Origin of the sequence: Rhodococcus sp. 05-340-2, assembly GCF_002258915.1 — a bacterium.
Lineage (GTDB): Bacteria > Actinomycetota > Actinomycetes > Mycobacteriales > Mycobacteriaceae > Rhodococcoides.
Genome location: NZ_NOYU01000010.1, coordinates 344267 through 401937, shown reverse-complemented (window position 1 = coordinate 401937; position 57671 = coordinate 344267). Strand labels below are relative to the sequence as shown.

General features: G+C 65.5%; 45 protein-coding genes (2 of these 45 running past the window's edge). 12 read left to right on the top strand and 33 right to left on the bottom strand.

Annotated features, from left to right (window positions below; genetic code table 11):
• From purM to purL, 10 genes are all read right to left on the bottom strand, one after another.
• Positions 1-844, bottom strand: the 5' portion of a protein-coding gene (purM, locus tag CH271_RS06135; RefSeq protein WP_032376541.1) for a phosphoribosylformylglycinamidine cyclo-ligase. Its footprint begins 257 nt before the window's first position; the window shows 844 of its 1101 coding nt (coding positions 1-844); its start codon is at positions 842-844; its stop codon lies off the left edge, out of view.
• Positions 845-936: 92 nt separating this feature from the next.
• Positions 937-2574, bottom strand: a complete 1638-nt coding sequence (locus tag CH271_RS06130; RefSeq protein WP_094633015.1) for an ABC transporter ATP-binding protein — start codon at positions 2572-2574, stop codon at positions 937-939.
• A complete protein-coding gene (locus CH271_RS06125) occupies positions 2571-3539 on the bottom strand; it encodes an ABC transporter permease (protein WP_037194582.1) in 969 nt (322 codons plus the stop codon). Before CH271_RS06125 ends, CH271_RS06130 begins: the two co-directional genes overlap by 4 nt.
• On the bottom strand, positions 3539-4525 hold the full coding sequence (locus tag CH271_RS06120; RefSeq protein WP_170945747.1) for an ABC transporter permease: 987 nt from the start codon (positions 4523-4525) through the stop codon (positions 3539-3541). Before CH271_RS06120 ends, CH271_RS06125 begins: the two co-directional genes overlap by 1 nt.
• A gap of 109 nt (positions 4526-4634) precedes the next feature.
• Positions 4635-6323 (bottom strand): ABC transporter substrate-binding protein, encoded by a 1689-nt coding sequence (locus CH271_RS06115; RefSeq protein ID WP_094633014.1) that lies wholly within the window; start codon positions 6321-6323, stop codon positions 4635-4637.
• Positions 6324-6437: 114 nt separating this feature from the next.
• Positions 6438-8000: an amidophosphoribosyltransferase gene (gene purF / locus CH271_RS06110; protein WP_037194761.1), complete on the bottom strand. Its 1563-nt coding sequence runs from the start codon at positions 7998-8000 to the stop codon at positions 6438-6440.
• Positions 8001-8127: 127 nt separating this feature from the next.
• Positions 8128-8514 (bottom strand): sterol carrier family protein, encoded by a 387-nt coding sequence (locus CH271_RS06105; RefSeq protein WP_094633013.1) that lies wholly within the window; start codon positions 8512-8514, stop codon positions 8128-8130.
• Positions 8515-8520: 6 nt separating this feature from the next.
• Positions 8521-9147 carry a CPBP family intramembrane glutamic endopeptidase gene (locus CH271_RS06100; RefSeq protein WP_256986291.1) on the bottom strand — a complete coding sequence of 209 codons (627 nt, stop codon included), beginning with the start codon at positions 9145-9147 and terminating at the stop codon, positions 8521-8523.
• The gene (locus CH271_RS06095; protein ID WP_256986310.1) at positions 9144-10871 is read right to left on the bottom strand and encodes an alpha/beta hydrolase; all 1728 of its coding nucleotides are present in this window, start codon (positions 10869-10871) and stop codon (positions 9144-9146) included. Before CH271_RS06095 ends, CH271_RS06100 begins: the two co-directional genes overlap by 4 nt.
• 83 nt (positions 10872-10954) lie before the next feature.
• A complete protein-coding gene (gene purL / locus CH271_RS06090) occupies positions 10955-13246 on the bottom strand; it encodes a phosphoribosylformylglycinamidine synthase subunit PurL (RefSeq protein WP_094633011.1) in 2292 nt (763 codons plus the stop codon).
• A gap of 113 nt (positions 13247-13359) precedes the next feature.
• Between purL and CH271_RS06085 the strand changes: the two genes are divergently transcribed.
• Entirely contained in the window at positions 13360-14124 is a 765-nt protein-coding gene (locus tag CH271_RS06085) for a nucleoside phosphorylase (protein WP_256986290.1), read from the top strand.
• Between the two features lie 353 nt (positions 14125-14477).
• Here CH271_RS06085 and CH271_RS06080 read toward each other — a convergent pair whose 3' ends face one another.
• Entirely contained in the window at positions 14478-15785 is a 1308-nt protein-coding gene (locus tag CH271_RS06080; RefSeq protein ID WP_094633010.1) for a M18 family aminopeptidase, read from the bottom strand.
• Positions 15786-15843: 58 nt separating this feature from the next.
• On the opposite strand from CH271_RS06080, the gene CH271_RS06075 reads away from it, so the two are divergent.
• Positions 15844-16740: a hypothetical protein gene (locus CH271_RS06075; RefSeq protein WP_094633195.1), complete on the top strand. Its 897-nt coding sequence runs from the start codon at positions 15844-15846 to the stop codon at positions 16738-16740.
• Positions 16741-16765: 25 nt separating this feature from the next.
• On the opposite strand, the gene CH271_RS28700 is transcribed toward CH271_RS06075, so the two are convergent.
• Genes CH271_RS28700 through purS form a run of 5 tightly spaced genes read right to left on the bottom strand, consistent with a single transcriptional unit; the run spans position 16766 to position 18573 of the window.
• Entirely contained in the window at positions 16766-16927 is a 162-nt protein-coding gene (locus CH271_RS28700) for a hypothetical protein (RefSeq protein WP_155288495.1), read from the bottom strand.
• Entirely contained in the window at positions 16924-17253 is a 330-nt protein-coding gene (locus CH271_RS06070) for a hypothetical protein (protein WP_037194571.1), read from the bottom strand. The genes CH271_RS28700 and CH271_RS06070 overlap by 4 nt, the downstream gene beginning before the upstream one ends.
• A 7-nt stretch (positions 17254-17260) precedes the next feature.
• The gene (locus tag CH271_RS06065) at positions 17261-17611 is read right to left on the bottom strand and encodes a VOC family protein (RefSeq protein WP_094633009.1); all 351 of its coding nucleotides are present in this window, start codon (positions 17609-17611) and stop codon (positions 17261-17263) included.
• A gap of 36 nt (positions 17612-17647) precedes the next feature.
• On the bottom strand, positions 17648-18325 hold the full coding sequence (purQ, locus tag CH271_RS06060; protein WP_094633008.1) for a phosphoribosylformylglycinamidine synthase subunit PurQ: 678 nt from the start codon (positions 18323-18325) through the stop codon (positions 17648-17650).
• Positions 18322-18573 (bottom strand): phosphoribosylformylglycinamidine synthase subunit PurS, encoded by a 252-nt coding sequence (gene purS, locus CH271_RS06055; protein ID WP_032395924.1) that lies wholly within the window; start codon positions 18571-18573, stop codon positions 18322-18324. Before purS ends, purQ begins: the two co-directional genes overlap by 4 nt.
• A 100-nt stretch (positions 18574-18673) precedes the next feature.
• On the opposite strand from purS, the gene CH271_RS06050 reads away from it, so the two are divergent.
• Complete coding sequence (locus tag CH271_RS06050) at positions 18674-19312, top strand: MBL fold metallo-hydrolase (protein WP_094633007.1); 639 nt, start codon at positions 18674-18676, stop codon at positions 19310-19312.
• Here the strand turns inward: CH271_RS06050 and CH271_RS06045 are convergent.
• From CH271_RS06045 to CH271_RS06025, 5 genes are all read right to left on the bottom strand, one after another.
• Entirely contained in the window at positions 19309-19935 is a 627-nt protein-coding gene (locus CH271_RS06045; protein ID WP_094633006.1) for an LppP/LprE family lipoprotein, read from the bottom strand. The genes CH271_RS06050 and CH271_RS06045 overlap by 4 nt on opposite strands.
• Positions 19936-20127: 192 nt before the next feature.
• Positions 20128-20946 carry a hydroxyethylthiazole kinase gene (gene thiM / locus CH271_RS06040; RefSeq protein ID WP_179274803.1) on the bottom strand — a complete coding sequence of 273 codons (819 nt, stop codon included), beginning with the start codon at positions 20944-20946 and terminating at the stop codon, positions 20128-20130.
• 174 nt (positions 20947-21120) lie between these two features.
• Positions 21121-21822, bottom strand: coding sequence for a DUF2334 domain-containing protein (locus CH271_RS06035; RefSeq protein ID WP_037194753.1), 702 nt, complete (start codon positions 21820-21822; stop codon positions 21121-21123).
• Between the two features lie 55 nt (positions 21823-21877).
• Positions 21878-22387 (bottom strand): glutathione peroxidase, encoded by a 510-nt coding sequence (locus tag CH271_RS06030; protein WP_371828292.1) that lies wholly within the window; start codon positions 22385-22387, stop codon positions 21878-21880.
• A gap of 130 nt (positions 22388-22517) precedes the next feature.
• Positions 22518-23912, bottom strand: a complete 1395-nt coding sequence (locus CH271_RS06025) for a cation:dicarboxylate symporter family transporter (protein ID WP_094633005.1) — start codon at positions 23910-23912, stop codon at positions 22518-22520.
• 234 nt (positions 23913-24146) lie between these two features.
• Here CH271_RS06025 and CH271_RS06020 point away from each other — a divergent pair, with 234 nt between their 5' ends.
• Both CH271_RS06020 and CH271_RS06015 read left to right on the top strand, forming a co-directional pair.
• Positions 24147-25640 (top strand): sensor histidine kinase, encoded by a 1494-nt coding sequence (locus CH271_RS06020; RefSeq protein ID WP_230596436.1) that lies wholly within the window; start codon positions 24147-24149, stop codon positions 25638-25640.
• Positions 25637-26311: a response regulator gene (locus CH271_RS06015; protein WP_037194556.1), complete on the top strand. Its 675-nt coding sequence runs from the start codon at positions 25637-25639 to the stop codon at positions 26309-26311. The genes CH271_RS06020 and CH271_RS06015 overlap by 4 nt, the downstream gene beginning before the upstream one ends.
• Here CH271_RS06015 and CH271_RS06010 read toward each other — a convergent pair.
• Together CH271_RS06010 and CH271_RS06005 are read right to left on the bottom strand one after the other, a co-directional pair.
• The gene (locus CH271_RS06010; RefSeq protein ID WP_094633004.1) at positions 26308-28440 is read right to left on the bottom strand and encodes a S9 family peptidase; all 2133 of its coding nucleotides are present in this window, start codon (positions 28438-28440) and stop codon (positions 26308-26310) included. The genes CH271_RS06015 and CH271_RS06010 overlap by 4 nt on opposite strands.
• Positions 28437-29321 (bottom strand): phosphoribosylaminoimidazolesuccinocarboxamide synthase, encoded by an 885-nt coding sequence (locus CH271_RS06005; RefSeq protein ID WP_094633193.1) that lies wholly within the window; start codon positions 29319-29321, stop codon positions 28437-28439. The genes CH271_RS06010 and CH271_RS06005 overlap by 4 nt, the downstream gene beginning before the upstream one ends.
• A gap of 62 nt (positions 29322-29383) precedes the next feature.
• Here CH271_RS06005 and CH271_RS06000 point away from each other — a divergent pair, with 62 nt between their 5' ends.
• Both CH271_RS06000 and CH271_RS05995 read left to right on the top strand, forming a co-directional pair.
• A complete protein-coding gene (locus tag CH271_RS06000) occupies positions 29384-30796 on the top strand; it encodes an MDR family MFS transporter (protein ID WP_179274804.1) in 1413 nt (470 codons plus the stop codon).
• A 24-nt stretch (positions 30797-30820) separates the two neighbouring features.
• On the top strand, positions 30821-31387 hold the full coding sequence (locus tag CH271_RS05995; protein WP_094633002.1) for a CG0192-related protein: 567 nt from the start codon (positions 30821-30823) through the stop codon (positions 31385-31387).
• Here the strand turns inward: CH271_RS05995 and CH271_RS05990 are convergent.
• The 3 genes from CH271_RS05990 to CH271_RS05980 are packed head-to-tail and all read right to left on the bottom strand — an operon-like array spanning position 31384 to position 35051.
• Positions 31384-32439 (bottom strand): ABC transporter ATP-binding protein, encoded by a 1056-nt coding sequence (locus tag CH271_RS05990; protein WP_094633001.1) that lies wholly within the window; start codon positions 32437-32439, stop codon positions 31384-31386. The two genes, CH271_RS05995 and CH271_RS05990, sit on opposite strands and share 4 nt — an antisense overlap.
• Positions 32436-33998, bottom strand: a complete 1563-nt coding sequence (locus CH271_RS05985; protein WP_256986289.1) for an ABC transporter permease — start codon at positions 33996-33998, stop codon at positions 32436-32438. Before CH271_RS05985 ends, CH271_RS05990 begins: the two co-directional genes overlap by 4 nt.
• A gap of 9 nt (positions 33999-34007) precedes the next feature.
• Positions 34008-35051, bottom strand: coding sequence for an iron ABC transporter substrate-binding protein (locus CH271_RS05980; RefSeq protein ID WP_052048004.1), 1044 nt, complete (start codon positions 35049-35051; stop codon positions 34008-34010).
• A 117-nt stretch (positions 35052-35168) separates the two neighbouring features.
• Between CH271_RS05980 and CH271_RS05975 the strand changes: the two genes are divergently transcribed.
• Complete coding sequence (locus tag CH271_RS05975) at positions 35169-36368, top strand: FAD-dependent monooxygenase (protein ID WP_094633000.1); 1200 nt, start codon at positions 35169-35171, stop codon at positions 36366-36368.
• Here the strand turns inward: CH271_RS05975 and CH271_RS05970 are convergent.
• From CH271_RS05970 to CH271_RS05940, 7 genes are all read right to left on the bottom strand, one after another.
• On the bottom strand, positions 36365-37258 hold the full coding sequence (locus CH271_RS05970; protein WP_094632999.1) for a siderophore-interacting protein: 894 nt from the start codon (positions 37256-37258) through the stop codon (positions 36365-36367). The genes CH271_RS05975 and CH271_RS05970 overlap by 4 nt on opposite strands.
• Before the next feature lie 81 nt (positions 37259-37339).
• Positions 37340-38146, bottom strand: a complete 807-nt coding sequence (locus CH271_RS05965; protein WP_094632998.1) for an ABC transporter ATP-binding protein — start codon at positions 38144-38146, stop codon at positions 37340-37342.
• Positions 38143-39150, bottom strand: a complete 1008-nt coding sequence (locus CH271_RS05960; RefSeq protein WP_094633191.1) for a FecCD family ABC transporter permease — start codon at positions 39148-39150, stop codon at positions 38143-38145. Before CH271_RS05960 ends, CH271_RS05965 begins: the two co-directional genes overlap by 4 nt.
• 56 nt (positions 39151-39206) lie before the next feature.
• Complete coding sequence (locus tag CH271_RS05955) at positions 39207-40271, bottom strand: iron chelate uptake ABC transporter family permease subunit (protein ID WP_094633190.1); 1065 nt, start codon at positions 40269-40271, stop codon at positions 39207-39209.
• Between the two features lie 5 nt (positions 40272-40276).
• Positions 40277-41581 (bottom strand): lysine N(6)-hydroxylase/L-ornithine N(5)-oxygenase family protein, encoded by a 1305-nt coding sequence (locus tag CH271_RS05950; protein ID WP_094632997.1) that lies wholly within the window; start codon positions 41579-41581, stop codon positions 40277-40279.
• Positions 41582-41716: 135 nt separating this feature from the next.
• Positions 41717-43588, bottom strand: coding sequence for a siderophore-interacting protein (locus CH271_RS05945; protein WP_094632996.1), 1872 nt, complete (start codon positions 43586-43588; stop codon positions 41717-41719).
• Between the two features lie 70 nt (positions 43589-43658).
• Positions 43659-44732 (bottom strand): ABC transporter substrate-binding protein, encoded by a 1074-nt coding sequence (locus CH271_RS05940; protein WP_094632995.1) that lies wholly within the window; start codon positions 44730-44732, stop codon positions 43659-43661.
• A 244-nt stretch (positions 44733-44976) separates the two neighbouring features.
• Here CH271_RS05940 and CH271_RS05935 point away from each other — a divergent pair, with 244 nt between their 5' ends.
• The 4 genes in view from CH271_RS05935 to CH271_RS05920 are tightly spaced (at most 54 nt apart) and all read left to right on the top strand, a layout consistent with a single transcriptional unit that may run on beyond the window.
• Positions 44977-45921 carry a methionyl-tRNA formyltransferase gene (locus tag CH271_RS05935; RefSeq protein ID WP_094632994.1) on the top strand — a complete coding sequence of 315 codons (945 nt, stop codon included), beginning with the start codon at positions 44977-44979 and terminating at the stop codon, positions 45919-45921.
• Positions 45918-47651 carry an ABC transporter ATP-binding protein gene (locus CH271_RS05930; protein WP_256986288.1) on the top strand — a complete coding sequence of 578 codons (1734 nt, stop codon included), beginning with the start codon at positions 45918-45920 and terminating at the stop codon, positions 47649-47651. Before CH271_RS05935 ends, CH271_RS05930 begins: the two co-directional genes overlap by 4 nt.
• Positions 47648-49435: an ABC transporter ATP-binding protein gene (locus tag CH271_RS05925; protein WP_094632993.1), complete on the top strand. Its 1788-nt coding sequence runs from the start codon at positions 47648-47650 to the stop codon at positions 49433-49435. The genes CH271_RS05930 and CH271_RS05925 overlap by 4 nt, the downstream gene beginning before the upstream one ends.
• A gap of 54 nt (positions 49436-49489) precedes the next feature.
• Positions 49490-57671 carry the 5' portion of a non-ribosomal peptide synthetase gene (locus CH271_RS05920; RefSeq protein ID WP_094632992.1) on the top strand. 1400 nt of this gene lie beyond the right edge of the window, so the window shows 8182 of its 9582 coding nt (coding positions 1-8182); the start codon lies at positions 49490-49492; its stop codon lies off the right edge, out of view.

Here is a 57671-nt window from a genome sequence, read left to right as displayed (position 1 = left end):
GGTCGAGTTCGGCGACCAGTCCCTCGGGCATGACCCGTGACAGGTTGTTCGCCAGTCCGCCGCCGGTCACGTGGCAGAAGGTGCGGACGTCGGTCTCCGCAGCGAGCGCGAGGCAGTCCTTGGCGTAGATCTTGGTGGGTTCGAGCAGTTCCTCACCGAGAGTGCGGCCGAACTCCTCGACGTGTCCGCCGAGGTCCATGTGGTTGATCTCGAGCAGCACCTTGCGAGCGAGGGAGTAGCCGTTGGAGTGCAGGCCCGACGATCCCATGCCGATGACGACGTCACCGGGACGCACCCGCTCGGGTCCGAGGATCGAATCCGCCTCGACGACGCCGATGCCGGTGGCCGAGAGGTCGTAATCGCCGTCGGCCATCAGACCCGGGTGCTCGGCCGTCTCGCCGCCGAGCAGTGCGCAGCCGGCGATGATGCAGCCTTCTGCGATGCCCTTGACCAGCTCGGCGACCTGCTCGGGAACCACACGGCCCACGGCGATGTAATCCTGCAGGAACAGCGGCTCGGCACCACAGACGACGAGATCGTCGACGACCATGGCGACCAGGTCCAGGCCGAGGGTGTCGTGCTTGCCGAGGGCCTGTGCCACGGCCACCTTGGTGCCGACGCCGTCGGTCGAGGCGGCCAGGACGGGCTCGCGGTAGTCGCCCTTGAGCGCGAAGAGACCGGCGAAACCACCGAGACCGCCCATGACCTCGGGCCTGCTGGCCTTCTTTGCGAGCGGCGCGAACAGTTGCACTGCTCGATCTCCTGCGGCGATGTCGACCCCGGCCGCCGCGTAGGAGGCACCGCCCGAGTGAGTTGCGCTCGTGGGTTGGGATTCCTCGGTCATTCGGCTCCAGCCTGTGTACTCGATCATGTCAGCGCCCATAGCGGCGCAGATAGCGCCCTAACGGTACCGGAGTGCCCGGTGGCGAGAAGAATTCACGTGTGCAGCCGCTTTCCCGGGATCGCCGCCAACAGCTTCTTGGTGTAGTCCGCCTCCGGCGATCTCAGGATCTTCCACGGTGTCCCCTCTTCCACGATCGCCCCGTTGCGCAGCACCACCACGCGGTGCGCAACACGGTCGACCACCGCGAGGTCGTGGCTGATGAACAGGCACGCGAAGCCGAACTCCTGCTGCAGTGCCTCGAACAGGTCGAGCACGGCTGCCTGCACCGAGACGTCCAGTGCGCTGGTCGGCTCGTCCGCGACCACCAGATCCGGACCCAGCACCAGTGCCCGCGCCAGGCTGACGCGTTGCCGCTGCCCACCCGAGAGCTCGTGTGGGTAGCGCTTGTCGGTGCCCGACGGCAGTTGCACGGCGTCGAGCAGTTCGGTCGTCCTCGCGGCGATCGCGTCCTTGGAGCCGTACTTGTGCACGATCATCGGCTCGGCGATACACTGTTCGACCGTCAGCCGGGGGTTCAGTGAGGCCGACGGGTCCTGGAAGACGAACCCGAATCGCTTGCGCAGCGGCTTGAGCTTGCGTTCGCTCACCCCTGCGATGTTCTGCCCCATCACCGTCACGCTGCCGCTGGTCGGCTTCTGCAGTGCTGCGACGCATCTGCCGATCGTGGACTTGCCCGAGCCGGATTCGCCCACCAAACCGAGGGTTTCGCCGCGGTGGATGGTCAGCGAGACGTCGTCGACCGCCCGGAAGGCGGGCGAGCCGACGCCGCCGGAGAACTGCACCACCAGACGCGAGACGTCGAGTACCGGTTCGCCCGAGGTGTCGACGGTCTTGTCGGACTCCACGGCGGCGAGAGTGGGCACCGCGGCCAGCAGCTTCTTGGTGTAGTCGTCCGCGGGTGCGTCGAAGAGCTGCGCCACCGGAGCTTCCTCGACGACGCGACCGTTCTGCATGACGACGACGCGGTCCGCCAGATCGGCGACGACGCCCATGCTGTGGGTGATGAGCACGACGGCGCAGCCGAGCCGGTCCTTGAGATCGCGGAGCAGCTCCAGGATTTCGGCCTGCACCGTGACGTCGAGGGCCGTGGTCGGCTCGTCGGCGATGATGACTTTCGCCTCGCACGAGATGGCGATCGCGATCATGACGCGTTGCTTCTGCCCACCCGAGAGCTCGTGTGGGTAGTACGAGAAGCGCTGCTCGGGGCTGGGCAGACCCACCATCGTCAACAGTTCGACAGCCCGCGTCTTGGCATCCTTCGCCGACATGCGCTTGCCGTCACTGCCCGAGTGCGCCCGCAGCGCTTCGACGATCTGATACCCGATGGTGAACAGCGGATCGAGGGCGCTGCCCGGCTCCTGGAACACCATCGAAATCTTGTTGCCGCGCAACTGCGCCCACGCCTTGTTGCTCAGCCTCGTCACGTCCTGGCCACCGAGCACCACGTGGCCCTCCACGCGTGCGGTGTCGGGTAGCAGTCCGATGGCAGATCTGACGCTGACGGATTTACCCGATCCGGACTCGCCCACCACGGCCAGGACTTCACCGGGATACACCTCGAACGAGACCTCGGTGACCGCATCGACCTCGCCGGCATCGGTGAGGAACGTGACGGACAACGACTTCACCGACAGTGCCGACTCGCGTGGAGTTGCAACGCTCGATGTCATACCTTCACCGCCTTCTTGAACTTCTTGCGGGTGCGCAGCAGCGGATTGAGTGTCTCGCTTGCACTTTCGCCCACCATGGTCAGGCCGAGCACAACGAGCACGATGCCAAGGCCGGGGAACACCGACGTCCACCAGATACCGTTGGAGATATCGGGCAGCGCCTTGTTGATGTCGTATCCCCACTCCGAGGCGGAGGTGGGCTCGATGCCGAATCCGAGGAATCCGAGTCCGGCGAGGGTCAGGATGGCCTCGGCACCGTTGAGGGTGATGATGACCGGCAGCGTCTGCACCACGTTGGCGAGGATGTGGCGGAACAGGATTCGCGGAGTTCCGGCCCCGGTGACCCGTGCGGCGTCGACGTACGGTTCGGTCTTGACCGCCACCGTGGCGTTGCGTACCACGCGGAAGTACTGCGGCACGAAGATCGCCGTGATGGCGATTGCCGCGGACGCGATACCGCCGAAACTGGACGACTGTCCGCCTGCGACGACGATCGAGATGACGACCGCGAGGAGCAGCGATGGAAACGCGTACATCGCGTCCATGAACAGCACGAGCACGCGGTCGAACCAACGGCCGATGTAGCCCGAGGCGAGGCCGAGCGGAACGCCGATGATGAGCGAGAGAATCAACGACGACGCGATCACCATCAATGCTGTTCTCGCACCGTAGATCACGCGAGAGAACACGTCCTCGCCGCGGACCGAGGTGCCGAACCAATGCTGCGCGGACGGGGCTGCCTGGCGGGCGAAATCCTGCCCGGCATCGCTGGTCTGCGAGAACCCGTACGGCGCGAGAAGCGGAGCGAACACTGCCGCGATCACGAACCCCACCATCAGGGCCAACCCGACGATCAGGGTGACGCGTTGCAAGCCCGACGTGGACTTGACGAACGCGACGCCGGGAAATCCCCGACGGTGCGGGCGGGTCGGAGGAACGTCGGACAGCACGACTTCGGTGCTCATCAGAACCTCACTCTCGGGTCGATGAGTGCGACGATCGCGTCGGTGACGAAGCTGACGACGGCGACCACCACGGCCAGGAACGTCACGATGCCCTGCACCGCAACGAAATCGCGAGCCTGCAGGTATCGGGCGAGTTCGTAGCCCAGGCCCTGCCACTCGAAGGTCGTCTCGGTCAGCACCGCGCCGCCGAGCAGTACGGCGATCTGCAGACCGATGACGGTGACGATGGGAATCATGGCGTTGCGGAACGCATGCCGTCGCGTCACCGTGCCCTCACTCAATCCGCGAGCGCGCGCGGCGTCGACGAAGGGTGCCTGCAGGGTCTGAATCAGGTTGACGCGCACCAGTCTCAGGAACACTCCGGCCGTCAGCAGACCCAGGGCGAGAGCGGGAAGTACCGCATGCTCGAGCACGTCCACGATGTAGCTCGGCTCGCCGTACAGGAACGAATCGACGATGAGAATGTTGGTCTTGGGCGAGACGTTCTGCAGTGCCAGTTCCACATTCGTGCTCGCTCGTCCCGCCACCGGCAGCCAGCCGAGCTTGACCGCGAACAGCAACTTGAGCAGCATGCCGACGAAGAACACCGGAGCCGCGTACGCCAGGATCGCGAAGATCCGCAGCGAGGCGTCGCCGAATCGGTCCCGATGGGTGGCGGCGAAGAAGCCGAGCGGGATGCCGACAGCGAAGGCGACCAGCAGTGCCCAGAACGCCAATTCCAGTGTGGCAGCGCCGTTGACGAGCAGAACGTCACTGATCGCGCGATTGTCGGTGGCCGAGCGGCCGAAATCGCCGCGCAGCAATCCGGTCAGGTACTCCCAGTACTGCGTCAGGATCGGCCTGTCGTACCCGGCCTCCGCCTTGCGCTGAGCGATCTGTTCGGCGGGAAGGCGGCCACCGAGGGCCGCGGTGATCGGATCACCGATCACCCGCATGAGAAAGAACACGACGGTGACGAGAATCCAGGCGGTCGGAATGATCAGCAGAAATCTGACCCCGAGATAACGGGCGAGCGCGCCGTACCGTGACGGCGCGCTCGCCTGCTGTGCTTGCTTCTCGCCCTCTACCGTCGTGCTGTCGGTAGTGGGCACGCCGTCAGCTCTTGGCGAGAGTGACGAAACGGAACTTGAACGAGGCGTCGAGAGTCTCGTCCACACCGCTGATCTCGTCGGTGGCGACGGCGATCTGCTTGCCTTCCAACAACGGAAGCGTCGGCAGGAAGTTCGTCGCGAGCTCGGTCTGAATCTGACCGATGATCTGCATCCGAGCATTCTCGTCGGCGGTCGTGCGTTCGAGATCGAGCAGCGAGGTGATGGCCGGGCTCTCGAAGTGCGACTGCAGGAAGTTGTCGGGCCCGAAGAACGGCGTCAGGTAGTTGTCTGCATCGGGGTAGTCCGGGAACCAGCCCAGCTGGTACACCGGGTAGGCGTCGGCGACGCGTTCCTTGGTGTACGTGCTCCACTCGGTGGACTGCAGGTTGACATTGAACAGGCCCGTCGCGTCGAGCTGGCTCTTGATCGCGGCGTATTCCTCGCTCGAGCTCGAACCGTAGTGGTCCGGGTTGTACTGCAGGTTGAGCTGCACGGGAGTGGCGATGCCTGCGGCAGAGAGGAATCCGGCCGCCTCGTCACGATTGGGCGTGGTGCCGTAGACGTCGCCGAAGGCGGTGTTCGCGCCGGCCAGACCGGTGGGGACCACGGAGTACAGCGGGGTGTACGTACCCTTGTAGACGCCGTCGGACAGCGCCTGACGATCGACCGAGGCCGCAATTGCCTTGCGCACGGCCAACTTCTGCTCCGGGGTGTCGCCGGGCATCGTGTTCATGTTGAACACCATGTAGCGCGATTCACCGCCGGGTCCCTCGTGCACCGTCAGACCGTCCACGCTGCCGAGCGATTCGACGTCCGTCGGGGTCAGCGAGCGCCATGCGACGTCGATGGCCTTGTTCTGCACGTCGAGCTTGAGGTTGTCGGAGCTGGTGTAGTACTTGACGTTGATCGACGACGTCTTCGGGGCTCCGAGAATTCCCTGATAGTCGCCGTTCGCGGTGAAGCTGACGAGGGAGTTCTTCGCGTAGCTCGCGATGGAGTACGGGCCCGCGAACGGCGTTGCCGCCACGATGGCGTCGTCGTCGAGAACGGAGTCTGCCGGGAACACGGTCTGATCGACGATCGGGCCTGCCGGTGTCGCCAGAATCTGCGGGAACGTCTGGTCGTTCGCTGCCTTCAGCGTGAACTCGACGGTCTTCTCGTCCGGCGTCGCGATGCTGTCGAGGTTCGTCAGCAGCGATGCGGGCCCGTTCGGATCGTTGATGGCGACGATTCGATCGAAGGAGAACTTCACGCTCTCGCTCGTCAGCGGGTTGCCGTTCGCGAACTTCAGGTCGTCCTTCAGCGTGCACGTGTAGACGGTCGGCTCGGCGAAGTCGCAGCTCTCGGCGACATCGGGCTCGAGCTCCGAGCTACCGGGCGCGAAGTTCATCAGGAAGGGATACGTCTGGTTCATCACCATGAACGAGCCGTTGTCGTACGAGCCGGCCGGGTCCAGTGACGTCACCTGGTCGGTGGTGCCGACCGTGATGGTCTCGCCGCCGCCGCTGTCGCCGGAACCGCCGGCGTCGTCGGTGCGGCCCGAGCCACAGGCTGCCGCAGTCAATGCGAGTACCGACAGTGCTGCCACTGCAGCGGTCTTCTTGCCGTGCTTGCGCACGGCCCTGATGGGTCCAGCGGTCTTCGATGCCGCGCTGTAGCGCTGCATGCGTCCGTCGTCGGGCGACAGGGTCATCTGAAAGCCTCTATCCAATCGGTGTGTCCTATGTAACTCGGGACAGTACCGACGGACTGTTTCCAATATGTGGCATTGAGAAAACCCCGCTGTTCCCTCGCGGGAACGCCCAGCTCACGGACGACTCAGAGCACTCACATTCGCGTCGTTGTCCACCGGCTGCCCGGCGGCCGAAGCCAGCAGACCCTCGAGGACGTGCTTGCCGAGCGCATTGTCGGCAGGCAGATCGATCGGGTACTTGCCGGTGAAACATGCTGCACACAAGCGCGATTCAGGCTGCTCGGAGGCAGCGATCATGCCGTCGATGGAGATGTATCCCAACGAATCGGCTCCGATCGCCTGCCGAACGCCCTCGAGAATCCCGTCCTCGGAGTCGACACCGTTGGCGATCAGCTCTGCGGGAGAAGCGAAGTCGATGCCGTAGAAGCAGGGCCAGCGCACCGGTGGCGACGCGATCCGCACGTGAATCTCCAGCGCACCGGCCTCACGCAGCATCCTGATCAGGGCGCGCTGAGTGTTGCCGCGAACGATCGAATCGTCCACCACCACCAGCCTTTTGCCCCGAATGACCTCTTTGAGAGGATTGAGCTTGAGCCGGATGCCGAGCTGGCGAATGGTCTGCGACGGCTGAATGAACGTGCGCCCCACGTAGGCGTTCTTCATCAGGCCCTGGCCGTAGGGGATGCCGGAGCCCTGCGCGAAACCGACCGCAGCGGGAGTTCCACTCTCGGGCACGGGGATAACCAGGTCACCCTCGGCCGGATGCTCCTTCGCGAGGCGTCGTCCGATCTCGACTCGCGTCGAATGCACCGAACGACCACCGATGACGCTGTCGGGCCGAGCGAGGTAGACGTACTCGAACACACAGCCCTTGGGCTCGGGGGCTGCGAATCGCGAGGACCGAACACCGTCGGCGTCGATCGCGAGCAGTTCACCCGGCTCGATGTCGCGGACGAACGCGGCACCGACGATGTCGAGTGCCGCCGTCTCGCTGGCAACCACCCAGCCGCGATCGAGGCGGCCGAGGCACAGCGGGCGCACACCGTGCGGGTCACGCGCGGCGTACAGCGTGTGCTCGTCCATGAACGTCAGACAGAAGGCACCCTTGAGCAGCGGCAGCAGTTCCATCGCCGCCTGCTCGATGGTGCAGTCGGCAGCCTTGTGCGCCAGCAGCGCGGTCACCACGTCGGAATCCGACGTGCCGTTGCCCTGCAGCCGGTCGCTGATCAACCCTGCGTCGCGCGCCTTGGTGGCGAGCTCGGCGAAGTTCACCAGATTTCCGTTGTGGCCGAGCGCAATCCCGGTGCCGGCGGTGGTGGTGCGGAAGATCGGCTGCGCGTTCTCCCACGTGACCGATCCACTGGTGGAGTAGCGGCAGTGTCCGATGGCGACGTGCCCGGGCATCGCGCCGAGTGTCTGCTCGTCGAACACCTGGCTGACGAGACCGAGATCCTTGAACACCAGCACCTGGGAGCCGTCGGACACTGCGATGCCTGCAGCCTCCTGACCACGGTGTTGCAGCGCATAGAGACCGTAATAAGAGAGCTTGGCCACATCCTCGCCCGGTGCCCATACTCCGAACACTCCGCACTCCTCGCGCGGCTCGTTCTCCGGTTCGTCGAGCGGTTTGCCTACCAGAAGATTCGGACTGTCGACCGACAAATCGGCGTTGGTCACGGGCATTGCTCCCTTGGGGGTACGGGGCGGGGGGCCGTGCCCGAGTCTACGGGCACACGGCCGGAGTCAACGCATCGTGTGTACGGGAGATTCCCAGCAGGTGAACCCGTGTCCGATTTCGAGCGAATCACCTGATGGACAACAGTGGCAGCCAGCGACCCACTTCGGCTGCTCTGCTGCCCGACGCATCGATCGAACCGTCGGCGAGAGCCTCGGCGAAATCGCGGACTCCGGTGACCACCTGCAGCCACGTCAGCGCATCGGTTTCGACCACGTTCGGCGGGGTTCCCCGCGTGTGTCGCGGCCCCACGATGCACTGCACCGCGACGAACGGCGGCACCCGCACCTCCACCGAGGATCCGGGCGCATTCTGGCCCAGAGTTCTGGCAGTGGTACGCACCGCAGCGGCGATCTGTGCCCGCGCAGGCTTGTCCGCCTCACCCTTGATCCATTGCTCGACGGCCAGAACGGCGTCGCGCACCTCGGCGGGGCCGACTTCCTTGTGCGGTGGCATGGTCGTTCAGCCCCTCTCTTCGTCGACGGATGCCAGATGCGCCAGCACGGCGCCGCTCGCGTTGAGAAAGTAATGCAGCAGCGCCGGGGCGAGCACACTCCCGCTGCGGGCTCGCAGCCACGAGAACACCACACCGGCCGCCGCCGTCGCCGCGACCGTTCCGAGCACGGTGTCACCCGCAGCACGAGCGGGGTGAATGTGCCAGAGTCCGAAGAAGATCGGCGACAGAGCAGGAGACGCGGCGTCGAGCACACCGCGGAAGAGCAACTCCTCGGTGACGACGGTCCCCACCGGAATCCGAAACAGGACCCACTCGGCCAGTTCGTCCTCGGACGGCCTGACCCGGCGTCGCAACGCGGGAACTGCGGCCACGACGGTGGATCCGAGCACCGGCACCGCCGCCGCCGCAGCGCCCCACTTCAGGCCGGCGGCAGTGTTGCGCAGACCGAGTTCCGCCGCGCTCGTTCGGGACAGTGCAGCGACACCGACGGCGAACGAGGCGTTGGCCACCGCCCGCCGACGTGCGTCGAGACCGAGCGCGGGAAGGATGTAGGTACTCCACGCCGTCGTCGCGAGTCCGGTCAGAACGGGTCGTCCCGCAGGCTCAACTCCGGCCGTCAGTGCGGTTCTCACTTCTCCGGACCGTCCCGGCCGGCGAACTGCTCCATGACGCCGCGAACTCGTTCGGTGTCGCGCTCGGTCCACCCCTCGGGCGCGGCGACGGCCACCCAGCCGTCGAGCACCAGGGTTCCGTAGTTGTGGCCGTGCCCGTCGGGGACGCCTGCGGCGTTGGTCAGATCGGCGGCCACCTGCCAGAACGTGACGACCGGGAACCAGCGCATGCTCGGCAGCCGGTCCGGTCCCGGTGGCTCGGACAGCCAGTCGGGGCGCTCGAACAGCAGGTCCGGTGACCACCACACCACCGGATCCGACGCGTGCTGCACGTACAGGATTCGCGGCTCGTACCAGGGCTGATCCTCCGGCGGGATGCCCGACGAGTTGTCGGCGAATCGGACCGTCAGTCCTTCGGAGTAGACCGGCCGAACCTCCGGGCTTCCCGGATCGCGTCGGCTGACGAACTGACTCCAGATTCGGTTGTTGTTCGGCGGCCCCACCCACAGCACGCCGTCGGCGGTGGCCCTGATGTCGGCCAAACCGTCGAAAGCGCCCTCCCCCGCCTGGGTACCGAGGCTCTCGCCGTAGACGTAGAACTTGGGGCGCGTGGCCTCGGGTTCCTGCAGCCAACGGTCGTGCACCTTGTCGATCAGCGCTCTACCTGCCTGCGCGGCCTTGTCCCCCTCCGCAATGAAGGAGATCCAACTCGGCAGGTACGAGTACTGGGATGCGACGGTGGCGACATCGCCGTCGAACATCAGCTCTTCGGCTTCGATGGCGGTGGGATTGACCCATCCGGTTCCGGTGGTCGGGACGACCACGAGAGCCGCTCGCTGGAATGCCCCGGTGCGTTCGAGTTCTGCGACCACGATGTCCAGTCGCTCGTCCTGGGTCTCTGCGGTTTCCAGGCCTGCGTATGCCCTGATCGGCTCGAGGCTCGGACGGCCCGTGGCCCGCTCCATCTCGTCGGCACGCAGCCCGCTGGAGACGAAGTTGCGACCCTCGAACCCGAGGGTGTCCCACGGTGCCAACGAGTTCGGGCTGCCGGAACGTTCGTCGGCAACGGGTTGCTCTGCGCCGTCCCGGGTTTCGTCGTTCTGCAGACTGAACGCGGAATTGGTGACCTCGGAGACCGCGCGCAGCAATACGCCCTGGACCAACGCGACGGACAGCACCACGAGGACGACGACCCCGAGCGCATTGGCCACTTCTCGTGGCATCTTGACGATGCGGTTGATCTGACGGGCGAGCAGGCGAACGAGGTCACGCAACACCCGCCACACCGAAATCAACAGCGCCGCAATGGCGATACTGAGCGCACCGGTGCGGAAGTACCCCGTTGTGGTGGTGCCCTCCGCGTCCATCAGTGCGGCCAGCTCACGCTGCCATTCCGCCGAGATCGCCAGCATGATCATCGATGCCGCGATCGCCAGGACGGGTACGGAGACCTTGACGGCCAGCTCGACCTTGCGCGGCAACGGCCACCACGATCGGGACGAGAGCCACCAACGGGTGACGGCCCAACCCACCGCGACGCCGAATGCGTAGCCGATGGCCGCGTTGATACCGCCGATGATGCCCTGGAACAACCATCCGCGAGGGAGCAGGGACGGAGTCAGCGACCAGCAGAAGAACAACGCGCTGAACGCGATTCCGGTGAAGTCGAGGCGCAGCAGGCCCCAGGCCCACATGACGAACGGGTGCTTGGCGGGTGAGGGGACGGAGAACTCGACCGAGGGCAGGTGGTACCGATGATGCTGGTCCTGCTCGAGTGTCGCGTCGACCTCGCCCCGGCGCTGCTCCGATGTGCGTCCCCCCACCTCGGTCAGCCGAAGAGTCTGGGAAGAGTGCTCTCGAACGTCTCGCGCAGCTCCGTCATCGGGACGGAGAACTGCCCTTGGACCTCGATCGAATCCGAGCCCTCGTCGACGACGCCGATGCGCGCCCACGGCAGACCGCGGGCGGTGCACATGCCGGTGAAGCGAGTTTCTTCCGTGCGCGGTACGGCGACCAGTACTCGGCCCGAGGACTCGGAGAACAGCGTCACGAACGGATCGGCACCCTCGGGAAGGATGATGCGGCAACCGGTTTCACCGGCCAGAGCAGCTTCGACGACGGCCTGCGCGAGACCACCCTCGGACAGATCGTGTGCCGCCGAGACCAGTCCGTCACGCGAGGACGAGAGCAGAATGTCTGCGAGCAGTTGCTCGCGAGCGAGATCGACCTTGGGCGGAACGCCGCCGAGGTGATCGTGCTCGACCTGCGCCCAGATGGATCCGTCGAACTCGTCGTGGGTATCGCCCAGCAGAATCAGCGTCTCGCCGGGTTCGAGGCCGAGACCGGTCGGGATGCGGCGATGCACGTCGTCGATGACGCCGAGAACACCGACGACGGGCGTCGGCAGGATCGGCTCGGCACCGGTCTGGTTGTAGAAGCTGACGTTGCCACCGGTGACGGGAATGCCGAGGGTGACGCAGCCGTCGGCCAGGCCGCGCACGGCCTGCTGGAACTGCCACATGACGCCCGGATCCTCGGGTGAGCCGAAGTTCAGGCAGTTGGTGACGGCCTTGGGGGTCGAGCCGGTGACAGCGACGTTGCGGAACGCCTCGGCCAACGCGAGCTGCGCACCCTGATACGGGTCGAGTGCGGTGTAGCGACCCGATGCGTCGGTGGCCAAAGCGATTCCGCGACCGGTCTTCTCGTCGATGCGGATGACGCCGGCGTCGGCGTTCTCGGCGAGGACGGTGTTGCCGCGCACGTAGCGGTCGTACTGCTCGGTGATGAAGCGTCGGCTGCACAGCTGCGGTGAGCCGATCATCTTCAGCAACGTCGCCTTCAGCTCGTCACCGGTTTCCGGACGCTTCAGCGACGCCGTGGTGTTCGCGACCAGATCGTCCTGGGTGGCAGGTCGCTGCACGGGACGGTTGTACACCGGGCCCTCGTGCGCGACGGTCTTCGGCGGAACGTCGACGACCGTGTCGCCGTGCCAGGTGATCTGCAGGTGCTCACCGTCGGTGACCTCACCGATCACCGTGGCCAGAACGTCCCACTTCTTGCAGACGGCCATGAATGCATCGACGTTGTCGGGAGTGACCACCGCGCACATGCGCTCCTGGGATTCGCTCGACAGCACCTCGGCGGGAGTCATGCCGGTGGCGCGCATCGGCACCTTCTCCAGCTCGATGTGCATGCCGCCACTGCCCGCGGATGCCAGTTCCGAAGTGGCGCAGGACAACCCGGCACCGCCGAGGTCCTGGATACCGACGACGAGCTTGTTGGAGTACAGCTCGAGGCAGGCTTCGATGAGCACCTTCTCGGTGAACGGGTCGCCGACCTGCACGGCCGGCAGCTTCTTGCGGCCCCCGCCGGTCTCGTCTCCGTCGAAAGTCTCCGACGCGAGTACGGACACGCCGCCGATACCGTCGAGACCGGTGCGTGCACCGAACAGAATGATCTTGTTGCCCAGGCCCGACGCGAACGCGAGGTGCATGTCCTCGACGCGCATGACGCCGGCACACAGAGCGTTCAGCAGAGGGTTACCGGCGTAGGAGGCGTCGAACACCGTCTCGCCGCCGATGTTCGGGAGGCCGAGGGAGTTTCCGTAGCCGCCGACTCCTGCGACGATGCCGCTCAGGACGCGGCGCGTGTCGGGTGCATCGGCAGCACCGAATCGCAGCTGGTCCATGACGGCGATCGGGCGAGCGCCCATGGCCATGATGTCGCGGACGATGCCGCCGACGCCCGTTGCCGCACCCTGGTAGGGCTCGACGTACGACGGGTGATTGTGGCTCTCGACCTTGAACGTGACGGCCCAGCCGTCGCCGACGTCGACGACGCCCGCGTTCTCACCGATACCGGCGAGCATGGGCTTACGCATCTCGTCGGTGGTGGTCTCACCGAAGTACTTCAGGTGCACCTTCGAGGACTTGTACGAGCAGTGCTCGCTCCACATGACGGAATACATCGCCAACTCGGCGTCGGTGGGCCGACGGCCGAGGATTTCCTTGATGCGGACGTATTCGTCGTCCTTGAGTCCGAGTTCCTTGTACGGCTGCGCTACGTCGGGGGTGGCGACGGCGTTGGAGACAGTGTCTGTGGGTACAGAGCTAGCGGACACGAGGAATAGGTCCCTTCGATGGAGCGAAATGCCAGGGAGAGTCTATCGGGACCGTGCGACATGTACGGCATCGGTCGTGCAGGGCTGTGATTCGGTCGTGCGAACATCACCTGATGGACATCGCGCTGACCGAGAACGATCTGGACGAAACGGGCGTCATCGACCCGTCGATGGTGGCCAAGGGAGTCGACGTACCACCCAAGGCCGTCGTCTGTTTCTTCTCCGAGGTGATCGACAGCATCTGCGCGAAGGGCGACGCCAGAGTCGTCTCGGTCATGCGCTCCGAGCACGGCGAACACCCCGTCTACGAGATCGAACGGAACGGGGAGAAACTTGCCGTCTTCCACCCCGGCGTCGGCGCTCCGCTGGCAGCGTTGTTCCTCGAAGAGGCCATCGCGATGGGATGCACCCAGTTCGTGGCCGTCGGCGGTGCGGGGGCACTGTCCGACGACCTGGGCATGGGACACGTGATGGTGGTCGACAGCGCCGTCCGCGACGAGGGCACCTCGTTCCACTACCTGCCGCCGGGACGGGTGGTCGACGCCGATCCCGCCGGCGTGGCCGTGCTGCAGTCGGTGCTCACCGACGCCGGAGTCGACTTCGTCACCGGCCGCTCCTGGACGACCGATGCCCTCTACCGCGAGACCCGCGCCCGCGTTTCCCGCCGCGTCGACGAAGGCTGCCGAACCGTGGACATGGAAGCGTCGGCCTTCTGCGCCGTCGCCCGATTCCGCGGCGTGCGATTCGCGCAACTGCTGTACGCGGGTGACTCCCTCGCCGCCGACTGGGATCACCGCGGCTGGACCAAGGCCACGACGGTGCGCGAACAATTGTTCTGGCTCGCGGCCGATGCATGCCTGCAATTGAGCCCGGTCTAGCCGAGCTCGGGTCTTCGATATACGGGTTCACGGATCCCGGGTCACTGGCTCACCCCCCTCCGGCCCCGCAAACGCGCGCGCGTTTGCCATACGCGCGCGAAATCGCCCCGGCACGGGTCACGAATCCGCGCGCACCTGGCGAATGCGCGCGCGTTTGCGATCGCGGAACGAGAAACGGGGAACGAGAAACGAGAACGGGGAACGGTGTCGCGCCGCGGTATTCAGCCTCCGCCCACACCCCCGCCCCGCAAACGCGCGCGCGTTTGCCATACGCGCGCGAAATCGCCCCCGCGCAGGTCACGAATCCACGCGCACCTGACGAATGCGCGCGCGTTTGCGATCGCCGATCGGACTCAGGCAGGGGCGAGGAATGCCGCCAACGCGTCGGCATAGGACTTCACGTCACTGGCTCCCATCAACTCTCGCGACGAGTGCATGGCCAGCTGCGCCGCTCCGACGTCCACCGTCGACAGGCCGGTGCGCGACGCGGTGATGGGTCCGATGGTCGAGCCGCAGGGCAGATCGGCGCGATGCACGTAGCGCTGCAAAGGAACTCCGGCCTGATCGCAGGCCAGCGCGAAGGCACCCGCACCCGCGGAATCCGTTGCGTAGCGCAGGTTTTGGTTGACCTTGAGCACCGGTCCCCCACCGAGTTCGATGCGATGCGCGGGCTCGTGCCGGTCCGGGTAGTTGGGATGCGTCGCGTGCGCCATATCGCCTGAGGCACAGATGGATCCGGCCATCGTGCGGAGGAAGTCCTCACGGCCACCGCCGCGTCCGAGCACGATGCGCTCGAGCACGGTGTTCAACAGATTCGAGAACGCGCCGCGATCGGACATGCTGCCGACTTCCTCGTGGTCGAACAGTGCCAGCACCGGCGTGACAGCGGTCGGATTCTCCACTGCCGCAAGCAAAGCCTGGGTCCCGGCGTAGCAGGTGCCCTGATTGTCCAGACGCGGCGCACTGACCAATTCCGACTCGACACCGACGACGGCGCTGGGCGCGAGATCGTGCGTCATCAACTCCCAACCCAGTACCGAATGCGGGTCGACGCCTTCTCGCTCGGCGACGTATGCGATGAACGATTGTGGCGAATTACCGACGCCCCAAATGGCATTGACGTGTCGCTGCGGGTCCAGGGTGACGCCCTTGCGATCCTCGGAGAGGTGGATCGCGAGCTGCGGAACTCGCAGAATCGGCTCGTCGACCTTGACCAGAACCTCGCGCACCGTGTTTCCGTCGCGCACACTCAGCCGGCCGGAAATACCCAGATCGCGATCGAGCCAGGAGTTCAGCCAGGCACCGCCGTACGGTTCGAGGCCGACCATCTGCCAGCCCGCGGATTGCAGATCGGGATGTTGCTTCACGCGAAGGTTGGGGCTGTCGGTGTGTCCGCCGACGATACGGAAAGGGCCATCAGGAGTGGAGCCTGCGGAACGACCCGAATTACTGCTCTCGGTACTCCATGCAACCAGTGATCCGCCGCGAACGAGGTAGTAGCGGCCCGGCTCCGTCGGCCAGGCATCGGTCTCCTCGAGGCGCACGAAACCGGCGTCCTCGAGTTGCACCGAGACCGTGTTGCAGACGTGGAACGGTGACGGCGAGACGTCGACGAAGTTGCAGAGACCGGTTGCGGAGGCGTGAGTCGACATGGGAACCATTGTGGCAGCCGCCGCGTCGAACACCTCGAGAGCACACACCGACCGGGGGGACAACGTCATGAAATTTCATTCTTTGCCTGACTACGGCGCAGTTCATGCGACCACATTCGCCATCGTGAGGATGAAGACGATCGAAGCATTTCGCAAGCGCGGGGTGGTGGTTCACCGCGAGGACGCGACGACTTTGGCGGTGGGCTCCGGCATTCGCATGTCACTGAACAATGTGTTCGCCCGGTGCTCCGGGGTGAGTCGATCGGCGTGGGACGGCATCATCGCCGGCCATGTCGATCTCATGATCGAGACGATGCGCGAGGCGGATCCCACGTTCATCACCGGACTGTCGGACGACGAGTTCCACTCGAGGCTGCGCGAGCGCGTCATCGCTCCGTCTGCCCTGGCGGCCATGGGTGAGCGCGAGTACGAGTATTCCGTCCCGCTACTCGACGTGCCGGGCGCACCGCGACGGGTACTGAACCTGTCTTCTCCGAATCGCGCTGTGACACTGGCAGATCGGCATCTCGTCGGCCGAGACCTGAACGCCGCCTGGGCAGCCGGCCGAAGGAACACCGCAGCGCTGAAGTTCGAGGACGGCCGAATTCTCAGCAGAAACAGCATCGACATCGAGGTCCTCAGCGGCGATTCGATCTACCTCGCGTCGAAGGTCGCCGATATGTCCACGCTGATCTCCGCACACCTCGGCGAATGTCTGTACGGCGTAGTGTTCGTCGTTCCCAATGCCTACGAGTTCATTTTTCACCGGCCGCGCAACGCCGACAGCGCACTCACGGCAGCGGCCGCACTCGCCGAACTGGCGGACGTGTTCTCACGTGACACACCGAGCCCACTGTCACGCTCGGTGTTCTTCTGGCGAGACGGCGAGTACTGCGACGTATCGCACGGCCCAACGGGCATCTTTGCCTCTACCTTGGCGGAGCTGCGAGCGTGTGCGGCCTGACCGCGATCACGTGCCGGTAGACCCGCTATTCGGGCGGCGGAGTGGTGGGCCGTCCGGCGGCAGCGTCGCGAATCCAGTCGGGGACGGGTTGATGATCGCGTTCGGCCATGGTGATGTACGCGCGGGCAGCGGCAGCGGCGACCGTTGGACGTGGTGCTTTGATGTTGCGTTCGTCGGTGGTGGTCATCGCGGGTCCTCCTGCTCGCTCTCGCCGTCAGTGTCCTCGGTTTCGCGCGGTTGCGCCAGTGCGCGACGTGCAGACCGGCCCGCAACGGCCAGTAGCACCTTGCGTTCGGTGCTGGTGATGAGCGGGGAGTCGGTGACCGTCGCAAAGACGTCCCAGCCGAGTTCCGCTTCGTCATCACTGTCACTGACGGTGTGGTCGAGGCACCAGGCGATCCGCTGCCAGGCCTGGGCCCGTTTGTCGGCAACGGTGCGCTGACGAATGGTGAGAGCGACTCCGACGACGGCGAGGACTCCCACGACGAGAGTCACCCACGCTTGGGCGGGCATCCGCTACTCAGTGCGAACCGGACACGCAGAACACGTTGCCGTCGGGATCGGTCAGGGTCACCCAGCGAAAGTCGCCCATGGTGTGTTGCGCAACCTCACGTGCACCCGCCTCGATCAGGCGCGCGACCTCACGGTCGAGGTCATCGGTAGTCATGTCGAGGTGGACGCGATTCTTGCCGTGCGTCGGGTCGTCGATCTTCTGGAAGGCCATTCGATATGGTGCCGCAGCGAGTTCGACGACATAGAACCAGCCGTCGTTCTCCTCCACGATCGTGCCGTCGACCTGCGCCGCCCACCAGCGTGCGAGTGGTCCGGGATCGGTGGTGTCGAACGTGATCATGCCCAGCGTCAGTGTCATGGCGGCACGATATCGGCGACCACCGACAAGTTCGGGTCAGGCGTTGACGATCGTGTCCAGTGCCGAGTAGAAGATGCCAAGGCCGTCGTCGCTCGGTCCGGTCAGTGGCTCGGTGGCGTGCTCGGGGTGCGGCATCAAACCGACGACCCGGCCGTTGGCCGAGGAGATGCCGGCGATCCCGCGCTGCGATCCGTTCGGGTTGCTGCCGCTGTATCGGAAGACGACCCGGCCCTCACCCTCGAGCTCGTCGAGCACGTTCTGCGGTGCCTGGAACCGACCTTCGGCGTTCTTGACCGGGATCAGAATCTCGGCACCGGGCTCGTATCGCGACGACCACGCGGTATCGGTGTTCTCCACTGCCAGCCACTGATCACGGCAGACGAAGTGCAGGCCTTCGTTGCGAGTCAGCGCGCCGGGGAGCAGTCCCACCTCGCAGAGAACCTGGAATCCGTTGCAGATACCTAGAACCGGCATACCGCCTTCGGCAGCCTTGACGACGGACTCCATCACGGGGGCGAATCGGGCAATAGCACCGGCTCGCAGGTAGTCACCGTACGAGAATCCGCCCGGGACGACGATGGCGTCGACGTCCTTCAGGTCGGCGTCGGCATGCCACAGGCTGACGGCTTCTCCACCGGCGAGGGTGACCGCGCGGGAGGCGTCGACGTCGTCGAGGGTCCCGGGGAAGGTGATGACCCCTACGCGGGCGCTCATGCGGCGGGCTCTACCGACACGCGAGTGACCGTCCAGTCCTCGATGACCGTGTTGGCCAACAGCGATTCGGCGATCTTCTCGAGCTCGGCATCGTCGACGGTGTCGTCGACCTCGAGCTCGAAACGCTTGCCCTGACGGACGTCGGACACGCCGGAGATCCCCAGACGTCCGAGCGCTCCTGCGATCGCCTGACCCTGGGGATCGAGAATCTCGGCCTTGGGCATGACATCGACAACGACTCGGGCCACGAAAGCGCTCCTTGAAATACGTACAGCAAGACAGTTACCGGCAGGTGGGAGTCTACGCAGCCCTGGCGGGAGGCGCGAAACCGCGCTTACTGTGGAGCCCATGCGGCTGACACACTTCGGACATTCCTGCGTTCTCGTCGAACTCAACGGCACCACCGTGCTGTTCGATCCCGGCACGTTCTCCCACGGGTTCGAGGGCATCACCGGACTCGACGCGATCCTCGTCACCCATCAGCACCCGGATCACGTCGATCTGCAACGTCTTCCCGCTCTCGTCGAGGCCAATCCGCGCGCGGCACTGCATGCCGATCCGATGACCGCGGGCCAATTGGGCGGCCAGTGGGCGGCAGCTCCCGCAGGCAAGGCATTCACTGTCGGCGGCATCACGGTCACCGGCGTGGGCGGCACCCATGCCGTCATCCACCCCGAACTACCGGAGATCGACAACACCGGGTACCTGCTCGGCACACCGGAGAATCCGGGCCAGCTGTTCCACCCGGGTGACTCGCTGTTCGTCCCCGAGCAGCAGGTCGAGGTTCTCGCGCTGCCCGCAGCCGCGCCGTGGTCGAAGCTCTCCGAGACAGTCGAATTCCTGCGTGCGGTAGCGCCGAAGATGGCCTTCCCCATCCACCAGGCCATCGTTGCGGAACAGGCAAGGGGCATCTACTACGGCCGCTTCAAGGAGATGTCCGACGCCGAAATCCGCGAGCTTCCCGAGGAATCGTCCGTCTCGATCTAGCCGGTGACCTCGGGCGGAAGGGTGCCGATCATGGTCACCTGCGTCCCGTCCCACGCGTAGTCGATCGTCACCGGGCCGCCGGTGGGATTGGCATTCGCATCGCTCGGGAGCGGCCAGCGGTAGTTCACCGTGACGGTGTCGGCGGATTGCGCCGCAACAGAGGTGAATCCGTACGGCTCGAGCGTGGCGGTGCCCAAGTACTCGGCGTCGTGGAAGAAGAGTAGATGCGTCGGCGAACTCACCGTAGCGCCGTACGGCAGGGCTTCGACCCAGGTGAACGACGCACACGGATCACCCATGTCGGTGGCGACCCACGGTGAGTCGGCGAACACGAGCGGCAGCGAGTCCACGGCCTGTGTCACCTGTGCCGACGCCAGATCGAGGCACTGCGGCTCGGCGTCCGGTGGGCCCATCGGAACCAGGTCGCCGGCCTCCTCGGGCGGAGTCCGCTGTGGCTGCGTTTCTTCGGTGACGGTGGCCGGGTCGGGTGTCACCGGTGCAGGGCTTGCCGCCGTGGTCGCCGGAACGGCCGAGGACGGTGCTGCCGAGGGCGTTCCTTGCTCCGCTCCCCCGCAGGCGACGAGGGCCGATGCACCGAGAGCGAGGAGCAGAAGTCGTTTCATGAAGACCGCCTGGTTCGTATTGTCCGACGCCAGGTATGTCGCCCGCAAACGTGCTCCGTTACATCACATTTCAGTCAAGAGGGCGTTACCTTCGCAGCGATCTGCATTTTTCGCACCACTACGCGCACTTTTTGCGACATTCCCGCGGATATTGCGGCACAGTGGAGCACCAACTGCACACTGGAGCGCGCGTCATTCAGGCCAGCCGATGTCGAGCCGAACCAATTCACGAATTGCCGACTCGTCGACCGTGTCGAGTCCGTCGAGGAACGCAGCTGCGAAAGACCCCGGCCGCGACGTCGACCGGGCCGCGATCTCCGACGCGACCGCGACGTGCGCGTGCGCCGCGACGGCACCGATCAGTGTAGTCGGTGACACCGAGCAGTAGGCAGCCGTCAGTGCACCGAGCGCACACCCGGTAGCCGTAACCCGTTGCAGCAGTCCGCTTCCGCCGCCCACCTTCACCATGCCGTCGGGGCCGAGAATGTGATCGGTCTCCCCCGATGCCGCCACGACCTCGGCCCGGTCGAGCAGCGACCGGGCCGCATCGACCGAATCTGCTACGTGTGCAGACGAATCCACCCCGCGCGATCCACCTTCGGCACCCGCCAGTCCCATGACCTCGGACGCGTTCGCGCGAATGACGCTGGGCCGGTTGGCAAGTAGCTCGACGGCCACCTGGGTTCGCCACGGCAGACCGCCGGCTCCCACCGGATCGAGTACCCACGGCTTCCCCGCTGCCCTCGCTGCGGCCGATGCCAATCGAGAACTCTCCACCTGGGCAGCCGTCGGAGTTCCGAGATTGACCAGGACCGCGTCGGCGATCTCGGCGAACCCTGCCGCTTCCTCGGGGTTGTCCACCATCGCCGGCGCGGCACCCGCGGCCAACAGTGCATTGGCGACGAACTGCACCGACACCGTGTTGGTCAGACACTGCACCAGCGGATTGCGATCGCGCAGAAGTCGATGTGCGGCAACGATGTCGTCAAGGGTCAAAGTCGAGGCACTCATTGTTGCGAGTCTACGACCGCACTCACCCCGTTCGCGTCAATGGACCACTGCATACGTCTGAGCGGTGCAATGGCACATTCACGCCGTAACCCCGTGCGCGTGAATGGCGCATTGCAGACGTCTGAGCGGTGCAATGGTCCATTGACGCGGGGCGGGTGGGGGTGCAGCGAGGAGCTAGGCCACGCGGGATTTGGTGCGCGGGATCCATTCGTACACGCCCGCCTCGGCTCCGTGGTGCAGGGAGAGGTCTATGGCGTCGAGGATTGCCTGTCGTGGTCCGGGTCGTCCCAGTTGCTTGGCACTGATGGCCAGGCGCACCACTCCATCGCGTCGGGCGGTGCGGCCTGCGCCGAGTACCAGTGCCTTGAACCACCAGGGCTCGGCCTTGAATCCTTCGCCGATTCCCCACACTCGGGCGCGGACGACGCCGTCGCGTTCGAGGTCGTGAATGCCGTTGAGTGCAGCCAACATTCGGAAGCCCGCGTCGGGGAGGGCTTCGACGGCACCGGGTGAGGCGATCCAGCGCGGAGCGGCGAAGATGCGGGTGCGCAGGCCGGTCTGTTCCATGACGCGGTCCGCTGCCATCAGTCGCAGTCGGGCTTCGTGACGCGGCAGTGCGGAGAACTCGGAGCGTCGACGCTTCGTCGCGGCCTGGTCGTAGCCGTGCAGAACGATCGCGTCGCCGCCGTCGCGCCGCGCCCGCAGCCATTCCTGGGTCGGCACGTCCGCTGCGAGTCGGTATTTGTCCTTCAACCGAGGTGCGACGAGCAACGACAGCGGGACGCCACGTCCGTCGAGGATGCGCGCGAAATCGGCGGCATGCTCGTAGGTGTCGTTCTTGATTCCGCTCACCGACACGATCAGGCGTCCAGACATGACTCGAGCCTCGCACACCAGCGTGAACGAGGCTCGAAGTCGATGCAGACAGAAGCTAAACGGCCATCGTTTCCTTCGGCAGGATCTTGTCGATAGCGGCGAGCACCTCGGGTGCGTCCGGCTCGGTGCGCGGACGGAAACGATCGGTGACGACGCCGTCGGGCGAGATCAGGAACTTCTCGAAGTTCCACTGGACGTCGCCGGCCTTGCCGTCGGCGTCCTCGGTCTTGGTCAATTCGGCGTAAAGCGGGTGCCGGTTGTCACCGTTGACGTCGACCTTCTCGGTCATCGCGAACGTGACGCCGTACGTGGTGGAGCAGAACGTTTCGATTTCTTCGGCGGTGCCGGGCTCCTGGCCACCGAACTGGTTGCACGGCACGCCGACGACCGACAGGCCACTGGCCGCGTACTCGTTGGCGAGCTTCTCGAGCTTTTCGTACTGCGGGGTCAGTCCACACTTGGAGGCGACATTGACCACGAGGATGGCTCTTCCGGCGTACTCGTCGAGCGAGGTGGGCGCACCACCCAGGGTGTTGATGCCGATGTTCTGAACTTCAGTCATCACCCGAACTTACCTGTGAGTACCGACAGAATGGAACCGACGTACAAAAGCAAGTACGACCCCGCTGGTGGCGGGGTCGTACTTGCGTTTTTCCGAACCGGGCGACGGGGGGATGCGCGGCGCCCGGCAGGCACTACGCCTTGGCGGCGTGCTTTTCGATGATGACCTGCTTGTCTGCAGGCCGGTCGTCCTCGGGGAGGTGGTCGTCGACCATGGTCTCCTCGTCGAACGGCAGGTTTCCGTCGAGGACGGTGTTGACCCGGTCCTTGTCGATGGTCTTGGTCCAGGTGCCGACCAGCAGGGTGGCGACGGCGTTACCCGAGAAGTTCGTCAGCGCACGGGCCTCGGACATGAACCGGTCGATTCCGACGATCAGGCCGACTCCGTCGAGCAGTTCGGGGCGATGGCTCTGCAAGCCACCGGCCAGCGTGGCCAGACCGGCTCCGGAGACGCCGGCTGCGCCCTTGGAGGCGATGATCATGAAGAGCAGCAGCGAGAACTGCTCGCCGATCGAGAGCGGCATGTTCATGGCGTCGGCGATGAAGATCGAGGCCATCGTCAGGTAGATCGCGGTGCCGTCGAGGTTGAACGAGTATCCGGTGGGGACGACGATGCCGACGGTGGTGCGCTCGACTCCGACGTGTTCCATCTTGGCGATCAGACGCGGCAGGGCCGACTCGGAGGACGACGTGGCGACGATGAGCAGGTACTCACGGGCCAGGTACTTGACCAGCTTGAAGATGGAGAAGCCGGAGACGAAGCGCAGAATCAGTCCGAGGAAGAAGAAGACGAAGATGAAGCAGGTGATGTAGAAGGCGAGCATCAGGGTGCCGAGCTGGATGACGGCGTCGAACCCGGTCTTGCCGACGACACCGGCGATGGCACCGAAGGCACCGATCGGGGCGAGCCACAGGATCATGGTCAGGATGCGGAAGACGAGCTTCTGCACCGAACCGATGCCCTTGAGGATGCCCTCGCCGCTCTTGCCCATGGCCTGCAGCGCGAAGCCGACGAGGATGGCGACGAACAGCGTCTGCAGGACGGATCCGGCGGTCAGCGACGACAGCAAGCTCTCCGGGATGATGCCGGCGATGAAGTCCATGGTTCCGCCCGCACCCTCTGCGGTTTTGGCGTACTCATCGCCACCGCCGGGCACGATATTGAGTCCCTCGCCGGGCTGAATCAGGTTGCCGACGACCATGCCGATACCGAGGGCGATGGTCGACATCGTGATGAAGTAGGCCAAGGCAAGGCCACCGACTCGGCCGACACTGGCTGCGGCGCGAACCGATCCGATGCCGAGGACGATGGTGCAGAAGATGACCGGGCTGATCATCATCTTGATCAGGCTGACGAAGAGCGTGCCGAGGACCGCGAGCTCGACGGCGAAGTCCTTGGCGGTCAGTCCTACGATGACGCCGGCGACGACGGCGATGATCACGGCGATGTAGAGCCAATGAGTCTTGTCGCGCTTCTTCTTGGGCTCGGTGGGCGGATTGTCGAACCGCTCCGCATCGATGGTTGTCATGAATGTTCCTTCTGGGTTCCGGTGAAGCGCGAGTCGAACTGCGGACTTCGTGACTACTGGGAGTGGAGTGAGGTGGATCACCCCTGCTGAGAGATGATGTTGCTGCACCGGGTGACAGGAGTCACCTATACGTTCATTTCGTTCACGTCCGATGTATTGCACGAAGGGATTGCGTTGTCCTCGAAGCGCCCACTGAGCGTCGCCGGCCAGGTATTGGTGCTGCAGCTCGTCGTCATGGCGGTCGTCGTGTTCGCCGGCGGCATCCTGACGGTGCTCAACGAACGGTCCAACAGCGACGACGCCACCCGACGCGAAGTCACGGCGATCGCGGTGAGCATCGCCAACGAACCGTCGACGCCCATTGCGATCGAGTCCGACGACCCGACGTCACGTCTGCAGCCGGAAACGGAGAAGATTCGTCAGGTCACGGGTGTCGATTTCATCGTCGTCATGGCACCGGATCGCACCCGATTCACGCACACCACCGTCGACCTGATCGGTAAGCCGTTCAGCGGCAATATCGACCGCGCCTTGCTGGGCGAGACGTTCACCGAGACGTACGTGGGTTCTCTCGGCCCGTCGATCCGGTCGGTCACGCCGGTCACCGATTCCTCGGGCGAGATCGTCGGCCTCGTCTCGGCGGGCGTCACTCGCCAGAAGATCAGTGATCAGTTCTTCCAAGGCCTGCCGCTCATCATCGCGGTCGTGCTCGCCGCCTTCGTCGTCGCCGCAGCGGGATCGACGTTGCTCAGCCGTCGGCTCCGGCGTCAGACACTGGGAATGGCACCGGCGGAACTGCGCACCATGTACGAGCATCACGACGCCGTCCTGCACTCGATCGGCGAGGGACTGTTGGTGTTCGGCCGCGGGGACGAGGCGGAGTTGGTCAACGACGAGGCCCGACGCCTCCTCGATCTACCGGAGGGCCCGGTCTCTTTCGAGTCGTTGCCGGAGTCGATGCAGCAGATGGACACCGGCATCGTGCGTGGCGAATTGCATCTGACGAAGGATCGCGTACTCGTCGTCAATCAGGATCCGGTGATGTGGGAGGGCCGACGCCTGGGCAATGTGCTGACGATTCGTGATCAGACCGAATTGCGTTCGTTGATGGGTGAATTGGACTCGGTGCGCAGTTTCGCGGAGTCGCTGCGTTCGCAGGCTCACGAGTCGGCGAACAGGCTGCACACCGTCATCACGATGGTCGAGCTCGGCCGACCCGAGGAGGCCGTCGAGTTCGCGACGGCCGATCTGGAACTCTCGCAGGCGCTCATCGACCGTCTGATGAACGCGGTCAGCGAACCGGCACTCGCTGCGCTGCTGCTGGGCAAGGTCAGTCAGGCCGCCGAGCAGGGCGTGGAGCTGACGATCACCGACGACACAGCGATGGAGCACGAGGGTGTGCTCACTGCGCGTGAATTGGTCACGCTGGTAGGCAATCTGATAGACAATGCCATCGATGCCTCGAAAGAATCCGACCAGCCGTGGGTCGAAGTGACGGTCCGCGACGCCGATGGTGAACTCGTCGTCAGGGTCGCCGACAGTGGTCCCGGAATGCCGCCGGAGACGCTCAAAGCCGCTCTGCGGCGCGGCTACTCGACCAAGTCCGGCTCACGCGGCCTCGGCCTCGCCCTGGTGACTCAGGTGATCGGTCGCCATCGCGGCACCTTGACCTCGGAAGTGACGTACGGGTCGGTCATGGTTGCCACCATCCCTGGATCGGCGTCATGATCCGCGTCCTGATCGTCGACGACGAACCACTGATCGCCGAGGCACACAAGACGTACGTCGAGCGCACCCCGGGCTTCGAGGTGGCTGGAGTGGCGCACACCGGAGCGTCGGCCATGCGTTTCGCCAGCACCGAGGCCGTCGATCTGGTGTTGCTCGATATCGGTCTGCCCGACGCGAGCGGCATCGACGTGGCAGCAGCTCTCGGCGGTCTACGGCCGAGTCCCGACGTCATCGCCATCACCTCCGAGCGGGATCTGTCGGTGGTGCGTTCGGCAGTAGCGCACGGCATCGTGCTGTATCTGCTCAAGCCCTTCACGTTCGCCGCGTTCCGCGACAAGCTCGAGCGCTATCGCGAATTCCACGCTGCGTTGCCGGCCGGGGAGAACGCGTCGAGTCAACGCGACATCGACCGCGCCATGGCGCACCTACGGACGGCCGACGAACGCGTCTCGACACCCAAGGGTATTGCCCCGCAGACGATGGACGGCATCACCGCGAGCATCAAGGAAGCGGCCGACGGACTCAACGCGTCCGAGGCCGCCAAGGTCGTCGGGGTCTCCCGAGTGACGGCCTGGCGATATCTCGAGCGACTGGCCGACGACGGCCTGGTCACCCGGCACACCGAATACGGTAAAGCCGGGCGACCGCAGGTCCGTTACATGTGGCGTTAGAGCGGCGCCGCCGCACCGGTCTTCTCGACGATCCACGCGTACTCGAAGGCCGCTTCCTTCCACTTCTCGTAGCGCCCGCTCACTCCGCCGTGTCCGGCGCTCATTTCGGTCTTCAGCAACAGGTCCGAGTCACCGGTCTTCGTTGCTCGCAGTGCAGCAACCCATTTCGCGGGCTCGACGTAGAGGACGCGAGTGTCGTTGATGGACGTGATCGCCAGGATCGACGGGTAGTCCTTGGCTTCGACGTTCTCGTAGGGGCTGTACGACTTCATGTAGTCGTACACCTCCTTGTCGGCCAACGGGTTTCCCCATTCGTCCCATTCGATGACCGTCAGCGGCAGTGACGGATCGAGGATGGAGGTGAGTGGATCGACGAACGGAACGTTGGCGAGGATGCCGTTGAACAGCTCCGGCGCGAGGTTGGCTACCGCGCCCATCAGCAGTCCACCTGCACTGCCGCCGTCGGCGACGAGGTGCTTCGGCGAGGTGCGTCCGGTGTCGATGAGATGCTGTGCGGCAGCGATGAAGTCGGTGAAGGTGTTCTTCTTCTTCAGCGTCTTGCCGTTGTCGTACCAGTGCCGACCCATTTCGCCGCCGCCGCGAACATGTGCGACGACGAAGACGATGCCACGATCGAGGAGCGAGAGCCGCGCCACCGAGAACGACGGGTCCATCGACGCCTCGTACGATCCGTAGCCGTACAGCAGCGTCGGCGCGGGGCCGTCGGGCACGTCCTTGCGCGCGATGACCGACAGCGGAATCTGCGTGCCGTCCGGCGCGGTGGCCCATTCGCGATGCTGCACATAGTCACCGGCATCGAACTTGCCCAGAACCGGCTGCGATTTGCGGAGCAGCAGTTCACCACTGGCGATGTCGAGGTCGTAGACCTGGCCGGGGGTGATGAACGAGGTGTACACCATCCGCAGCAACGGCTGATCCCACTCGGGGTTCGAGCCGGCTCCTACCGAATAGAGCTCCTCGTCGAATTCGAGCTCGCGGTACTCGCCGTAACCCTCGTCGGTCAGCGGCCAGATCGCCATGCGAGTCAACGCTTCTCGTCGGTACGTGAAGATCAGGTGGCCGGCGAACGCATCGATATCCTCGACTCGGACGTCGCCCTGATGCGGAACCAGAGTGCGCTGATCGAGTGGGTCCGAGACCGGTGCCTCGGCGAGCAGGAAGTTCTCGGCCTTGTCCCCCTCGGTGCCCCACCCGTTCACCGAGCAGTTGTGGGTGATGAGGAATCGATCCTCACCGGCCACGACGGCATGTTCGATGCTGTATTCGACGCCGTCCGTGCGCGGGAGCACGACGCGGAACTCACCCTCGGGATCGGTGGATTCCAGAACGAGGCATTCGGAGGTGATCTTCGAGCCGACCCAGATCATCAGGTACTTCTCGCTGCGGGTGGAACCGAAGCCGACCCAGTAGCTCTCGTCGGGTTCGTGGAAGACCTTGACGTCCCCGGACTTGCCGAGCGTGTGCCGCCAGACGGTGTCGGGACGCCAGGATTCGTCGACCGTCAGGTAGAACACGTGGGTGGCGTCGGCCGTCCACGTGGCCCCGGGCGCGACGTTCTCGATGGTGTCGGCGAGCAGCTCGCCGGTCTCGAGGTTCTTGAAGCGCAGTGTGTAGCGCTCGTCGCCCTCGGTGTCGGTGGAATAGGCCAGCAGCGTGCCGTCGAGGCTGATGGAGAACGCGCCGAGGGAGAAGAAGTCGTGTCCCTTCGCTTCTTCGTTGGCGTCGAGCAGGATCTGCTCACCGGGGACGTCCACGTCGGACGACAGCGTCGGCGGAGTCCAGTCGTCGGGAGAGTCGACGGGGCAACGGCATTGGAGACCGTACGACTTGCCCTCGACGGTGCGCGAGTAGTACCACCACTGCCCCATGCGCGTAGGCACGGACAGGTCGGTTTCCTGGGTTCGCGACTTGATCTCGTCGAAGATCTTGCCGCGCAACGACTCCAGGCCTGCGGTCTGCTGCTCGGTGTAGGCGTTCTCGGCTTCGAGGTAGGCGATCACCTCGGGATCTTCCTTGGCGCGCAACCACTCGTAGTTGTCGATGAAGGTGTCGCCGTGATGGGTGCGCTCGAGTGGCACCTTCTTGGCGACGGGTGGGGTGATCGTCATGGCGTGACCCAATCGTCGAAGTTCAGGCCCGAGATGCGCTCGTAGGCCTCGATGTAGCGGCTGCGTGTGGCTGCGACGATGTCGTCGGGCAACGGTGGTGGCGGGGTGTCGGAGTTGCGGTCCCAGCCGGATTCGCCCGTCAGCCAGTCGCGGACGAACTGCTTGTCGAAGCTGGGCTGGACGCGACCTTCCTCATAGGAATCGGCAGGCCAGTAGCGCGAGGAGTCAGGGGTGAGCACCTCGTCGGCGAGCACGAGGTTGCCGTCTGCGTCGGTACCGAACTCGAACTTCGTGTCGGCGAGGATGATTCCGCGTTCCAGAGCGAAGTTGGCAGCGCGTGTGTAGATCTCGATGGTGTCCTCGCGCAGCTTGAAGGCGAGTTCGGCACCGATCTTCTCGACGACCTGATCGAAGGTGATGTTCTCGTCGTGGTCGCCGAGCTCGGCCTTGGACGCGGGCGTGAAGATCGCCTGGCCGAGCTTGCTGGATTCGATCAGCCCCGGCGGGAGTTCGACGCCGCACACCTTTCCGGTCGCGTTGTAATCCGACAGACCCGAACCGGTGAGGTAGCCGCGTGCGACGCATTCGATCGGCACCATGTTCAGCTTCTTCACCACGAGGGCGCGGCCGAGCAGTTCGGTGGGAATGCGTTCGTCGAGCGGATCACCGGCCAGGTGGTTGACGCCGCCGAGCTCCTCGAAGAAGAACACGCTCATGGCCGTCAACACGCGTCCCTTGTCCGGGATCGGGGTGTCGAGGATGTGGTCGTAGGCCGAGATTCGGTCGCTCGCGACGAGCAACAGATGCGCGTCGTCGATCGTGTAGAGATCGCGGACCTTGCCGCCGGCCAGATGCTCGTAGCTACTCAGTGATGGTCGCACGGTGTTCAACACTATCTGGGCCGGTGGCGGCGGGGGTGCCGGCAGGCATCAGACTGGTAGCCGTGGCAACGAACAACACGACGTCGGCTGTCGGATTCCGCTCCGAACGCGGGCCGATACTGATTGCGTTGATGCTCAGCACGTCTCTGGTCGCCCTCGACGCGACCATCATCGCGACCGCGGTGCTGTCCATCGTCGACGACCTGGGCGGGTTCACGCAGTTTCCGTGGCTGTTCTCCATCTATCTTCTGGCGCAGGCAGTATCGGTGCCGCTGTACGGAAAACTGGCCGACCTGTTCGGCCGCAAGAAGATCATGCTGTTCGGCATCGCGGTGTTTCTGCTCGGCTCGATACTCTGCGGCCTGGCCTGGAGCATGCCCGCCCTGATCGCCTTTCGGGCAGTCCAGGGTCTCGGCGCGGGTGCCGTGCAGCCGATGGCGATCACCATCGCCGGCGATATCTACACCCTGGCCGAGCGCGCCAAGGTGCAGGGCTACCTCGCCAGCGTGTGGGCGATGTCCTCGGTACTCGGCCCGGCCCTCGGCGGTATCTTCTCCGAGTTCCTGACGTGGCGTTGGATCTTCTTCGTCAACATTCCGCTGTGCGCGCTGGCCGCGGTGATGCTGTGGCGCAAGTTCGACGAGGGAGCCGTGGAACGCACCAAGCCCAAGATCGACTACCTCGGTGCCGGTCTGCTGACGGTGGGCGCGGCGATGGTGCTGCTCGGGCTGCTCGAGGGCGGACAGTCCTGGGCGTGGAACTCCCCCGTCAGCATCGCCATCTTCGTCGCCGGACTCTCGCTGCTCGCCGCTTTCGCGGTGGTTCAGACCAGAGTCGAAGAGCCGATCCTGCCGTTGTGGGTGTTCACGCGTCGAGTCCTGGTGGTCAGCAGTTTCATCTCGCTGCTCGTCGGTGCGTTGATCCTCGGCCTGACGTCCTACGTTCCGACGTTCGTGCAGGGCGTGCTCGGCACCGGCGCGATCGTCGCAGGCTTCGCACTGTCCACCCTCACACTCGGCTGGCCCATCGCGGCCTCCCTCTCCGGGCGGGTGTACCTCCGGTTCGGTTTCCGCACCACCGCGCTGATCGGTGCCTCCATCGCGGTCGTCGGAGCGGCATTCGCCACTGGCCTCGGTTCCAGTTCCCAGGTATGGCAGGTGGGCGCGGTGTGCTTCGTGATCGGCCTCGGTATGGGCCTGATCGCGAGCCCCACCCTCATCGCAGCCCAGTCGAGCGTCGAATGGTCCGAGCGCGGCGTCGCCACCTCGACCAACATGTTCGCCCGCTCCATCGGCAGCGCAGTCGGGGTCGCGGTGTTCGGTGCGATCGTCAACTCACGCATCTCCGACGACCCGAGTCCCGAACATCTGTCCGACGCCATCCACCCGGTCTTTCTGGGTGTCCTGGCGGCAGCAGCGGTGATGGCCTTCGCGGCACTGTTCATGCCCAAGCGTGCCGCGGAACCGACCCGATAGCGTTCCCTTCGGTAGTTTTTCTGCATGGCCCTCATTCATCGCGCGACGCTCGTTCCATCGAAACTGGACGCCATCGCGGCGTGGATTCCGACGCAACCCTGGTGGGATGGATCGGAGGCCGAAGAACTGGACGCTGTGGCTGCGTATCGATTCGACGACCCCGACGGCGAGGTCGGTATCGAGACACATCTCCTGCGTTCGTCGTCGGGCACCGTGTTACAGGTGCCACTCACCTACCGCAGCGCACCGCTGCCCGGGGCAGACGCATATCTCGTTGCCACGATGGAACATTCGGTGCTGGGGAAGCGCTGGGTGTACGACGGCGTCGGCGATCCGGTGTTCGTGGCGGTCACCATTGCGGCCATCGCCGAGGGCGCTCATCAGGCCGAGCTGGTGGTGCAGTCGGCCGACGGTTCTCGATCGGTGCGCGAATCCACCACCCAGGTGTGGGGTACCGGCGGGTGGGCGTCGACGTCACCTCGACTGCATGTCCGCCGCGTGATCGATTCCGTGCCGACCGAGCTCCCACATCTTCTGGGTACCTGGCAGGGTCAGGACGAGCCGATCGTGCTGGTGGAGTTGCGAAACTAGTCCACCGAACCCGCGAACCAATGCACCGGAGACGTCACGGAAACGTCGACGGCGGTTCCGGGGGCGAATCGGTCCGCGGTTCGGGCGATGGCTCGAAGCCGCAGCCCGGTGCCACTGTGCCGCAGGGTCACCGAGGATTCGGGGCCGGTGAAGAACTCGTGCTCGACGACGAATGCGCCGTCCTCGCGCTCCGAGACCGACAGCTGCTCGGGACGGAGCAACGCCTGCCCGTTTCCCGTCGCTCGGGTGGTGGATTCGAGACGACCGAGGACGGTGTCGACGTGGCCGCCCTGTGCTGCGGCGTCGACGAAGTAGGCGTCGCCGACGAACCGCGCGACGGCGGGTGTGGCGGGTCGCTCGTACACCTCACGCGGAGTGTCGATCTGGGCGCAGCGACCACCCAGCAGCACGGCGACCCGATCGGCTGTTCCGAGCGCCTCGGCTCGGTCGTGGGTGACGAGGATCGACGCGGTCTTGCTGGACTGCAACAGCTCTCGAACGTCCTGTCGAATCGAGGTACGCAGCCCCGCGTCGAGGGCGGCGAACGGCTCGTCCATCAACACCACCGACGGAGCCGGTGCGAGCGCACGTGCCAACGCGATGCGCTGCTGCTGACCGCCCGAGAGTTCGCTGGGCTTCACCCCGCCGGCATCGGGTAGTCCGACCAGCTCGAGCATCTCGTCGACGCGTCGGGTGCGCTCTGCGTGACCGGACAGGTAGGGCCGCAGAAACCCTGTACGCAAACCGAATTCGATGTTCCTACGTACCGTCAGGTGTGGAAACAATCCACCTTCCTGCGGCATCAGTCCTATCCCTCGCTTCTCCGGCGGCACCTGAATCTGCCCCGCAACCGAGATGTCCCGCCCGTCGGAGGTGATGCGGCCCGCGTCGATGCGGTGCAGTCCCGCAATGGATCGCAACAGGGTCGTCTTGCCGCAGCCGGAGGGGCCGAGGACGGCAAGCATCTCGCCGTCACCGAGGTCGAGATCGATCCCGTGCAGCACCGCCGTACTGCCGTACGAGGCAACGAGACCGGAAATCACCATGCTCATGGCAGTGCTACTCGCTTCCGCGTCGTGCGCCCCAACGCTCGTGTCAGAACGACCGTCGGGACCACCGAGATCAGGATCAGGGCCAGGGCGTAGGGAGCCGCCTCGCCGTATCGGAACGCCTCGGTGGTGGACCACAGCGTGGTCGCGAGCGTGTCGACTCCCCGAGGGCGCAGCATCAACGTCGCAGGCAGCTCCTTGGCGACGGTCAGGAAGACCAGCGCGGCCCCGGCAGCGATGCCGGGTACGGCGATCGGAATGGTCACTCGGAGGTCGGTGCGCAACCGGCCCGCACCCAGGGTGCGTGAGACATCCTCGAGGACAACGGGAGTGGCGTCGACGACCGCCCTCGTACTGCCGACGGCCAACGGTAGGAACAGCACCACGTACGCCAGCACCAGCAGAACCGCCGTCTGATAGAACGACGGCAGAAACCTGATACCGAGAAAGACCGTGGCGAGCCCGACGGTGATACCCGGTAGTCCGTGCGCGATGTAGGTGGACAACTCGGCACCGCGGGCGGCCCTCGACGTGGATCGGGCCGCGAACAGCGCGACCGGCAACGCGAGCAAGGCCACCACAAGAGCGGCCGTCGCGGAGTACTGGACGGTCTTGGCCGTGACGGCCAGTACGTCCGCCCAGTCGACGGTGAAGCGCAACGATCGACTCAGCCACCGCGACAGGGCCAGAATCGGTACCAGCACCGAAACACCGAGAGCAGCAACGACAACGGCCAGAGCAGGCACACGCCACCGGCCCAGAACCACAGGCTCGGCCATCCGGTCGGTTCCCGATCCCACCCTCGCCGTGGCGCCGCGTCGAGCACGCCGTTCGAGGAGGGTGAGCACCAACGCGCCCACCACGAGCACCAGCCCGAGGACTGCGGCCGCGGTGCGATCGAGTCCCCCGCGGTACGCGCTGTAGATACCGAGCGTGAAGGCGTCGTATCGCATCAGAGCAACCGCCCCGAAGTCACTGATGGTGTACAGCGCGACCAGAAGTGCGCCCGCCGCCGCGGCCGGAACGACGCGACGGCACTCGACGGTGAGCGCCGTGCGTACAGCGCCTCGACCGAGGGTTCGCGAGACCTCGGCCAAAGAAGGGTCCGCGGTGGCGAACGCCGCCGATACCGGCAGCATCACCAGCGGGAAGCAGGACAACGTGAGCACCAGCGCTGCACCGGAAAAGCCGGCCAGCGAGGGGAATTCGGCGATCCACAGGTACCCGGAGACGTAGGACGGGATGGCGAGTGGGGCTGCGAGGACCATCGCGAAGAAGCGTCGCCCCGGTAGATCGGTACGGACGGTCAACCACGCCAGCAGCGTCCCGACCACCACCGACGCGACGAGCACGGTGAGAGTCAGTGTTGCCGTACGGACGGCGAGGTCGAGTGTGCGTTGCCGCAGGAGCAGACGCAGAACCTTCTCGGTTCCTCCGTCGAACGCTCGAACGAACAGGTACACCAAGGGTGTCAGCGTCAGCGCTCCCACGCACAACGCGGTCGTCCCGAGAACGGGACGACCGCCGAAGTGACGCCGCCGAAGCGGCTGGAGTGCAGACACGAGCACCGACTAGATGATTCCGACGTCGGTGAGGAGGGTCTGGGTGGCCTCGAGAGACGAGAGCCGGCCCAGATCGAGATCGGTCGAGCCCAGCTCGGACAGCGGCGGCAGGTCGTAGTCGGAGGTGACTCCATCGATGACGGGGTATTCGGCTGTCTCGTTCGCGAAGTACGTCTGCGATTCGGTCGAGAGCAACTCGCGCACGAAATCGAATGCCGCTTCCTGGTTGTCCGAGGCAGCGAGCACACCGGCACCGGCGACGTTGATCAGCGCGCCGGGGTCGCCGGGCTCGAAGTAGTGCAATTCGACCGGGGCATCGGCACCGTTCTCGTCCTTGAAGGGGTACCAGTAGTAGTGGTTGAGCAGGCCGGTGGCGACCTGTCCGTCGTTGACGGCGGTCAGCAGCGGACCGTTGCCCTCGAAGGCGACCGGCTCGTTGGCGACGAATCCTTCGAGCCAGGTGCGAGCACCGTCCTCGCCGCGCTGCACCCGCAGAGCGGTGACGAAGGCCTGGAACGACGCGTTGGTCGGTGCGTAGCCGATCTGTCCGCGCCAGCGCGGGTCGAGCAGTCCGTCGATACCGGTGGGCAGGTCTGCTGCCTGCACCGAATCGGAGTTGTAGGCCAACACGCGGGCCCGCGCGGAGGTGGCGACCCAGGTGCCGTCGGTCCCGCGGTACTGCTCGGGAACGAGGGAGAGGATGTCCTCGGGCAGCGGTGCGAGAGCGCCCGCTTCGTCCAGGGCACCGAGTGCGCCTGCGTCCTGACCGTAGAAGACGTCGGCCGGGGTCGCGTCGCCCTCTTCGAGGATCTTTGCGGCCTGTGCGTTGGTGTTGCCCGAGTAGTCGACCTCGATACCGCCACCGATTCGCTCGATCAGCGGGTCGACGAGCTCTTCACCGCGGCCGGAGTACACCACGAGTGCGGACTCCGAGGTGGCGGACTCGGAGGTGGACGTGCCTTCGTCGGACGAGCCGTCCGAGCTGCATGAGACGAGACCGAGGGCGAGGGTTGCGCTGAACGAGAGCAGCGCCAGACGGCGAACGGTGAACACGGTTCTCCTGACGAAAACGGGTCATTCGGACAATTCGATGAAAGTACACCACAAAGGTGAGGCTCAGCTACTTTCCCTCCGGGATTGAACGGCCGGACGCTCGGGCACTCCCACTCCATGACTTCTCGTGTACTCGTCACCGGTGCGAGCATCGCCGGTCCCACCGCGGCGTTCTGGCTGGACCGAGCCGGCTTCGAGGTCACCGTCCTCGAACGCTCACCGCAACTGCGACTCGGCGGCCAGAACATCGACGTTCGCGGCTCCGGCCGCGAGGTGCTGCGTCGCATGGGTCTGGACGCGACCCTCCTCGCGAGCGGCACCACCGAGAAGGGCACCCGATTCGTCGACGACGCCGACGCCACCATCGCGGCCTTCCCGGCCGGCGACGGAACCCACGACGGACCGACGGCGGAGTTGGAGATTCTGCGCGGCGAGTTCGCGCGGATCCTCGTCGAATCCGCCGGACCGCGAACCGAGTATCGCTACGGCGATCGCGTCGTCGGCGTGGCCCAGGATGCCGACGGAGTCGATGTGACGTTCGCGTCGGGACCGTCCGAGCGGTTCGATCTGGTTCTCTTCGCCGACGGAATCCGCTCCAGCAGCAGGGAACTGGTGTTCGCCGGGGAGGCCGAGACCACACCCGTCGGCCTGTACACCGCCTACGGCGTACTGCCGAAGGGACCGAGCGACGACGGGTGGTGGCGTTGGTTCAACGCCCCCGGATCTCGCGTGGCGAATCTACGACCGGACAACCTCGGCACGACGCGATTCAGCCTGTCCTGGGTGTCCGACGACAGCGGCTACGAGGGCGCGTCCACCGAACGCGTCGTCGCCGCCCTGCGTTCGACGTTCGCCGACGTCGGTTGGGAAGTGCCCCGGATCCTGGACTCGCTGGGACCGGACTCGGAACTGTACGTCGACTATCTGGCGCGGGTGAAGGCCCCGCGCTGGTCCGACGGCAGAATCGGCATGCTCGGCGATGCCGCCTGGTGCGCAACGCCGTTGAGCGGCATGGGCACCACGCTGTCGGTCACCGGCGCGTACGTTCTCGCCGGCGAGCTCGCGCGAGCGAGTGATCACCGAGCCGGGTTCGAGGCCTTCGAGGCGCGTATGCGTCCGTTCGTCGATCAGGCTCAGAAACTCCCGCCCGGTGTGCCTCGCGTCGCGCATCCGAAGACCTCGGCGGGAGTGGCGGCGTTCCGCACCGTACTTCGCCTGGCCGGATCGAAGCCCGTACAAGCCGTGACCAGCAAGTTCCTCGGCCCCGACGCAGCGACACTGGAGCTGCCGGACTACGAGTTCGACAACGCCGGCTAGAGCCCCACCCGCTCGAGCAGCGCATCGAATGCCTCGCTGGCTTCCTGCTCGGAGCGGCCGGATTCGATGACGCCGTTGTACACCGCCAGCGCCTCCTCCTGGTACTGCTTGTATTTCTCGAGCCACTTCTCGGAGTCGGCGCGCCAGTATCCGATGATGTCGAAGTACGCGATGTCGTAGCCCAATTCCTTGCGGAAGTGCTTGCGCACCCGACGTGAGGACGACGCCTCGCCTGCGAACCACACGTACCCGCGGCCCTCCGGCAACGGATACGCCAATGCTGCATCGTCGAGAACGCTTGCGCTGTCGCCGTTTCCGGATCCGATGCGCCAGTCGAACGTGACGTCGGCCTGGGTCTCGAAGGATTGGATGTCGCCGCGTTCGAGAACCTCGACGATCGCGTGAGCCTTGGCCCCCGCCGGCAACTGTTCGACGAGTCGGCCGAGCGCGGGCAACCCGGTCATGTCCGCGATCAACAGCAGCCATTGCACGTCGGCGGGCGGTGAATACCAGGATCGTGGACGGGTGAACAACACCGTCTGCCCCGGGACGGCCTGTTGAGCCCAGGTGGATGCGACACCGCCCTCGTGCGCGAAGAAGTCGATGGTCAGCTCACCCCGCTCCGGGTCGAGACGACGAACGGTGTAGTTGCGGCCTTCGGGGGCATCGTCGAGACCGTGGAACCACCAGAACCCGTCGACCTCGGTCATCGGCGGCGGGATCACCTCGCCTGCCCTGGGGAAATAGACTCCGACGCATTCGTCGGGCACCCCGAGCGTGCGGTAACGGGCGACATGCTCGCCGCCGAAGGTCACACGCACCATGTGCACCGTGAGTCGTTCCACCGCAACGACATCGGCGTAGTAGTAACCACGCGGTTGTTCGTTCATCTCGATCCTCGATGCATATTCCGTCGTAACTCTTGCGAGAACGTTCAGGCCGCTTCGGCGGCCACTCTCCCCGATTCTAAACTAAGGCTTGCCTAGCCTGCGACCGACCACCTTGGGGATCACCAACGGCGTGTGCGATTCCGGATCGTCGATGATGCGGCACGGCAGCCCGAAGACCGCCTCGACCAGCTCGGCGGTGACGACGTCGGCGGGCGCGCCCTCGGTGACCACCGCGCCGTCCTTCATCGCGATGATGTGATCGGCGTACCGGCAGGCGTGATTGAGGTCGTGCAACACGGCGACGAGAGTGCGGCCGTTCTCGCGGTTCAGCGTGGCCAGCAGGTCGAGAAGCTCGATCTGGTGGGCGATGTCGAGGAAGGTCGTCGGCTCGTCCAGCAGCAACAGCGGCGTCTGCTGCGCGAGAACCATTGCCACCCATACGCGTTGCTGCTGTCCGCCGGACAGTTCGTCCACCGGACGGGCGGACAGCGACGTCACTCCGGTGGCGTTCATGGCCTCGATCACCGCACCCTCGTCCGTCGTCGACCACTGCCGGATCAGCTTCTGATGCGGATAACGGCCCCGCGCAACGAGATCGGCCACCGAAATACCGTCGGGCGCGATGGAGGTCTGCGGGAGCAGGCCGAGGCGTCGGGCAACTTCCTTCGCCGGGTACGAGGAGATCGCCTTCCCGTCCAGCAGAACGGTTCCGCGAGAAGGCTTCAGCAGCCGCGAGAGTGCCCGCAGCAGAGTCGATTTACCACAGGCATTCGGTCCGACGATGACGGTGAACTTGCCGTCGGGAATCTCGACGGTCAGGTTTTCACTGACGACGCTCCTGTCGTATCCGACTGTGATGTCGTCGGTGTGCAATCGAGGCTTCGTCACTGCTTCCTGCCTTCCCGCGCCAACAACCACACGAAGTATGCGCCGCCGACCGATACGGTCACCACACCCACCGGCAGCTGTGTGGGTGCGAAGGCGCGCTGCGCAGCAACGTCGCTCACGACCAACAGCAGCGCCCCCATGCACGCGGCAGGCACCATCGCCCCTCCCGAGGTGCCGGTGAGGCGGCGCGCCAACTGCGGCGCGGCCAGCGCGATGAACGAGATCGGCCCTGCAGCCGCGGTGACCATTGCGATCAGCGCAACCCCCAGGAACACCAGCATCAGCCGGGTCGGCTCGGCGCGCACACCGAGCGCCCTCGCCGCATCGTCCCCCATCTCCAACATCGGCAGCCGACGCGAGAGCACCGCCGAGCACGACGCGATGACGACCGACACGGCCAGCACGGGTCCCACCTGCGACCACCCCAGGCCGTTGAGGGTGCCCGCACCCCACACGGCGGCCGCGATCGCGTCGTCCAGGTCGGCCCTGATCACGAGCCAGGTGTTGACGGAGGCCAGAACGGCGCTGACGGCGATCCCGACGATGATCAACCGGAAGCCCTGCACCCCGCGCCGGTACGCGAGTAAGTAGACCACAGCAGCCGTCGCGAGTCCGCCGATCAGCGCGCCCGCTCCGGTCCGGTAGTAGCCACCACCGAGAGTGAGGATGACCACGAGCGCACCGGTGTACGCACCGGTGCCGAATCCGATGATGTCCGGGCTGCCCAAGGGATTTCGCGTCAAGGATTGAAAGACCGCGCCCGATACCCCGAGGGCGGCTCCGAACAGGAAGGCCAGTGCCACTCGGGGAAACCGCCACTCCATCACCACGATCTCGGTCAGGCGTGGCGCGTCGCCGAACACCGCGGCGAGCACCTCGTTCGGCGGAATGTAGTAGTCGCCGGTACCGACCGCGACGACGGAGACCACCACCGTCACGAGAAGCAACGCCCCGCAGACGCCCACCGTTCGGATGTCGATGCGGCAGTCCACCCGATCCCGCATGCGCACGACCCACAGCTTTCGGCCGAAATCGATGTCGCCGCCGCGTTGTCCCCGGGTCACAGTCCGCTCGCCTTCTTGCGGCGAACCAGCACGATCAGCACGGGCGCGCCGACGAACGCGGTGACGATCCCGACCTGCAGCTCCCCCGGCCTGATCACGATGCGGCCGACCACGTCCGAGAGCAGCAGCAGGCCCGGTGCCGCGAACACCGTGTAGATCAGAATCCAACGCTGGTCCGGTCCGACGAACCACCGCACCATGTGCGGAATCATCAGTCCGACGAACCCGATGGGCCCGGCCGCCGCCGTCGCAGCACCGGCGAGCAGAGTCACAGCAACGACGCCGACGATTCGCGTACGAATCACGTTCGCCCCCAACGACTGGGCCAGATCGTCGCCGAGTGCGATCGCATTGAGGGGACGAGCGATCAGGGCCGCCAGGAAGACTCCGAGCGCGATGAACGGGGCGACTTCGGATGCGATGTCCAGACCTCGACCGGCCAACGACCCCGCTCCCCAGAACCTCATCCTGTCGAAGGCGTCCGGATCGAGCAACAGCATGCCCGAGGTGACGCCGCCCAGTACCGCACCGAGCGCAATTCCGGACAGTGTCAACCGGATCGGAGTGGCTCCCGCTCGCCCCAGCGACCCCAGCGCGTACACCACGATCGTGGCGACCACTGCCCCGGCGAACGCGAACCATATGTAGGACCGAATGTCGGTGACACCCAGCACGCCGACGGCGATCGCGACGAAGAATGCCGCCCCGGCATTGACGCCGAGAATTCCCGGGTCGGCCAGCGGGTTCCGCGTCATCGCCTGAATCAGTACACCGGCAACCCCGAGGGCGATTCCGACGAGCAACCCCAGAACGGTACGCGGAAGCCGTAGTTCGCGGACGATCACGGATTCGGTGGATCCGTCGGCGACGAACAGCCCGTGCCACACCTCACCGATCGGGATGTACTCGGTGCCCACCGAGATGCTCACCAGGCACAGCGCTGCCAGAACACCGAGGACGACGAACAACCCCGCGGCCCGACGCGCATCGGTGCGAGCGAGACCACCGACTTCGGCCGGAACATCTCGCTGTTCCGGCCCGTCGCCCGTCCTCGTGCTCACCCGATTCACACCACCGATCGCACCCTCGCGCTCACAGCGGACTTCACGATCTCACCGCTGCGAACAGCGATGTTCGACAGCAACGACGAGGTCAGGCCGTGCGTGTGTTCCGTGCCGCCCTGCAGGTAGATCGAACCCGCGCTCGGTTCACGCGTCACGAGTCGGTAGTCACGCGTCACGCGAGGACCGCGAGAGTCGTATTCGACGGCGTCGAACAGCGGACCGAGGATCTCGGGTAGATCGAGGGACGTGAAGCCGGTGGCATAGACGACAGCGTCGCACAGTATGTCCTCGGCAAGACCCGTCGGGCCGTGCTCGACGGAGGCACGCACGCCCGTCGGCTCTTCGGTGGCTCCGATCAAGCGGGTTGCTCCGTGCACGAACAACCGCCGCTGCCCGCTGACCCGCTCGGCGTACTCCCGGGCGTACAGCTCCTCGATCAGAGGCAGGTCGACGGCGGAGTAGTTGGTGCCGCGGTGATACTGCAACAGCTGCTCGCGCAGGGTGTGCGACGACGAGTAGAAGTCATCGACGGCCGCCGGATCGAAGATGCGATTGGCGTAGGGGCTGTCGTCGGCCGGGCTGTACCCGTACTTGCGCAACACCGCGTGCACCGACGCATCGCTGTACGTCGAGTGCAGGTAGTCCACCACCTCGGCGGCGCTCTGCCCGGCACCGACGACGACGAACGTGCGATGCGACCGCGACGGCAACCGATCGAGATGGCCGAGGAGATCATGGTTGTGGAACTGCCGCGCCGACGCCGTGACTCCGTCGGGCAGGGTGGCGGTCAGCCCTCCGGCGAGCACGATGTTGCGCCCCCGCACGGTCCCGGTTCGTCGGCCTTCGGTTCGGACGCCGTACCCGTCGCCGGTGTCGACGACGTCCACCGCCCGGGTGCCGTAGTGCACCATCGCGTCGACCTTTCCGGCGGCCCACGCCAGGTAGTCGTGGAACTCGAGCCTGCTCGGGAAGAACGTCTGCAGGTTGATGAAGTGATTGAGCCGGCCCTGCTCCGACAGATAGGCCAGAAAGGTGTATTCACTGCTGGCGTTGCGCTGGGTCGCCAGGTCCTTGAGGAACGAGATCTGCATCGACGTCCCCGGCAGCAACATGCCGGGGTGCCAAGCGAACTCGCCCTTGGACTCGACGAAGCAGGCCGTCAATCGTTCTGTTGGAGTGCAGGTTCGGTTGTGCTCCTCGATCGCGATGGCCAGTCCCAGATTGGAGGGCCCGAATCCGACACCGACGATGTCGTACTCGCAGTCTTCGGTGAGGTCGTATTCTCGCGAGTTGTCGTCGACAGTCATCGTGCAAGCGCTCCTGACAGTGAATGGGTCCATGACCGCGTTTCTGCGCGCAACGAAAGTGCCTGAACATCCGCGCACGCCTTCGATAGGCAACGCTAACCTAACTAGTGCACTATCACAACGGCTTCGACGGTGTCAGGGAACACGGCGCAGATCCAGCACCGTGACGCCCCAACCGACCAGGGTCGACGCCGTGACAGCGAGGCCGGCATCGGCTGCCACGGAGGCGAATTCGGATACCGTTCGTACACCGCTACCGTGCATGCAGAGCATCAGTAGATCGAATTCGGCCTGGTCCTCGTTGAACGAAGCGTCACTCGAAAGTCGCTCGACGACGACCAATTTTCCGTTGTCGGCCAATCCCGTTGCCGCATTGCGCAACAACAGTACGAGGTCGTCGTCACGATAGTGTCCGGTGACCTCGAGCAACAGATACGCGTCGAATCCGTTCCCGTGCTCCACATGCGGTTCGGATATCACGCTCTGCGGGTAATTCGCCACTCGCTCCTCGAGTTCGGGCCACTTGCCGAGGTCACGTCGAATCAGGTCGAGTTCGCTGGGCAACCCGAGCACACCCGCCGATACACCGTCGTACCGGGGCAGAACGGAGCCGAGCACCACTCCGGATCCTGCGCCCGCCACCAACAGGGACGAGACCCCGTCGAACGAATAGTCCTGCACCAGAGCAGAACCCAGGAACGCGGCCTCGTCGGCGATGTGGTTGTGATGCAGTTCGGTGAGCCGCGGGGACGCCTCGAGGTCTTCGGCCAACGTGTTGCCGGTCAGCAGGCTCGCGCTGGCGGTGCCGGTCCGCAGGCTGTCCACCAGACCTGTGATCGACAGCTCCACCCGTGCCTCGATCCCGTCCAGGTCCAGCCAGTGCGAGATCCAGTCGTCGCCGAGCATCGCCTCACCGATATCGCCGAGAATCAGGTCACCGGAGGAGTTCTCGGCGAGGACGTCGACGGCACGCAGATAGCGCACGAATTTCGCGAGGGCGCGCGCGTCCGTCTCGGTGGCTTCCGCCAGCGATTCGACGGAGCACGCCCCTCGGGACACGTGCAACGGGATACGTAATGTGTTGGCCGCCCTCAAGGCGAAGGGCGACAGTATTTCCGCACGTTCGGCGAGCCTGTCGAACGGCTCGGACTCGCCGCCGCTGAGGTCGGGCACCTCGGGATCGTCGGCCCGGGTCAGAACCTCGGCGCGACGCCAGTACCCCGTGACGTCGACCATCTCGGGCGGCAGGCCGCGATCCTCGCGCAGATACCGACGGATTCCCTTGAGAGCGGTTGCTTCCCCCGCCACCCAGGCGAACACCGTTCCGTCCCACCAGGGTGCCGCCCGCACCGCGCTGTCGAGCAAGTCGCCGGTGCCGGCGGTGACGCCGTCCCGGTGGACCCACGTGATCTCGGCGTCGGCGGCCGTCGGCAACGGCAACTCTCGCTCGACGTCGGCGACCTCGACGAACACCCTGATTCGTCGGCCCGGCAATGCCTCTTCGAGATATCGAGCGATGGCAGGTAACGCGGTCTCGTCCCCGACGAGCAACACCCAGTCGACACCGGCCGGGGCATGGCCCGACCGCACCGGTCCGAGCAGGGTGATGGAATCGCCGACGCGGCAACGCCGACCCCACGTCGACGCGATGCCGGTGTCGTGGGTGACGAAGTCGAGAGTCACCTGCGCGGTCTCGGGATCGACGCTGCGCACGGTGTAGTTGCGGGTCACCGGACGCGGATCACGCGGCCATTCGACGGTGCGCTCGTGCTGGGTCGGCAGCACCACCGTGCCGTCGGTCTCCGCCGGGAAGAACAGCCGCACGAAATCGTCGAATCCTTCGCTACGCAACGCCGGGAACCGGTAATCGTCGCGCGAGAACTCGTGCAGCTGCGGCCCACCCAACACGATCCTGCGCATACCCGAACCCAGCCGGCGTGTCTCGATCACCGTTGCCGTGCGCAGGACCTCGGGAAAGACGACCTGAAGTCGATGAGACCTTGCCACGGTGAAACACGCTCCTGTAGTCGAAAGCGAATACGCCTGTGCTCGCGTCGAGTGGGCCGCCCGATCTCTATCAGCCCTGAACGTTCTCTGCGGCGGTGTTCAGTGCCGAGGCCACGTCGTCGAGGATGTACGGGATCGTCAGCACCGTCAGGCCACCGAACGCGAAGTTCTTGTCCGCACTGAGGGCCTCGGTGGAGGCGGTACGACCCTGCGCCAGTACGGGTTGCGAGGCCACGGCGGGTTCGGCCAGGAACCCTGCGAGCGATTCCTTGTCGTACGCCACGACGAACAGCACGTCGGACTTCAGCAACTGCGCCTGTTCGAGGCTGAGCTCGAAGTACACGGCGTCGGGGTCCTTGGCCGGGTCGGCCTGTTGAATGGTGGGCTCGTTGACGAGACCGAGCTGCTCGAGGAACTCGACTCGTACGTCGTCGTCCTTGCTGACGGCGAAAGTGCCGGGTGAGTTGGGCAGCGCGACGGTGACCGTCTTGCCCTGCAGCGCAGAGTACTTCGTCGCCGCATCGGCAATCGAGGCCTCGACTCCGGAAACCAGGTCGGCGGCCTCCTTCTCCTTGCCCAGCGCCTTGCCCGCGATGGTCAGCTGGTCCTCCCACGAGGTGGTCCACTGCTTGTCCGGGTACGCGACGACGGGCGCGATGTCGGAGAGCTTGTCGAACTCCTCTTGGCTCAACCCCGAGTACGGCGCGAAGATCAGATCCGGTGCGGCGGCAGCGAACTGCTCGACCGGAACCGCTCCGGTGCCGTCACCGGAGAGCAGTGTCGGCGCGTCGCCGCCCAGGTCGGCGAGAGCCTTCGCGTCCCACGGCAGAACACCGCGTTCGTCCGCACCGTACTGGGCACCGTCGAATGTCGGCATCGCAACGGGTACGACTCCGAGGGCGAGAATCGCGTCCTGGTTCGACCAACCCCAGGTCGCGATCCGCTTCGGTGCTTCGGGGATCGTCGCGGATCCGAGTGCCGAGTCGATCGTGACCGGAAATGCGGACTCCTGCGCAGACGTCGTGGAGTCGGCGGCACGCGTCTCCTCGGTATCGCTGCTGCATCCGGCGGCGAGGGCGATGGTCAGCCCTCCGGCGAGCGCGATCGACGCGGCGATCCTCATCCACTTCGTACGAACCTTCATCGTTCTTCGGAACCTCTCCACTCGACCTGGCACTCACTGCGTCCCACACCCGACGGGGCGAGGCGACTGACAAGGTAACACCATTGAGGCAAGCCTCACCTCACTAGAGAAGCACGGCACCGCACATTCCGAAGCTAGGCTAGGCTACCCTCGCTGAGGCGTCGGGTCCGTCGGTTGCACGAACAGCCGTGGCCGGACTCCCGTGACCGACGTTCGATGTAACCGTTCCGAGGAAAGGCTCGTCATGCGAGTGGTGATGTTCGGCTATCAGACTTGGGGTCACAAGACTCTCCAGGCGCTGATCGAGTCGCGGCACGAGGTGGTGGGTGTGGTAACTCATCCCACCAGTGATCAAGCGTACGAGAGCATTTGGGCCGACTCGGTCGAGGACCTGGCCCGCGGACACGACGTACCCGTACATCTGGCCCGACGGCCCGACGACGCGCTGATCGACCGGATTCACCGGTGGGCCCCCGACATCATCGTGGCCAACAACTGGCGCACCTGGCTTCCGCCGGAGATCTTCGATCACCCGCCCCACGGAACGCTCAATCTTCACGACTCGCTCCTTCCGAAATTCACCGGATTCTCACCCATCGCATGGGCCCTGATCAGCGGCGCACCCGAGGTGGGTCTGACCGCCCACCGCATGGACGGCGAGCTCGACACCGGCGATATCCTCACTCAGGCCGCAGTGCCGATCGGCCCCCGTTCCACCGCGACGGAGTTGGTGCTGGCCACGATAGATCTCATTCCCGAGGTCCTCCTCGAGTCACTCGACAGCATCGAAGCGGGCACAGCCCGGTGGCGCCCACAAGACCTGTCGGAGCGCACGTTCTTCCACAAGAGACACGAGACCGACAGTCTGATCGACTGGTCCTGGGACGCGACCGACATCGACCGGTTGATTCGAGCGATGTCCGACCCGTACCCGAACGCGTTCACGCATTATCGCGGCGAGCGCATTTCCGTCGTGGAAGCTCATGTGTCACAGGGGATCTACGGAGGCACTCCAGGCCGAGTGTTCATTCGTGAAGGCGACGGCATGGCCATCGTCGCGGGCCCGAATGCCCACCGCGGCACAAATCGGGCACTCGTCATAGACCGCGTCCGAACCGACGACGGCACCGATCACGCTGCTCTGGAGTACTTTCCGAGCGGTGGCGGCTACCTCACCACCACCCCGTGACCGCTCTCACCGCGCAGGCGAACCCCGCAGCACCGTTGACCGCGCGCCGCATCGTTCGTCGCACCCTGACCCGCAACAGAGGACGACTCGCAGTCGGAACTGTCCTGCTGTGCGCGCACCAGATCGCCGAGACGGCAGTGCCGTTGGCCCTCGGCGTGATCATCGACCGCGGGATCGCCGACGGCGGGCCGGTGCAACTGGCCTGGTCCATCGCCGCCCTGGCCGTGCTCTTCATCGCACTCACGACGGCGTTCCAGGTCGGGATGCGCCAGCTGAACCTGGCCCTCCAGCGCGAAGCACACCTGGTGCGCATGGAGGTGTCCGGTCGCGTCCTGTCCACCTGCGGGGTGCGCACTCCGTTGTCCGACGGCGAGATGCTCACCGTGTCGAGCAGCGACGCCGAACAGGCAGCATGGTTCCTCGATCTCTTTCCGCGCATGGCAGCAGCAGCAACTGCGGTTCTCGCGACAGCCGTCGCCCTGTTCGTCATCGACGTCCCACTCGGCCTCGCGGTACTACTGGGCACACCCCTGTTCATGGCACTGCTCCGACTCGCGACGCCGCTGATCACCGCACGCACGGTGCAGCAGCAATCTCGCGTGGCCAAGGCAACCGCGATGGCCGGTGATCTGGTCGTCGGCCTGCGGTCTCTCCAAGGAATCGGTGCCCAACATGCCGCGTCTGCTCGTTACCGCGCGGCGAGCACAACAGCACTGAACGCAGCCCTCGCCACCGTCCGGTCACTCGCGCTCCAGCGAGGTGTCACGACGACCGTGAGTGCGCTGATCGCTGCCTGCGTCGCATCGTTGGCCGGATGGTTCGCACTCGACGGGCGGATCTCCATCGGGGAGCTGATCGCGGTGGTCGGTCTCGCCCAGTTCCTCATCGAGCCGCTCACCCTGCTGACCTCCGCGCCCGCAGTGGTTGCGCGTGCGCGCGGTTCCGCAGAACGCGTGTCGACCGTGCTCTCGGCCCCTTCCCTTCTGTCCGACGGACCCGAATCGGTACCGGTGCCGACGGGTTTGTCGGTGCGGAACGTGACCTTTCGATCTCTTGCCGGCATCGACATCGACGCCCGTCCAGGCGAATTCGTCGCGGTGATCGCGCTCGATCCCTCGGATGGAGACGCTCTTGCCACCGTTCTCGGCGGCCAAGTCGCCTCCGACGAGTACTCGGGGGACGTGATGTTCGCCGGTGTGTCCATGCGCGAGGTCTCGCGCGAGTCGTTCCGGACGAGAGTGCTGGCCGAGCCGCACACCACCGATCTCTTCGCCGGCTCGCTGATCGAGAACATCGTGGGATTCGAAACCGACACGGATCGAGGGCACCTCGACGCGGTGCTGTCGGCTTCGGCTGCCGACCAGGTTGCCACCGTGCACCGGGACGGACTCGAGCACCGAGTGAACGACCGGGGACAGAATCTGTCCGGTGGGCAGCGCCAGCGCCTGGCACTGGCCCGAGCGCTGTATGCGCGTCCACCCGTGCTCGTGCTGCACGAGCCGACCACCGCAGTGGACGCCGTGACCGAACAGGCCATCGCCGATGGCATTCGAGGAGTGCGACATTCGGCAGATCGTGACGACGTCACTGTCGTCGTCACGTCGTCACCGGCGCTGCTGGCAACAGCAGACGTCGTCGTCGTATTGCGCGACGGGCACGTGAGCGACACCGGGACACACGCCGATCTGACCGCAACCAACGCCGAGTACGCAGAGGCGGTTCTACGATGAACGCGAACGTACAGGATCGACACCGCTTGCCGATCGCGGAGGCCCGTCGGTCCCGGCGGTGGCTCGGCGCACGGATTCGTCGGCATCCCGGTGCTCTCGTCGGTGCACTCGTGACCGGGATCGTGTCCTCGCTGGCCGCTCTGGTGCCGTTCTTCGTTCTCGGTCGACTGGTGGACGAAGTGACCGACGGCGGTACGCCTCGGTCCATCCTCCCGATCGTGGCCATCCTCGCGGTGGCTGCAGTACTGGCGGGAACGTTTTCCGGTGGGACGAGCTATGCCGTCTCCCGCCTCGGCGAAACCATCGTTGCGGGACTTCGTGAATCGGCTCTGGAACGTGTTCTGAACCTTCCCCCCGTCACGGTCGAATCAACCGGGCGCGGCGACCTCCTGTCTCGGATCGGAGACGACGTTGCGCGGATCACCCGTGCTGCCGGAGACGTTGTCCCGTCGATGATCTCGGCCGCTCTGCTCGTCGCGGTATCGGTGGTGGCCATGTTCGGTCTCGACTACCGCCTCGGTCTCGCCGGAATGCTCGCACTGCCGCTGTATCTGCTCGCGCTTCGCTGGTACCTGCCGCGGAGTGGCCCTCTGTACGCCGCCGAGAGGGCGGCGATGGGCGACCGATCGGAAGCACTCACCAGCAGCATTCACGGACTTCGCACGGTGCGGGCATACGGAACCGAGAACATGCGGCTCGCCGAGATCGAATCGGCATCGAACCAGGCACGCACACTGGCCATTTCGGTCTTCCGACTGTTCACGCGGTTCGTCGGCCGAGAGAACCGAGCCGAGTTCTTCGGCCTGTCGATCCTGCTCGTCGTCGGATACTTCCTGTTCTCACGTGACGAAGTGACGATCGGTGCCGTCACCACTGCGGTGCTGCTCTTCCACCGGTTGTTCAACCCCCTCGGCACCATCCTGTTCCTGTTCGACGAAATCCAATCCGCCGGTGCAAGTCTGAATCGACTCGTCGGAGTCGTCGACATCGCTCTACCCGACCGCCCACAGATTGCCGCCCCATCGGAGTACACGCTCAGCCTCGACGGGGTTCGGTATTCGTACGTCTCCGGCGACGAAATTCTGCACGGCATCCACCTCACGGTGCCTGCCGGGACCTCGCTGGCACTGGTCGGTTCCACCGGAGCCGGCAAGACCACCGCTGCACTCGTCGCAGCGGGATCCATCGAGCCCGACTCGGGAACGGTGACCATCGGCGGGGTGCCGCTGCACGATCTCGGAACAGCGGAACTGCGCCGCTACGTGTCGATCCTGAGCCAGGACGTCCACGTCACCGCCGGGCCGTTGATCGACGACCTCCGTCTTGCGCTCGGTGACGTCCGCGACGACGACAAGATCTGGAAGGCACTCGACGTCGTCGGTGCGGCGTCGTGGGTGCGCGAGCTGCCGGACGGCATCGACACCGTCGTCGGCGACGACGGGTATTCGCTCACCGCTCATCGCAAGCAACAGTTGGCCCTCGCCCGACTCGTGTTGGTCGATACCCCGGTCGCCGTCCTCGACGAGGCCACGGCAGAAGCAGGCAGTTCGGGAGCGCGCGCACTCGAACGAGCCGCGCACGCCGCAACGCGCGGGCGAACGACACTCGTCGTCGCCCACCGGCTCACTCAAGCCGCCGCAGCCGATGCCATTGCCGTCCTCGACGCGGGGCGGGTGGTGGAACACGGCACCCATGAAGACCTGGTGAACGCAGGTGGGCCGTACGCACAACTCTGGCGTGCGTGGAAGGGCTCGGACGCGGTCGGGGTGCAAAACCCGGGCTGACCGACTCCCGAGATCAACAGTCCACCGGATCTACAATGTCGAGGAGCACACCGAATGCACAGCGCCCGTGGAGAATCGCTGGACCTGACGTCGTCGCAGCTGGACGTGTGGACGGCCCAGCAGCTGCGCCCGGACAGCGCGGAGTTCAACATCGGTTGGGTCGTGGACCTGATGGAGATGTCCGACGCCGATGCGGCGCGATTGGTGCACAGCATCGACACGGTGCTCCGCGCGGCCGACAACCTGCACGTGCTGTTCACCGACGACGGGTCGCAGGTTCGTCGGATTTCCACACCGCCGACGGTGAATGTCCAACGCGTCGAATGTGATCCGGCCGCCGCCGACGAGGCGATCCGATCCGACCTCGACACGGTCAGATCGCTCGACGGCCCATTGTTCACGCACACGGTGTTCGATCTGGGCGACGGCCACCTGCGCTGGTATCAGGGCTACCACCACATCGTCGTCGACGCGTATGCGGTGCGCGCACTCACGCGCGCGGTCGCGGACGTGTGGAACGGCGGTAAGACTCCGACGTGGTCGTCGAGGATGCTCCTGGACGAGGAACTGGAGTACCGCGGTAGCGACCACGCGCGCATCGATTCCGAGGAGATCGCACGTCGAGCCGATCGCGTCGAGAACGCCGTGGCCCTGGCGGACAAGGCAGATCCGACGGAAACAGGGTGTTCCACCTTGGATTTCGCACAGTCGGACATCGATCTACCCGCCGACGCGCGCACACTGACCGCGGCGGTCCTGATGTACGTGTACCGAGTGTCGGGCCGCAGAACCGTCACTGTGTCGACGGCTCTGCACACACGGTCCAACTCGGTCCGGCGAGAGCAGCTGGGAATGCTCTCCCGTACCCATCCGATGCGCGTGACGATCGAGCCGTCCGACCGGCTGTCCGACGTCGAAGCAGGGCTCATCCCCGAACTCGACACGTTACGCGCTCATGGTCGAGCGGCAGGCTCGCCCACCCACTGCGCGAGCATCAACATGATGGTCTGGAAGAGTCCGATCTCGTTCGGTGATCAGCAGATTCGGATGCGTGGAGTCCGCCTGGGCCCGGTGGACGACATCGACTTCGCCGTCGAGAGCGAGCCGGGTCTCGGCACCGTGATCGACGTACGGGGTCCGCGAGCCGCGGCGCGAGTACACCGTGATCGGCTCCGGTCGTTCCTGCGCACCTTTCGGTCCGACACTCCCGTGTCGGCACCGAACATTCTGTCCGACACCGAATACGAGTCTGTCGTGCACTCGTTCAACGACACGGCGGAGCCGACGCAGGAGCGCACGGTGCCCGCCGTGTTTCGCGAATCCGCGAGTCTGCACTCCGAGTCGGTCGCGGTGGTGGACGGCCCCCGCCGTATCACCTACGCCGAACTGCAACGACGGGTCGACGAGTTGGCGACCGAATTGTCCGCCCGTGGACTGACATCGGAACAGACGGTCGGTATCGGCATCGCCCGCTCCGCCGAGACCGTCGTCGCGGCCCTCGCGGTGATGACAGCGGGCGGAGCCTTCGTACCGGTGGATCCGTCGTGGCCCCTGGCCAGGCGCCAGGATGTGGCCGCGCAGGCCCGAATCGGCCTCCTGTGCATCCGGTTCGACAGCGATGCGCTCGACTCCGTCGCATCGGTGCCCGTCGATCTCGAGAACTGGGTGCACGCGCACCACGCACACACGATGCCCGAGGCGGACATCCACGGATCTTCGTTGGCGTACGTCATGTTCACGTCGGGATCGACTGGAAAGCCCAAGGGCGCGATGATCCGCCACGACGCAATCTGCGCTCGGATGGACTGGCAGATGAATCGACTGCTGAACTTCCGGAGCGACGACGCTGCCCTGTTCAAAGCACCACTGTCCTTCGACATCTCGGTCAACGAATTCTTGCTTCCGCTCGTCAGCGGTGGACGGGTGGTCATCGCAGGCCCAGGTGACGAACGCGATCCGGACAGATTGCTCGACCTGATCGCGAACGAGCGCGTGACGTTCGTGTACCTCGTGTCGTCGATGCTCGACGTCTTGCTCGACATCGACGCCTCCGCCACCGGAGACCGTGCGGGGCGGCTGACTGGACTGCGGCACGTCTGGTGCGGCGGTGAGGTGCTCACGCCCTCACTGTTCGCGCGCTTCAGAGCGCAACTGGACACCACCCTGTACCACGGGTACGGGCCCGCTGAAGCGACGATCGGCGTCTCGCACGTCGTGTATTCCGACACCGCCGACCGGATCGCGACATCCATCGGTGCACCGAACCCCAACACTGCGCTGTACGTGCTGGGCGAGGACCTTCGCCCGCTTCCGATCGGCACCGACGGCGAATTGTACGCAGCGGGTTACCTTCTGGGCCGCGGCTACGTTCACGCCCCAGCGTCGACCGCGTCCCGCTTCGTCGCGAACCCGTTCTGCGACAACGGCAGCCGTCTCTACCGCACCGGCGACAGGGCACGCTGGACGCCGGAGGGCACTCTCGAGTTCGCGGGCCGCGTCGACAACCAGGTCAAGATCCGCGGGATGAGACTCGAGCTGGAGGACGTCGAGTCGGTTCTCGCCGGTCATCCGGACGTGCGCCACTGTGCGGTCACGGTGCGCACCACGCCCGCGGGTTCGGCCTACCTTGCTGCATACGTGGTCCCCGTCGCCGGAGCCGAAACCGACGCGCAGCGAATTCGATCCTGGGCCGCGGACAATCTGCCCGAATACATGGTTCCGAGTGGAGTTCTCGTTCTGGAGTCATTCCCTCTGACTGCGAACGGAAAGCTCGATCGTCGTGCGCTCGGGGAACCGGAACTCGCCGGAAGCGAGGACTACCGCGCTCCGTCCACCCCGCGTGAAGCGACGGTGTGCAGTGCGTTCGCCGATGTGCTCGGTCGGGATCGGGTGGGTGCCGACGACGACTTCTTCTCCCACGGCGGCGACTCGCTTCTCGCGGTGCGCCTCGGCCAGTCGCTGGCACGACGCACCGGTCAGAGCGTCCCCATCAGTGCCGTGTTCGATCACCGGACCCCGTCAGCGCTGGCTCGTTGGCTCGTCGATGCGGCACCGGCGACCGTGCCGCTCACAACCGGAGGCGATGTGTCCGAACCGGTTCTGTCGGACGCACAACGCAGAATGCTGGCCCTGCATCAGTGGGCACCGCACAGCGCGTCGTACACGGTTCCTGTCGAGTGGCAGTTCGACGGCCCGATCGACAGCACGGCACTCGGTGCGGCTCTGCTCGACGTGGTGAATCGACACGCGATACTCAGAACCGTCTACCCCGATCACGAACGGCCGGTCGTACTCGACACGGTGGATTCCGTGCTCGACGTCACCGAGGTGTCCCCGGCACCCGAGTCGATCGTGTTCGACGTGACCGAGGAGCCACCCGTCCGAGCCTGGTGGAACCGGACGAACAACCGCCTCACCGTCGCGTTCCATCACATCGCCACCGACGACCGATCCGAATCCGTCTTCCGCTCCGATCTCGCAGCCGCATACGCCGCGAGAGCGAACGGCGTAGACCCCGAGCTACCTACGCTCGCAGTGCAATACGACGACTTCGCCTCCTGGTCGCGCGACGTGCTCGGGACGTCCGACGACCCCACGTCCACGGCGTCGCGCATGCTCGCGCACTGGAAGCGGACCTTGGCCGAGCCCCCGGTGTCGCCGCTGGCACGAACCGAAGCGGTGGGTGACGCCGGCGAGACGCTTCACTTCGCACTCTCGTCCGCAGACGCGGATGCTCTCCGCCGTGCTGCAGCCGACGCAGGAGTGAGCCTGTTCATGATGTGCCACGCGGCCACCGCACTTGCGGTGTCCGCCATGACCGGTGCCACCGACATCCTGGTGGCTGCTCCCGTGTCGCTACGCACCGATTCCGCGCTCGACGCCTCGATCGGATGTTTCCTCAACACGCTGATATTGCGAACCCGGATGGTCGGAGACGAGACTCTCGATCGATTCCTGCACGGCGTCCGATCCGCGGATCTCTCCGCCTTCGATCACCAGGCACTCGCGTACGAGGACGTCGTCTCGCAGTGCGGACTCTCGGACACCACGGTCCCGTCGGTCATGACGGTCCTCCTCTCCGACACCGGCGAGGACACCCGCCTGCAGCTGGGCACACAGGCCGGTCGCCGGGAGGCACCGAGCACCGCGACCGCCAAGTTCCCGATCACGTTCACCGTCGACGATCGCGGATCGTCGATGGCGTACTCGGTCGAATATGCAACCGCCGTACTGGACGCGGACCTCGCAGAACAGTACGCGCGCAGCTTCTCCCACGCTCTTCGCACACTTGCGGACGATCTGTCGGTCCCGGTGTCGAGACGCACCCTCACCGACCCCTCCGTCACCGGTCTCGTGGCGGACACCTGGGCACACGGTGAACCCGCACCGATGACTGAATCCGTTCTGCCCCAGCTCGTTTCCGACACCATCCGCACACACCCCGATCGCGTTGCGGTGGTGCACCGTGATCGCACGGTCGATTTCGCGCAACTCGACCGCGATGCCGATGCACTCGCAGGCGCGCTCCTCGACGCAGGTGTCGGACCGGACGACGTGGTGGGGGTTCATGTGCCGCGCTCGTACGAGCTGGTGCTGTCACTGGTGGCCGTGCACCGCGCGGGCGCTGCATATCTTCCGCTCGACTCGGGGTTGCCCGAGGAGCGGCTGAGATACATTGCTGCGGACGCCGATCCACGCGTCGTCCTCAGCACCGAATTCGCCCTTCCGTTCACCGACATCGCCGTCCTCGATCCGTCGAACATCTCCGTCACCGGCACCCGGCCGGTACCTGCACCGCTGCGACCGGACAACACGGCCTACGTCATCTACACCTCCGGTTCCACCGGAAAACCGAAGGGCACCGCGGTGTCTCATCGCGCGGCGATGAACAGACTGGAGTGGATGCGCGATCGATACGACGTCGGAATCGACGACCGCATTCTGCAGAAGACGCCTGCCGGTTTCGACGTGTCGGTGTGGGAGTTCTTCCTGCCCTTGATCACCGGCGCGACGCTGGTCGTCGCCGATCCCGACGGTCACACCGATCCCGAGTATCTTCATCGCCTCATCGACGATGCCGGGGTCACCATCGCCCATTTCGTTCCGTCGATGCTCACCGAGTATCTCGCCGGTACTCCCCTCGACAACGCGCCCAACCCCGCACTTCGCCTGCTCGTGTGCAGCGGAGAAGCTCTGCCGCGCAGCACTGCCCGCCGGGCTCTCGACGCACTGCCGCACGTCAGGTTGGACAACCTCTACGGCCCCACCGAAGCTGCTGTCGACGTCACGGCGCACCGGGTACGCCGTGACGACGAGGCCGCGTCGGTGCCGATCGGAGCGCCGGTGAGAAACACCAGCACGTACGTTCTCGATCACGCGCTGCGACCGGTTCCACCCGGCGCACCCGGCGATCTCTACCTCGGTGGAGTACAGCTGGCACGTGGCTACACCGGTGCGCCTGCCCTGACCGCCGGGCGATTCGTCGCCGACCCGCACTCCGAAGACGGGCGCAGGCTGTATCGCACAGGCGACCGCGCCCTCTGGTCGGCCACAGGTGAATTGGTGTACCTCGGACGTGACGACGACCAGGTCAAGTTGAACGGCATGCGGGTCGAACTCGGCGAGATCGTGGACGCGTTGGTGACCGTGCCCGGGATCGACAATGCTGCCGTGCTGGTCCGTGACGGCTCGCTGATCGCGTACGTGGTCACGAGTGCGGGTGCCGATCTCTCCGACGGCGACGTCGTCCGATCGTTGTCCACCAGGCTTCCGCGACACATGATTCCAGCCACCTGTGTGCGTCTCGATTCGCTTCCGACGACGGCGAACGGAAAGCTCGACCGGCGTGCGTTACCCGACCCGGTTCGGGTCGAGGCCGCCGACGAGCCTGCACGAACCGAGACCGAGAGGGCGGTGGCGGCGGCGTTCGCCGACGCACTGGGCATCCACAGCGTCGGTCGCACCACCGACTTCCTGGCTGCAGGCGGTCACTCGATGGGTGCCATCGCCGTGCTCGGCCGTATCCGCCGAGAACTGGGTGTTCGGATTCCTCTGGGCGGGTTCATGTCCGAGCCGACCGTGCACGCCGTGGCCCGGTTGTGTGAGTCCTCGTCGCCGTGCGACATCCGGACGACCGAGAACGACGCCCGGCGTGATCGATCGGCGCTCACACCGGGCCAGTTCCGCATGTGGATGGACTGGAACGTCCGTGGCACCGGAGCGACCTACAACGTTCCACTCGTGTGGCGCAGATCCGAGTCCGTCGACACCGAGGCGCTCGGTGCGGCGCTGCGAGACGTGGTCGAGCGGCACGAGATTCTCAGGACGGTGTATCCGAGTCCGTCCGGAGAGCCCACTGCGAGGATCGTGCCGGTACCCGAGACCATCATGGTCTCCACCGAGGAGAGCGTCACCGATGTCGTGCGGACGGCGTTCGACCTCGGTACCGACATCCCGATCCGCGCATTCACCACCGCTGAGCACTTCGTGATCGTGGTGCACCACATCGCATTCGACGAGTGGTCACGTGATGTGCTGCTCGACGACCTGACGTTCGCGTACTCGGCGCGCTCGGCGGGACGCCGTCCCTTATGGCAATCCGACGCCACCCAGTACGCAGACGTCGAAGAACCCGTCGACATCGATTCCGGACTCGACTCGTGGATGCAGGTACTGAACGGGGCACCCGAATCGACCGAACTACCCCTCGATCGGCCCAGACGAGCCCGCCGAACCGATACCCGAACGGCGGGCAGCGCGCAGCGGAACCTGCCTCGGGGCGCAGTTGCGGGCCTGAAGTCCGTTGCCATACGGACCGGTACGACGATGCCGATGCTCACCTCGGCCGTGGTTGCAGTGACTCTCGCCGGCAGTGGGGCAGGTGACGACGTCTGCATCGGTCTGCCGGTATCCACCCGCTCCGGCGCTCCGGACACCATCGGCTACTTCCTCAACACCGTCGTCCTCCGCGTCGACCTGTCCGGATCGCCGAGCCTTCGGACCGTCGTCGACCGTGTGCGCGGCGCAACGCTGAACGCATACGACCTCGCTCATGTGCCGTTCGAGCGCGTGGTCGCCGCATCCGGCTCCGAGTCACTGTTCGACGTGATGGTGGTGCACCAGGTGCCACCGCGGAGGTCTTCCGAACTGACGCTGGGAGATTCGGCACTGAAACCGGAGGCCGTGTCGACGCACACCGCCAAATTCGACGTGCTCGTGGAGTTCGCCGAGAGCGTCGACGGCCTTGCCGTGACGATCGACTACGCCACAGATGTGTTCGACGACGACACTGCCCTCGCTCTGCTGGAACGGCTGGTGAACAATGCCACCGCTCTGGCAACCGATCAGGCGGTCTCGATCGCCGAGTTGGGCGGTCCCTCGACCGCCGAAGCAGACGCCGTCGCGCAATGGAACGACACCTCGTTCCCGACCGACGACGCCACTCTGATCGATCTGCTCGACGGCGGTGCAGCACACCGGCCGGACGCGGTGGCAGTTCGGTTCGCCGGGAGCGACCTGACATTCCGTGAACTGACCGATCGCAGTGAGGCTCTCGCGCGTCGACTGTCCGAGTTCGGAGCGCGGCCCGGCTCGGTGGTCGCCGTCGCCGTTCCCCGATCGCTCGAACTGTTGGTCTCGATCATGGCCGTGATCCGTTCCGGGGCGGCATATCTGCCTCTGGACACGAGCTACCCCGAGGATCGGCTTCGCTTCACCGTCGAGGATGCTCGGCCGATAGCGATCGTGGGACGACCCGGCGACGTCGAGTTCGCAGACGGCACCACACCGGTGGTGGATCCGCTCGATTCCTCGACCGCGATGCCGTCGACGACGCTTGTTCGCCCGGCACCCGACGATGCCGCCTACGTCATCTACACCTCGGGGTCGACGGGGCGCCCGAAAGGCGTTGTCAACACACATCGGGCCATCGTCGGCCACCTTCGATGGATGCAGGACGAGTACCGGCTCGGCCACGACGACGTAGTTCTGCAGAAGACTCCCGCGGGCTTCGACGTGTCGGTGTGGGAATTCTTCCTCGCTGCGACCGTCGGTGCATCGACCGTGCTGGCCGAGCCCGATGGGCATCGTGACCCGCAGTACATCGGCCGGGTGATCCGAGAAGAAGCGGTGACCACCATCCACTTCGTCCCGCCCATGCTCGACGCGTTTCTCTCTGCCACCGATGCGTCCGCCTGCACCTCGCTTCGTCGGATCATCTGCAGCGGAGAAGCATTGC

Excerpts from the sequence above, each read along its gene's own strand:
- CH271_RS06130 (WP_094633015.1), bottom strand. The coding sequence starts at position 2,574 with ATGACATCGAGCGTTGCAACTCCACGCGAGTCGGCACTGTCGGTGAAG.
- CH271_RS06125 (WP_037194582.1), bottom strand. The coding sequence starts at position 3,539 with ATGAGCACCGAAGTCGTGCTGTCCGACGTTCCTCCGACCCGCCCGCAC.
- CH271_RS06115 (WP_094633014.1), bottom strand. The coding sequence starts at position 6,323 with ATGACCCTGTCGCCCGACGACGGACGCATGCAGCGCTACAGCGCGGCA.
- CH271_RS06105 (WP_094633013.1), bottom strand. The coding sequence starts at position 8,514 with ATGCCACCGCACAAGGAAGTCGGCCCCGCCGAGGTGCGCGACGCCGTT.
- CH271_RS06085 (WP_256986290.1), top strand. The coding sequence starts at position 13,360 with ATGGACATCGCGCTGACCGAGAACGATCTGGACGAAACGGGCGTCATC.
- CH271_RS06080 (WP_094633010.1), bottom strand. The coding sequence starts at position 15,785 with ATGGTTCCCATGTCGACTCACGCCTCCGCAACCGGTCTCTGCAACTTC.
- CH271_RS06075 (WP_094633195.1), top strand. The coding sequence starts at position 15,844 with ATGAAATTTCATTCTTTGCCTGACTACGGCGCAGTTCATGCGACCACA.
- CH271_RS28700 (WP_155288495.1), bottom strand. The coding sequence starts at position 16,927 with ATGACCACCACCGACGAACGCAACATCAAAGCACCACGTCCAACGGTC.
- CH271_RS06070 (WP_037194571.1), bottom strand. The coding sequence starts at position 17,253 with ATGCCCGCCCAAGCGTGGGTGACTCTCGTCGTGGGAGTCCTCGCCGTC.
- CH271_RS06065 (WP_094633009.1), bottom strand. The coding sequence starts at position 17,611 with ATGACACTGACGCTGGGCATGATCACGTTCGACACCACCGATCCCGGA.
- purQ (WP_094633008.1), bottom strand. The coding sequence starts at position 18,325 with ATGAGCGCCCGCGTAGGGGTCATCACCTTCCCCGGGACCCTCGACGAC.
- CH271_RS06050 (WP_094633007.1), top strand. The coding sequence starts at position 18,674 with ATGCGGCTGACACACTTCGGACATTCCTGCGTTCTCGTCGAACTCAAC.
- CH271_RS06045 (WP_094633006.1), bottom strand. The coding sequence starts at position 19,935 with ATGAAACGACTTCTGCTCCTCGCTCTCGGTGCATCGGCCCTCGTCGCC.
- thiM (WP_179274803.1), bottom strand. The coding sequence starts at position 20,946 with ATGAGTGCCTCGACTTTGACCCTTGACGACATCGTTGCCGCACATCGA.
- CH271_RS06035 (WP_037194753.1), bottom strand. The coding sequence starts at position 21,822 with ATGTCTGGACGCCTGATCGTGTCGGTGAGCGGAATCAAGAACGACACC.
- CH271_RS06025 (WP_094633005.1), bottom strand. The coding sequence starts at position 23,912 with ATGACAACCATCGATGCGGAGCGGTTCGACAATCCGCCCACCGAGCCC.
- CH271_RS06020 (WP_230596436.1), top strand. The coding sequence starts at position 24,147 with ATGGCGGTCGTCGTGTTCGCCGGCGGCATCCTGACGGTGCTCAACGAA.
- CH271_RS06015 (WP_037194556.1), top strand. The coding sequence starts at position 25,637 with ATGATCCGCGTCCTGATCGTCGACGACGAACCACTGATCGCCGAGGCA.
- CH271_RS06010 (WP_094633004.1), bottom strand. The coding sequence starts at position 28,440 with ATGACGATCACCCCACCCGTCGCCAAGAAGGTGCCACTCGAGCGCACC.
- CH271_RS05995 (WP_094633002.1), top strand. The coding sequence starts at position 30,821 with ATGGCCCTCATTCATCGCGCGACGCTCGTTCCATCGAAACTGGACGCC.
- CH271_RS05990 (WP_094633001.1), bottom strand. The coding sequence starts at position 32,439 with ATGAGCATGGTGATTTCCGGTCTCGTTGCCTCGTACGGCAGTACGGCG.
- CH271_RS05975 (WP_094633000.1), top strand. The coding sequence starts at position 35,169 with ATGACTTCTCGTGTACTCGTCACCGGTGCGAGCATCGCCGGTCCCACC.
- CH271_RS05970 (WP_094632999.1), bottom strand. The coding sequence starts at position 37,258 with ATGAACGAACAACCGCGTGGTTACTACTACGCCGATGTCGTTGCGGTG.
- CH271_RS05960 (WP_094633191.1), bottom strand. The coding sequence starts at position 39,150 with ATGCGGGATCGGGTGGACTGCCGCATCGACATCCGAACGGTGGGCGTC.
- CH271_RS05950 (WP_094632997.1), bottom strand. The coding sequence starts at position 41,581 with ATGACTGTCGACGACAACTCGCGAGAATACGACCTCACCGAAGACTGC.
- CH271_RS05940 (WP_094632995.1), bottom strand. The coding sequence starts at position 44,732 with ATGAAGGTTCGTACGAAGTGGATGAGGATCGCCGCGTCGATCGCGCTC.
- CH271_RS05935 (WP_094632994.1), top strand. The coding sequence starts at position 44,977 with ATGCGAGTGGTGATGTTCGGCTATCAGACTTGGGGTCACAAGACTCTC.
- CH271_RS05925 (WP_094632993.1), top strand. The coding sequence starts at position 47,648 with ATGAACGCGAACGTACAGGATCGACACCGCTTGCCGATCGCGGAGGCC.